The sequence below is a fragment of the Polaromonas sp. genome (assembly GCF_039930745.1).
In the GTDB taxonomy this organism is placed as follows: Bacteria; Pseudomonadota; Gammaproteobacteria; order Burkholderiales; family Burkholderiaceae_C; genus Polaromonas.
The window spans coordinates 56303-104445 of sequence record NZ_JBDTTH010000008.1; the positions used below are offsets into that span (position 1 = coordinate 56303).

Sequence of the window (48143 nt, forward strand, 5' to 3'; positions counted from 1 at the left end):
CAAGGCAAAAAAACGGGCCAACGGTGCCCAGGGACGCGGGATGGCAGGACGGGATAAAACAGCTTGCATCGGTGGTCTAGGGCAAACCCTGTGCCAACCTGGAAAAACTGTTTCAAATCAACGGCTTAAATCATTCCACCCGCTTTGTAGCTCGCGAGGAGTGCCAGAACAGCGGGTTTACCCCAGTTTTCTGTCGCCTGACAGCGACAGCTTGACCCTCCAGTGGGAAATTAGTGTTTGGAATCAGGGGCTTGACCGTGTCGCTCTGTGGCGACAGGCTCTGGCGGGAGCGTCGCATCGGCCTTGAAATGGCCGGGCGTGAGGCTGTGTTTTTGCATCAGGCGGTAAAACTCGGTGCGGTTGCGGTCAGCCAGCCGGGCAGCATCGGCGACGTTGCCATCAGTCAGTTTGAGCAGGCCGACCAGGTACTCGCGCTCGAAGCGCTGGCGCGCTTCCGCCAGTGTGAGCACCTGCACGCTAGGCGAGCGCAAGGCGCGCTGGATCAATGTCAGCGGGATCAGCGGTGTGCTTGCTAGGGCGCAGACCTGTTCGACCACGTTGTAGAGCTGGCGCACATTGCCCGGCCAGGCGGCGGTGCTCAGGGCCTTGAGCGCCTCCGGCGCAAAACCGCTCAGGCGCTTGCCGTATTTGTCCGCCAGCTTGACCAGGAAGTGGTTGGCCAGCAGTGCAATGTCTTCGCGCCTTTCGGACAGGGGCGGCAAGGTCAGCGTGACGACATTGAGCCGGTAGTACAGGTCGGTGCGGAATTGCCCCTCGGCCATGGCCGCATCCAGGTCGCGGTGCGTGGCCGACAGAATACGCACATTGACCGGAATGGACTGGCTGGAGCCCAGCGGCCGGACCGTCCGCTCCTGCAGCACGCGCAGCAGCTTGACCTGCAGGGCCAGCGGCATGTCACCAATTTCGTCAAGCAGCAAGGTGCCGCCCTCGGCGGCCTGGAACAGCCCCTTGTGGTTAGCCGAGGCGTCGGTGAATGCGCCTTTGACATGGCCGAAAAGTTCCGACTCGAGGAGGGCCTCAGGAATGGCGCCGCAGTTGACGGCGATGAAAGGATGCGCCGCGCGCGGGCTGGCCTGGTGGATGGCTTGGGCCAGCAGTTCCTTGCCGGTGCCGCTTTCACCGCGCAGCATCACGCTGGCGTCCGAGCGGGCCACCATGCGCGCCTCGGCCAGGGTTTCGGCCATGCGGCTGGAGCGGCTGATGAAGCCGCTTTGCCAGACCGGTGCCTGGCCCGCAGGGACCAATGACGCCGGTGCACTCAGGGCCAGTGCCTGCGCGATCTTGTCGAGCAGGCCTTTACCGTCAAATGGTTTGGTCAGGTAGGTGAATACACCGCGCTCGGTGGCTTCCACCGCGTCCGGAATCGTGCCATGGGCGGTCAGCAGGATGACCGGCAATGAGGGGTGCTGGCTGCGGATTTCGTCAAACAGCGCCAAGCCGTCCTTGCCGGGCAGGCGCACGTCGCTGAGCACCAGTTGCGGGCGCTCGATGTCGAGTTGCGTCAAGGCCGCCTCGGCCGAACTCACGGCGCTGACGCGATAGCCTGCGGCTGTCAGCCGCATGGTCAGCAGGCGCAGCATGTCGGCGTCGTCGTCGACAACAAGCAGGTGGGCGTCGGCTGTGCTCATGATCCGGGTGGCCGGGGGCGGCTTGCGGGGGACGTCGCAGGTGCAGCCGGCGGGCGGCTGTTCAGGCTGCGCTCGATCTCCTTGAGCGCGTCAAGTTTTTCCTGGGTTTGCTCAAGGCGGCGCTGCAGGCCCTGCAGCTGCTGGTTCTGTCGGTCGAGCAGGTCCTCGACACGCCGCTGTTCGGAAAGCCGGGTAGCCAAAAGGCGTGCGACGGCGTGCAGCGGCCGGGCTTCGGCGCTGGCGTTGGCCAGCACGCGTTGCAGCAGTTCCTGGGCGCGCACCAGGTCGTAGAGTTGCCGGGTCTGGCTGAGCGCAAGGGCCAGCCGCACTTGGTCGGCGGGCAGCGTGGGGTCGGCCAGGCGGATGATTTCCTGCGTCAGTTCAGCGCCCTGGAGGGTGCGTATACGGTCCGCGTGAGCCAGCAGGGACGTCAAGGCTTCGCTGTCTTTCTCCGCAGACGCCACCTGGGCTGGCGTTTCTGCCTGTGCCGGCCTTGCCGCTTTGTCCTGCATAGGGGAAGGCGGCGCGGGCGCGGCACAGCCCGCGTTCAGGCTGATGGCCAGGGTCCAGGCCGCGGCGTGAGGAAGGGAACAGCCGAAGGCCTTAAATCTTGAAAACATGGGGAAGTTCTATCCTGAAGTGTGCACCAGGTCCGTCCGGCAGCAATTGCACCCGGCCGCCATGTGCAGCAATGTACTCGTGGACGATGGACAGGCCGATGCCGCTGCCGCGTACTGCCTGCGGCGGTTGCCGCTCGCCCCGGTAAAAGGGTTCGAAAATCCGCGCCTGGTCGTCCAGCGCGATGCCTGGACCTTCGTCTTCCAGGTCGATGCGGACAACTTCGGCAAGCCGACTCAGCCGGATGCGTATCCTGCCTCCGGCAGGGGAAAACCGGATGGCGTTGGACAGCAGGTTGGCAATCACGGTGCCGAGTTTGTCGCGGTCCACCTCGGCCTGTACAGCTTTGCCCTCGATGCCGATCTGCAGGTCGCGGGCACGCCACTGCAACTGCTGGCTGTCGACCTGTGCCTCGATCAGTTGCAGCAGGTCCGTTTTTTCCCGATGCAACTGGCGGGCCTCGAATGCCGCGGTATTGAAGCGCAGCAGGTCCTCGATCTGGCCTTGCAGCAGGCTGGTGTTGTGGCGCAGGATTTTGGCGACTTCGCGCTGGTTCTCGCTGAGTTCACCAGCCACACCATCTTCGAGCAGCGAGACACCTTCGCGCAGCGAGGCCAGCGGCGTCTTGAGTTCGTGCGAAACATGGCGCAGAAAACGCGACTTGTCGGCGTCCAGTTCCACCAGCCTGAGGCGCAGCCAGTCCAGACGCTGTCCGACGAGCTGCAAGTCGGCCGGCCCGTCTATGCGGATAGCCTGGTCCAGGCGGTTTTCGCCCAGGCCGATGATGGCTTTTTCAAGGCGGTTCAGCGGCCGCGTGAGCCAGATGCCGAAGGCCAGGGCCATCAGGACGGCCAACCCGATGGCACCTATGACCTGCTGTGTCAATTGACGGCGGCGCGTTTCCAGCGTGTCGAGCAGGTCGCGGTTTTGCGTGGCAATGGTTTGCCGCACCTGCTGCGCAATGGCCGCATTGATGCGGTCCAGTTCCTGGAATTCGTCGGCCACTTGCCTGTCCCTGTCGAGTGCGGTGTCGGGCGAGCCGGACAGCAACCTGGTGACGGCCTCGAGATGATCCCTCCAGTCCTTGGCCAGGGCCTCGGGGACGTCCTGCGGCCCCAGCCGTCCCAGCACCTGGCGTGCTTCGCCGGCAGCTTCGTCGAAACGCTGCCGCAGCACGCGGTCGGCGAGCACCAGCGACTGGCGCGCGGTCCGCTCCATGGCCACACTGCGCTCGTTCAGGGTCTGGGCGGCTGCGCTGAGGTCCAGCGCGCGTGCGGCACCGTCGCGGCTTTGCATCGTCAGCTGTTCCAGTGTGAACAGCGCGCGAAGGGAGGCGGCGGCCAGCAGGGAAGCAATCAGCAAAAACGCGACCACCAGCAACTGACGGAAGGAGACGCGCTCAAGCATGGGTGATCCGTGCTGGCTGGGGAGAGACGCGCCTCAAACGGTCAGGGCCACTTCATCATGACGCAGCACCTCGCCGCGCAGGGAACGCTGCGAGGTCTGCGTGATGGTGACGTCAATCATCTGGCCGATCAGGCGCGGCGACCCCGTGAAGTTGACGACGCGGTTGCATTCGGTGCGGCCCATCAGCTCGGACGCGTCCTTGCGCGAGGCGCCTTCAACGAGGATGCGCTGCACCGTGCCCTGGCGGCTGGCGCTGATGGCGCGCACGCTGTCGTCGATGGCGGCCTGCAGGCGCTGCAGGCGGGCGAGCTTGACCTCGTGCGGCGTGTCGTCCGCCAGGTTGGCAGCCGGCGTGCCGGGGCGCGGGCTGAAGATGAAGGAAAACGAGGTGTCGTAGCCAACGTCGTTGATCAGCTTCATCATCTTGTTGAAGTCGTCATCGGTCTCGCCGGGGAAGCCGACGATGAAGTCGCTGCTCATGGCCAGTTCGGGGCGGATGGCGCGGAGCTTGCGGATGGTGCTTTTGTACTCCATCGCGGTGTAGCCGCGTTTCATGGCCATCAGGATGCGGTCTGAGCCGTGTTGCACCGGCAGGTGCAGGTGGTTCACCAGCTTGGGCAGCTTGCCGTAGGCGTCGATCAGGCGCTGCGTGAATTCGTTGGGATGGCTGGTGACGTAGCGGATGCGCTCTATGCCCGGGATGTCGGAGACGTACTCGAGCAGGGTGGCGAAGTCGGCTATTTCGGTGGTGCCGCCCATTGGTCCGCGGTAGGCGTTGACATTCTGGCCCAGCAGGGTCACTTCACGCACGCCCTGGTCGGCAAGGCCAGCGACCTCAACCAGCACGTCCTCGAACGGGCGCGAAACTTCTTCGCCGCGGGTGTAGGGCACGACGCAGTAGCTGCAGTATTTGGAGCAGCCCTCCATGATGCTGACAAACGCGCTGGCGCCCTCCACGCGGGCCGGCGGCAGGTGGTCGAATTTTTCGATCTCCGGAAAGCTGATGTCCACCTGCGATTTGCCCAGGTTCATGCGCCTGTTCAGCAGGTCGGGCAGGCGGTGCAGGGTCTGTGGGCCGAACACCACGTCCACATAAGGTGCGCGCTCGATGATGGCCGCGCCTTCCTGGCTGGCGACACAGCCGCCAACGCCGATCAGCACGCCTTTTTTCTTCAGGTGTTTGATGCGCCCGAGGTCGCTGAAGACCTTTTCCTGCGCCTTCTCGCGCACCGAACAGGTATTGAACAGGATCAGGTCGGCTTCATCGACATTCGTTGTGGGCTCGTAGCCCTCGGCGGCGTGCAGCACGTCGGACATCTTGTCCGAGTCATACTCGTTCATCTGACACCCGAAGGTTTTGATAAAGACTTTTTTGCTCATGGAATTGCTACCGAATTAGGAGCTGCTTGCGCCCGTGGAATAAGGGCTGGAGGCCGATTTGGCTTGCAGAAACAGCAGGTTTATTGCTTGTAGCTCGGCAACTGGTGGTAAGGCGTATTGCCGTCGTCCTGGCGCACGGTTTCGGTTTCCGAGCCGAAGATGAAGTTGCGCAAGGACAGGCCTGCGCGTTTTTCCTTGGCTTCCTCGTCAGTCAGCACCCAGACCTCATACACCAGCCCGGCGCTGTCCCGCGTGTAATTGACGAGGAGTTCCTGACCCAGCAAGGCGCCCGACAACACAAAGTGGTTGCTGCTGTTGCGGATGCGGGCACCAGGAGACAGGCGGTCGGGCTTGCCGTTCAGGCTAATCTCGGGCGGGGTCTGCACGACAAGCAGCCCACGCTGGGCGGCTTTGGGGAAGTTTCGGACGCCGGCAATCTCATCGGTCTGCGCCAGCGTCGGAGGGGCCAGCGCCATCAGGATGGCCAGTATGGTAGCCGGAAGGGTGAACAGGTGCAGGCAGCGTTTCATGGTGTATGTCCAGAGGCTGTGAAGTGACAAAGCCCCAGAGGATGACACCTCTGAGGCTCCGCGAAACTGTGGTGGTGATAGGTGGACTTGAACCACCGACATCAGCATTATGAATGCTGCGCTCTAACCAACTGAGCTATATCACCGCGCGACCGAGATTATAGCGGCTCTTCCATAAGTCTGATTGCCGGGCGCATGGCGGCACAAAGCGTGAGCGAACACAAGGCGTTCGGCGGTGCTCGGAATCCTCATGCACCGAAGTGCATTCCGGTGTCCTGCGCGACCCTCGCATGAGCTCGAAAGAGCGATGCGACACGCGCCTTGCCCTGCATCCCGGTTAGTCAGACTTCTGAAAGTGCCGGAAACCCCCGCTACGCTATCGATTGGTAAAGGTTGGCTTGCGCTTGTTCACAAACGCGTCCATGCCTTCCTTTTGATCGCTGGTGGCGAAGGCTGCATGGAACAGGCGCCGCTCGAACATGATGCCGTCGGCCAGGGTGCCCTCGTAGGCGCGGTTGACCGCCTCCTTCGCGGCCATCACGGCAATCTGTCCGTAGTCGCAAATCTGCAGCGCCGCGCCCAGCGCTTCATCCATCAGCTTGTCCAGTGGAACGACGCGGCTGGCCAGGCCGCTGCGTTCAGCCTCCACTGCGTCCATCATGCGGCCGGTCAGAACAAGGTCCATGGCCTTGGCTTTGCCGACCGCGCGCGGCAGGCGCTGTGTGCCCCCGGCACCGGGAATGACGCCGAGCTTGATTTCCGGCTGGCCGAACCTGGCGTTGTCCGCGGCAATGATGAAGTCGCACATCATCGCCAGCTCACAACCGCCGCCCAGCGCAAAGCCGCTGACCGCGGCGATCACCGGCTTGCGTATGCTTCGGATTTGTTCCCAGTTGCGCGTGATGTAGTCGCCCTTGTAGACATCGGCAAAGCTGTAAGTGGCCATGGCGCCGATATCGGCGCCGGCCGCAAAGGCTTTTTCGCTGCCGGTGAGGATCATGCAGCCGATGTGGTCGTCCGCGTCGAAAGCCTTTAGCGCGGCGCCCAGTTCGTCCATCAACTGGTCGTTCAGTGCATTGAGCTGCTTGGGGCGATTCAGCGTCACGATGCCGACGTGGCCCTCGGTTTTGGTCAGAATGAGTTCGTAAGTCATGGCAAGTCCTTGTGGCTGAATCATGCCATGCGTCCAAGGCCTGGCGGGCAAGGGAAAACATTAACCGACCGTCGAGTCGGTTAATGCTAAATTCAAGAACAGGAGACAGACATGAGCGATGCCCCTTCCGAACCGACGGTTCTTTTTTCCATACACGGCGCCGTGGTGCTGGTGACGCTGAACCGGCCGCAGGCACTGAACAGCTTCACGCGCCAGATGCACCAGCAGCTGTGGGACGCGCTGGACAGGATTGAGGCCGACCGCGCCCTGCGTGCCCTGGTCATCACCGGCGCTGGCCGGGGTTTTTGCGCCGGCGCCGATCTGGCCGAGTTTGATTTCGTGCCCGGGCCCAACCTGGTCCAGCGCGCCGATCCCGGCCCCATCATTGACCAGGCCTTTAACCCGACGGTGCGGCGGTTGCAGAAGTTGCGCGTTCCGACCATTGCCGCGGTCAATGGTGTGGCCGCCGGCGCGGGCGCCTCGCTGGCCATGACCTGCGACCTGGCGATTGCCGCGCCGGGCGCCAGTTTCATCCAGGCTTTCAGCAAGATCGGCCTGGTGCCCGATGCGGGCGGTTCCTGGTTCCTGGTCAAGCGGCTGGGCCTGGCGCGCGCGATGGGGCTGGCCATGCTGGGTGACAAGCTCAGCGCGAAGGATGCGAAAGAGTGGGGAATGATCTGGGACGTGACCGCCGAGGGCGAAGACTGCGTGGACAAAGCCATGCAACTGGCCACACGGCTGGCGCAGATGCCGACCCGCGCCCTGGTTGAAACGCGGCGCCTGCTCAGCGAAGGTGCGAGCCGCGACCTGGATGCCCAGTTGGACAAAGAACGCGACACGCAGTCAGCGCTCGGACGCACGCATGACTACATCGAAGGCGTGATGGCCTTTCTCGAGAAGCGCCCAGCGGCGTTCAGGGGCGATTAGCATGAGCCCCCACGTTCGTCATTGCATGTACTCACTGCCCCCCGAGGGGGCGTCATCCGCCTTGGGGCGGCCCGGCGGCGAATGATGGACGCCAAAACACTCGCACGCCAGGTCGGCGAAGCCATGTTTGCCGCCGACAGTGCCTCACGTGAATTCATGCAGATGGAGTTGTTGTCTTGCGAGCCCGGCCGCGCCGTGATGCGCATGGCCGTGCGCGAGGCCATGCTCAACGGGCACAAGATCTGCCACGGTGGGTTGATCTTCACGCTGGCAGACTCCACCTTTGCCTTTGCCTGCAACAGCCGCAACAAGGTCGCGGTGGCGGCGGGTTGCAGCATCGAGTTCCTCAAGCCAGGCCAGCTCGGCGATGTGCTGACCTGCGAGGGTATGGAGCAGGCGTTACAGGGTCGGCATGGTATTTACGACATGAAGGTTAGCAACCAGCGCGGCGAGGTGGTGGCCATGTTCCGCGGCAAGAGCGCGCAGATTGCAGGCAGCGTGATTCCCGGCCCTGCTGCGGAGGCGCCATGACAAGTTTCCCGCTCGAAGCCATAGAAAAGGCCGGTCTCGACGAACTGCGCGCCTTGCAGCTCAAGCGCATGCAGTCCACGCTGCAGCATGCTTATCTTCATTCGCCGGTGTACAAGGCCAAATTCGATGCGGCCGGTGTGCACCCCGGGGAATGCAGGACGCTGGCCGACCTGGCGAAGTTTCCCTTCACCACCAAGCAGGATTTACGCGACAGCTATCCCTTCGGCATGCTGGCGGTGCCGCGCGAGCAATGCATGCGTATTCATGCGTCCAGCGGCACCACCGGCAAGCCGACCGTGGTCGCCTACACGAAGAACGATGTGGATATGTGGTCGGGCTGCGTCGCGCGCAGCATACGCGCGGCAGGCGCGCGGCCTGGCGACCTGGTGCACATCAGTTATGGCTACGGCCTGTTCACCGGGGGACTCGGCGCGCATTATGGTGCCGAAAAACTCGGACTGACGGTGGTGCCCTTCGGCGGCGGGCAGACCGAGCGCCAGGTGCAGCTGATCACCGACTTCAGGCCCGACATCATCATGGTGACGCCCAGCTACATGCTGGCGATTGCCGACGAGTTCGAAAAGCAGGGCATGACGCCGGCCGACTCCAGCTTGCGCACAGGCATCTTCGGCGCCGAGCCGTGGACCAACGACATGCGCCATGCAATCGAAAAGCGCATGGGCATCGACGCGGTGGACATCTACGGGCTGAGTGAAGTCATCGGCCCGGGCGTGGCCAGCGAATGTGTGGAAACCAAGGATGGGCCAACCATTTGGGAAGATCACTTTTATCCGGAGATCATCGACCCCGTCAGCGGCGAGTTGCTGCCTGACGGCGAGATAGGTGAGCTGGTGTTCACCAGCCTGAGCAAGGAAGCCCTGCCCATCATCCGCTACCGCACGCGGGACCTGACACGCCTGCTGCCCGGCACGGCACGCAGCATGCGGCGCATGGAAAAAATCACCGGGCGCAGCGACGACATGATGATTGTTCGCGGCGTCAACGTGTTCCCCACGCAGATCGAGGAGCTGATTCTCAAACGTATCGAACTTGCGCCGCACTACCAGTGCATCCTAACCCGCGACGGTGCGATGGACAGCCTGTGCGTGGTGGTGGAAACCCGGCCCGGCCTGGCCTGGCGACCGACAGCGCGCCTGCGCAAGCCGCAGCACGTTTGCTGCAGCAAGAAATCAAAGCCTATGTCGGCACCAGCGCGGACATCGAGCTGCGTGCCGAGGGCGGGGTGGAACGCAGCCTGGGCAAGGCCAAGCGGGTACTGGACCACAGGCACTGAGCGGCGAGGCCCGGGGCTCCGGTTTGTTCCCGGGTAAGCACCCTCTCGACGGTGTGTCACTTTAGTTTTAGACTGACTCGACAACGAGTTGTAGGAGGTTGCCATGATTGACAAGCAAGCGATCTACCACAAGACGCCGAAAGGTGTGGAGGCGATTGCGAACAGGCAGTCGGGTCTGGCGCCCAAACTGCGATCCCTGTTGATCATGATTGATGGAAAACGCGGCTACACGGAGCTTGCCGCCATGTCCCTGGTGGTCGGCGACTGCGAACAGATGCTGCTGCAGCTGGCGCAAGACGGCTTTATCGAGCCGGTCGGTGGTGCAGTGCCGGCCAGTACCGCATCTGCGCATGCAGTCTCTTCGATGGCCAACACCGAGCCGGCGCCCCTGATGGTGGTTTCATTGCCGGAAGCCAAGCGTTTTACCGCGCGTCTTCTGACCGACTTGCTCGGCCCCAGCGCCGAGGTGTTGTGCATGAAAATCGAGACGGCCAAGAATCTCGCGGAGTTTGTCGCTGCGGTCAAGCGCGCCAGGGAAATCGTCCGCGATGTCAAGGGCAACTCAGGGGCAGAAAACTTTATTGCACAGGTCGAACTGCACACGCCGGGAAGCTGAGCCGCTGTCCCAGGGCGATCGGGTCATGCAACCGGAGAGAGCCACGGTGCCACCAATGCGGCGTCGCGCAGGACCAGGCGCCAGGTGCTCGCTGCCGGCGGCAGACTCAGCTCCAGCCGCAGCAGCCGCTTGTCACGCGCAACCAGGGCCAGCATCTTTTTCCGTGCCCCGGCGTAAAGCATCAGGTCATCGAGCCTGGCCAGGCGCCAGCCTTCGGCGGGCGGTTTTCTTTTTCCGGTGGCGACGGGTTCAACTCCCAGCCACTCATCACCGGCTGCAAACCCGGCACGTTCGGCTGCGCCGCCGCGCAACACGGTCTTGACCTGCACCCCGCTTGACTCCTGCACGCGCAGGCCCAGGGTCTGTGCTAACTGCGCGGGCTCATCGAGCACGGCAACGCCGTGGCGCTGCAACAGCTCGCGCAGCGGGAGCTCGCTTTTGCCGTGCACCCAGCTGGCGATTTCCGGCGCGTAGGAGCGGCCACCGACCTCTTGCAGTGCCGCCGCGAAGTCCGCTTCGGTCATCACTCCCCCACGGCAACGCAGCCACAGCTGGCGCATCACGTCGTCAAGAGTGACTAGGGTGGTGCCCTTGCTTTCTGCGCGCAATGTCAGGTCAAAACACAAGGCGATCAGCGCGCCCTTGGTGTAGTAGCTGACGGTGGCGTTCGGCGTGTTTTCGTCCTGGCGGTAGTACTTGACCCACGCGTCAAAGCTGGCCTGGGCAGCAGACTGCAACAGCCGTCCGGGTGTCTGCATGACCTGGTTGATGGTCTTGTTCAGGAGCTTGAGGTAGGCCGCGTCGTCAATCAGCCCGGCGCGGCGCAGGAGCAGGTCGTCGTAATAACTCGTGAAACCTTCAAAAAACCAGAGCAGCTGCGTGTAATTTTCGCGGCCATAGGCGTAGGTGCCGAACTCGGCGGGCCGCAGGCGCTTGACGTTCCAGGTGTGGAAGTATTCGTGGCTGATCAGCCCACGCAGCGTGGTGTAACCCTCGGGCAGCTTGCTGCTGCCCAGGCGCGGCAGGTCCTGGCGCTGGCAGATCAGCGCGGTGGAGTTGCGATGTTCCAGCCCGCCGTAACCGTCGTCCACGGCATTGAGCATGAACAGGTAGTTTTTGTGTGGCGGCTTCTTGCTGCCATGCCAGAAGCGGATTTGCGCTTCGCAGATCTTCCGGGTATCGGCCAGCAGCCGGGCACCGTCAAAACTGGCCGTGGCTCCGGCCACCACAAAGCGGTGTGGTACGCCGCAGGCGGAAAAAGAGCCGCTCCAGAAGGAACCCATTTCGACCGGGCAGTCAACCAGCTCGTCGTAGTTGGCGGCGAGGTAGGTCCCGAAGCCTTGTCTGTTGATTTTCAGCGGACTCAGCCCCGTGGCGACAGACCAGGCGCTGATGGCCGGTGCAGAGACCACTTCAAGTGCATGCGCTGCCCGGTGCTGGTCCTCGACCTGTAAACACAGTGAACTGCCATTGAAGAAACCGCGTCCGGCGTCCAGCGAGGCGGTGCGTACCGAGTTGTCATTGGCGTAAACCTCGTAAGCCAGCACCAGCGGCCGGTCGGGGCTGCAAAGGACCTGCCAGCTGCATTTGTCCAGTTGCTCGATTTGGCCGGCGGGTAGGGCGCGTGTGCCTTGGCGGGCCCGCAAGCCCTGCAGGTTTTTCGAGAACTCGCGCACCAGGTAGCTGCCGGGAATCCACACTGGCAGGACCAGTCGCTGTAGCGCCGCGGGACGGGCAATGGTCAGTGTGATGCGGAACAGATGGGCGTGGAGGTCGGCGACTTCGACGCGGTAGTGGACCGCCGCCAGCGAGGCTCCGGAAGGCTTGGCAGGATGTTTGGGCATATGCGCAAAGAATACTGCATCGGTGAAATGCAGGCCCTCAGCCGGCGGGTGCACAGAGGGTTGTTAATTTGCTATCGATTGGATAGCTGCTATCGCCCACCATCAAAGGGCTAGAGGCATATTTTGTTAAAAATTTGAAGCGGAAGGCCAGCCCGGAATCAGGGGACTTTAGCCTCGGCCAGGTGCTTTTCGACCTCCCGGGCGCTGATCGCACCGGGTACGCGCGATCCGTCGGCAAAAATCACGGTGGGTGTACCGGTGATACGGTATTTTTTCCCGAACTCGATGTTGCGCTCCATTGCGCTGACATCGCAGCTGGCGCTGGCCACCGGTTGGTCGCGCACCATCAGGTCTTGCCAGACTTTGGCTTTGTCTTTGGCGCACCAGATATTTTTCGATTTTTCGCCAGAGTCTGCGCTGAGGATAGGGTATAAAAACATGTAGACGGTGACGTCGCTGACCTTTTGCATGTCGCGTTCAAAACGTTTGCAATAACCGCAGTTCGGGTCTTCAAACACGGCCATTTTCCGCTTGCCGTTGCCGCGCACAATTGTGAATGCGTCCTTGAGCGGGAGCGCGTCAAAAGCCACGGCATTGAGTTTATCGACACGTTCTTCCGTCAGATTGCGCCTGGCCTTGGTGTCGATCAGGTGACCCTGGATCAGGTAGTTGCCTTCTGCATCCGTGTAGAAAATTTCGCTGCCGTTGACGCGCACCTCATACAGGCCGGCCATGGGTGCCTGTTTGATCTCGTCGATTTTGGGCAGGTTGGGCAGGCGTTCGGTGAGGGCCTTGCGAATGGCTGCTTCCTGCGCCGTGGCGCCCAGGCTGATGGCCAGCAACGCGCCAGCCAGAATTGATTTGAACAATGTCATCGTTTTCCAGTCAATTTAATCTATCGTCCCCTCAAGGGGCTATTCATCCAGAATCAACCCTGCGGCGAACCCATGGCCTGCCGCATGACCCACTCCTTAAGCGTCCCACTGCGCGCAAAACCCTTCATGCCCCAGTTGCGCACAGCCTGCCAGCGCGCATCGTCTTGTGCAAACAGGCTGTGCAGGCCATCGGTCACCGCGCCCATAGCCGCCACATCGGCCTTGCGCGAGCGTTCGTAGCGCCGCAGCAGCTTTTCGTCACCCAGGCCGCGCCAGTACTCGCGCCCGTGGATCACGGCCCCAAGCCCGGCTGCATCAGCCAGCCCCAGGTTCAGCCCTTGGCCGGCCAGCGGGTGCACCGCGTGTGCGGCGTCGCCTGCCAGCGCCCAGCCCGGACCCACCCAGCGCTCGGCCCGCGACAGCGCCAACGGCCAACTGGCCCGGCTGCTCGCCAGCTCCAGGCAACCCGCTTCGGCACCGCAGACGGTTTGCACAGCTGCTGAAAATTCTTCCGGGGTCAACTTTTCCAGCGCGGCGGCATGTTCCACAGAGACTGACCACACCAGCGCCACAGAGTTCCCTTCGGCGCCGCCTATCGGCAAAAGAGCCAGGATTTCGCCGTTGTGAAACCACTGGCGGGCCACGCCCCGGTGCGGCAGATCGCTTCGCAGGCGGGCAGCCATGGCTTTTTGCGGATAGGGCTTGACGACCCATTGCACGCCGAACTCATTACGGCTGGTACTTTTCTGGCCTTCGCAGATGACGGTCAGCGCGGCTTTGACCGGTGCTTCCAGGGTTTCTGCCTCCAGGGTTTCTATCTGCGGCTGGTAACGCACGGCTTCTGCCAGTTGCTGCTCCAGCGCCGGCACATCGACGATCCAGGCCAGGGCCGCTTCAGGGTCGGCCGGCGGCGCTGAAAAATCAAGCCGGCCGCCATCGTCACCCCAGACGCGCATTTCCAGCACCGGAGTGGCGGCGGGCGCATCTGGCCAGGCCCTGAGCGAGGCCAGCAACCGGCGTGATGCGCTGTTCAGGGCATAAGCCCGTACATCCTGCGAAGCGGGCTTGTCAGCCGGGCCGGCGGCCGGCGCGGGCCGGGCAACCAGGGCCACATGCAGGCGATCGCGCGCCAGCAACAGGGCCAGCGTGCGGCCGACCACACCGCCACCGCGGATACAGACATCAAAGGGCTTGGACATGGCTCATTTTAGAAGGCAGTGCAAAATCGTCCCCGGATTGCTGCAACTTGTACTATCTGACTTGAAGGACTTGCCACATGAGTGAACCATTGAGCGAAACACCAGGCGCCCGGACGGCCGACGTCAGGGCCGTGATTGCCGGGCTGTGGGTGTATCCCGTCAAGTCCTGTGCGGGTGTGCAGGTGCAAGAGGCGATATTGACTGAAACGGGGCTGGAGTTTGACCGGGCCTGGATGGTGGTTGATGAACAGGGTTCCTTCCTGACACAGCGCGAGCTGCCCCGCATGGCTTTGATCCAGCCGCAGCTCAAGTACCACGACATGGTGCTGCGCGCCCCGGGCATGCTGGCGCTGCATATCGCGCTAGACCAGGTGCAGAAGCCGGTGCGCGTCAACATCTGGGACGACGAGGTCAAGGCCTACGACATGGGGCCCATTGCAGCCCAGTGGTTCAGCGATTTCCTCGGCGTGAAAGCGCGGCTGGTGCGTTTTGACCCCGAGGAAAAACGTGCATCCAGTCCGCAATGGACCGGGGACGTGGAGGCCCTCAACCAGTTCAGTGACGGCTATCCGTTGCTGGTACTCAGCGAAGCTTCGCTGGCAGGATTGAATGAAAAATTGCAGACGCGAGGCGCTGTGGCTGTCGGCATGGTGCGTTTCCGGCCCAACATAGTGCTGGGCGATGTGTCCGGCGGCAACGGGCTCGCGCCGCATGATGAAGACCGGCTTGACCTGCTGGAGATTGCCACGGACCAGGGGGTGGTGCGGCTCAAGCCCGTCAAGCCTTGCCCACGCTGCCCGATTCCCAACATTGATCCGGCCACGGCACTGAGCAGCCCAGACGTAGGCGACATGCTGCAGACTTACCGGCAGGAGCCACGCCTCAAGGGCGCGGTGAGCTTCGGCATGAATGCCATTGTCCTGCAGGGCAACGACCACCTGCTCAAGGTGGGGCAGGGCGTCACGGCCAACTACAACTTCGGGTAATTCCGGATCGGATCGCTGTCGCGGTTGCTCTCGTCCGTGGAGTCCTCTTCCAACGGCATGGGCCGGGTGAGTTCGGGCTCCAGGAAACGGATGGGCCGGCGTGTGCGCGCCGCCATGCCGTCGAGCAGATGGGCCAGGGCCTGCGAGAGTTCCGGCCCGTTCGCCAGCTTCTCGGTGAGCAGCACACCGGCGACGTGAAACTGCAGAATAACTTCGGGCTTGAGTCCTTTAAGCGGCATCAGTCCCGAGGCGATCAGTCGCGCGGCCATGTCGGTCACCGGCTCGCGGGTGGAGGCGCCTTCCATGATCAGGCCAAAACGGGCTTCATCCACCCTGCCCACGGTGTCGACATCCCGCAGGATGCGGCGCAGCTTGATCACGCTGCGCAACAGGCTTTGTTCGGCCACCGCGGTGCCGTGGGTGCGCTTGACGTAATCGTAATTGGCCAGCTCCACATAAACCACGGCAGCCGGTTCTCCGTGGCGCGTGGCGCGTGAGACCACCCGGTGAAGCCGGTCGTTGAACAAATGAGGGGTCAGCAGGCCGGTCAGCGCATCCTGGCTCGCCATGGCCTGCTCTCTGGCTTCCATGCTGTGGCGCTCGCGTGAGCGCAGGTTCAACGCGACCAGCAGCAAAGGCACCTGGAGGGTCAGGCCGGCCAGGAGCCCGTATTGCGATAGCGCTGACACTGGAAGCAGGCCCGAGGTGCCGGCCAGCGTCAGCAGGGCAGCCAGCGCCAATGGCATGAAGGCGGCAAGCACCCAGAACCCCACCATGTCCTTGCCCTTCCAGACGATGATGGCCCTGCGCATGCCCAGCACCAATACCACCATCACATAGGCGCCCGCAATGATGACGCCGGTGCCGCGCTCCACCATGGCATAGGTGATTGCCAGTGGCAGGCTGGCCGCGCCAAGCCAGTACGCGACCGGGGCAAGCCATTTCTGGCCTGTGCCTGTGCCGCACAGGTGATGCACGACCATGGGTGCCGCGCCCGCCGCCAGAAGGCTCAGGCAGCCCGGTGCCAGGTCGGCCCAGCCACCGGAACCGCTCCACAGCAACTGGCTGGCCACACCCGTCCATGCGGCGGCCACCAGCGTCATGACCGCCACATACAGGGCATACCAGCCGTAGGCCGGGTCGCGGTAGACCAGGCTCTGGGCAGCCCCGGCAACAATCAGCAAAAGCAGGGCGCCCAGCATCATGCCTGAGGCCATGGCCTCGACCTGCTGGCCATGGCTGCGAGCTTTGCCTGAGATGGCCCTGACCGGAATGTTGACACGTGTCGCGTGCTGGACGCGAACATACACGTCGCGGACGCCATCGCTTGTCAGTGCCAGATGGAATTGCGGGTAACGGCCAGACTCCGGCCAGGTGGAAACGGCGACGGTGTCACCAGCCGTCTCGCCGATCCAGCCGCCTGTGGGGGTCTGCTGGAAGACGGTGACCTGGTCCAGCAGGGGCAGGGGAAACTGCAGCACCCAGTCTTGCTGTGAATGGGCTGATTTCTTGAAGCGATAGTGTTGCCACAGCGCGGACTGCGGACCGAGCGCATAAACAGCATGGGCTTGCGCGGGACTCATGGGGGGGCGGGTGTTGCTGGCCGCCAGCTGCGTGATAGTGGCCTGGGCATCGCTGTCCATCCAGGTCAGGGCACTGGCTTGCAGATCTGTGACGGGATGCTGGTCGTCCAGAATGACAATGGGCTGGGCAAAACTGGCTGCGCCCAGCAAACCCGACAGAACCGCCAGCAGCAGCGCCGCCAGGAGGCCGGTCGCGTATCGCATACACTTCACAGCCTGTTTTTGAAGGTTTGTCATGAGTCTGAAGTGCGGTATTGTAGGCTTGCCCAACGTGGGGAAATCCACCCTTTTTAACGCTTTGACCAAGGCGGGCATTGCAGCGGAGAACTACCCGTTTTGCACCATCGAGCCCAATGTCGGCATCGTCGAGCTGCCCGATGCGAGGCTGGCCCAGCTCGCAGAAATCATCCATCCCGAGCGCATCGTGCCCGCAATCGTCGAGTTTGTCGATATCGCCGGCCTGGTGGCGGGTGCCAGCACCGGCGAGGGGCTGGGCAACAAATTTCTGGCACATATTCGCGAAACGGATGCCATTGTCAATGTGGTGCGCTGCTTCGAAGACGACAACGTGATCCACGTGGCCGGCAAGGTGGACCCGATTTCCGACATCGAAGTGATCCAGACCGAACTTTGCCTGGCCGATCTGACCGCGGTGGAAAAAGCCCTGCATCGCGTGACCAAGACGGCGCGTTCAGGCGACAAGGAATCCATCAAGCTGGTGGCCATTCTTGAGAAATGCCAGGCAGCGCTCAATCAGGCCAAGCCCGTGCGAACGCTGGAGTTCAGCAAGGAAGAGTTGCCCTTGCTGCAGCAGTTCTTTCTGATCACGGCCAAGCCCGCCATGTTTGTTGGCAATGTGGCCGAAGACGGTCTTGAAAACAATCCCTTCCTCGACAAGCTGCGTGCCTACGCGGCCAGCCAGAACGCGCCTGTGGTGGCCATCTGCGCCAAGATGGAAGCCGAGATGGCGGACATGAGCGACGAGGACAAAACCATGTTCCTGGCAGAGATCGGCCAGGAAGAGCCGGGTCTGAATCGCCTCATTCGCGCCGCCTTCAAGCTGTTGGGGCTGCAGACTTACTTCACCGCTGGTGTGAAAGAAGTGCGCGCCTGGACCATTCATGTGGGTGACACCGGCCCCCAGGCCGCAGGTGTGATCCATACCGATTTCGAGAAGGGCTACATCCGCGCACAGACCATTGCCTTTGACGACTTCATCACCTACAGGGGTGAGCAGGGTGCCAAGGACGCCGGCAAGATGCGCAGCGAAGGCAAGGAATATGTCGTCAAAGATGGCGACGTGATGAATTTCCTGTTTAGCAGCTAGATGAGTACACCCCTGCCTGGGCTCACTGCGTGTAGCCCATCCTCCCCTTGCAGGGGACGCCTCCTGTCGACCGGCGGAGCCGGTTCGACGGTGGCACTTGAAAGGAGTGCGCAAATCGCATGACCGAACCCGTCCGCCTCGCTAAACGTCTGGCCCAGATGCTCAACTGCTCGCGCCGCGAGGCCGAGCAGTACATCGAGGGTGGCTGGGTGCGGGTCGACGGTGTGGTGGTTGAAGAACCCCAGCACCGCGTGCTGGATCAGAAGATCGAACTCGACCCCGACGCCAGTCTGCTGGAACTGGCACCCGTCACGCTGCTGTTGAACAAGCCCGCAGGCTTCGAGGCTGGCCTGGACTCAGGTGCCGGCCGTCCAGCAAGCCCGGCGCCGCAACTGCTGGTGGCGGCCAACCAGGCAAAAGATGACCGCTCGGGTATCCGGCCCCTGAAAAAGCACTTTACGGCGTTGACGCTGGCGACCCCACTTGCCACGCCGGCAAGCGGTCTGGTGGTGTTCACGCAGGACTGGCGCGTGGCGCGCAAGCTCAACGAGGATGCCTCGGTGATGGAGCATGAGGTCATCGTGGACGTAACCGGCACCATCTCACCGGGTGGCCTGCAACGTCTTAACCGCCTCGACCACGGCTTTACTTTTAACGGGGTGTTGTTGCCACCGGCCAAGGTCAGTTGGCAGAACGAAACCCGTCTGCGTTTTGCGCTCAAGGGCGAACGCCCGGGCCAGATCGCCTTCATGTGCGAAAGCGTGGGGCTCAGCGTGTCCGCCATGAAGCGCATCCGTGTGGGGCGCGTACCCATGAGCAGCCTGCCGGTCGGCCAGTGGCGCTATCTGCAGCCTCACGAACGGTTTTAAAAGCGCAACGAGCACTCCCTTCAACCAGCCGGGGCCGCGGATCTGGCTCTGCCAGTCCGCAGGCGCAGCGGCCCCCTCGGGGGGCAGGGAGCTACACGCAGTGAGCGACCGTGAGGGCTCATCAACTACCAAGGAATTTGAAGCCTCCCGGAAAGGCCCAGACCAGTGCGCCCGTCATCAGGAAGTAGCGCGCAAACTTGCCGATGGCCATGTAAGCCACACAGGGCCAGAACGGAAATTTGAGCCAGCCAGCCACAGCGCACAACGGGTCGCCCACCGCAGGCAACCAAGCCAGCAGGCAGGCTTTAGGGCCGAGTTTTTCCAGCCAGCGTATGGCGCGCCCGTGGTGGGACGAATGCGAGTATTTGTCCACCACCTTGTGGGCGCCATAACCCAGCCACCAGTCCAGCATGCCGCCCAGCGTGTTGCCTGCAGTAGCCACCAGGACTGCAGGCCAGAACATGTGGGGGCTGAGTTTGACAAGGCCGAACACGACCGGCTCGGAACCTAGGGGCAACAGGGTGGCGGAAACAAAGGAGACGACGAACACCGTGCTCAGGCCATATTCCGGCAAAGCCAGTGCTTCAATCAGGTGTCGTAGCCAAGCTTCCATTGAAGTCGAGTATAGGGATGGCTCATTTGTGGGTGTGTAGGGCAAGCGCTTACAACTGGGGGTCTAAATTTCAATTGCTGAAATTTTGGGCAGTTACAATCGTGCCTCCTTTTTGCGCACCCACCACCTGCCTGCACCTTCCATGAATATCGGCCCCTACGTTTTGGCAAACAATTTGTTTGCCGCGCCGATGGCCGGGGTTACCGACCGGCCATTTCGGCGCCTGTGCAAGGCCGGTGGTGCAGGCTACGCGGTCAGCGAAATGGTGACCTCGCGGCGTGACCTGTGGGACACGCTGAAAACTTCGCGCCGCGCCAACCACGATGGCGAAGTGGCGCCGGTTGCGGTGCAGATTGCCGGCACCGACGCGCAGATGATGGCCGAGGCTGCTGCCTACAACATCGACCGCGGCGCGCAGATCATCGACATCAACATGGGTTGCCCGGCCAAGAAAGTCTGCAACAAATGGGCTGGCTCGGCCCTGATGCAGGATGAGCCGCTGGCGCTCGCGATTGCCGAGGCCGTGGTTGCCGCCTGCGCACCGCGCAATGTTCCTGTGACCCTGAAAATGCGCACCGGCTGGGCTGACACGCATAAAAATGCCGTCGTGCTGGCGCGCGCCTTCGAGTCCGCCGGCGTGCAGATGCTCACCGTGCATGGCCGCACGCGCGAGCAGGGCTACAAGGGGCAGGCCGAGTACGACACGATTGCTGCGGTCAAGGCCGCGGTGTCTGTGCCGGTGGTGGCCAACGGCGACATCAACACGCCGGAAAAAGCCCGCGATGTGCTGGCTTACACCCGGGCCGATGCGGTCATGGTGGGCAGAGCCGCCCAGGGCCGGCCCTGGATCTTTCGCGAAATGGCGCATTTCCTGGCGACCGGCACGCATCTTGCGCCACCGCTGGTGGCCGAGGTCAAGCGCCTGCTGCTCGATCACCTGCTGGACCACTATGAGCTGTATGGCGCCTTCAGCGGTGTGCGTACTGCACGCAAGCACATCGGCTGGTACGTCAAGCCCTTGCCGGGCGGGGAAACCTTTCGCGCACGCATGAACCTCCTGGAAGACAGCGAAGCGCAATGGCAGGCAGTGGCAGATTTTTTTGATGAACTTGGCGGCCGCATGGACCGCATGCCCGCAGCGGCTTCAGGCATGGTACAAGCCGCGGCCGGCGACAATGACAGACAGAACAAGAAGGAGGGAGAGCTCGCATGAGCAAGAAACACATAGAAGAGTGCGTACGCACCAGCCTGGAGGGTTATTTCAAGGACCTGCGCGGCACCGAGCCCGACGGCATGTACGACATGATGGTCCGCGTGGTCGAAAAACCGCTGCTGGAAGTCGTGATGCAACATGCCGACCAGAACCAGTCCCGCGCTGCCGAATGGCTGGGCCTGAACCGCAACACCCTGCGCAAAAAACTCGTCGAACACAAACTGATCAAGTGACCCGGCAGTCGCATTCCATCCCCCGAGAAACAAAGACAAGCATGAACGCCCTGATTTCCGTCTCCGACAAAACCGGCATTGTTGACTTTGCGCGTGCGCTGCATGCGTTGGGCATCAAACTGATTTCCACCGGCGGCACTGCCAAGCTGCTGGCCGATGAAAAGCTGCCGGTGACCGAAGTCGCCGAGCTGACGGGCTTTCCCGAAATGCTCGATGGCCGCGTCAAGACCCTGCACCCGATGGTGCATGGCGGTCTGCTGGCACGGCGCGATGTGCCCGAACACATGGCGGCGCTCAAGACCCACGGCATTGACACCATCGACTTGCTGGTTGTCAATCTCTACCCGTTTGAAGCCACGGTCGCCAAGCCCGGCTGCACGCTGGAAGACGCGATTGAAAACATCGACATCGGCGGCCCGGCCATGGTGCGATCGGCCGCCAAGAACTGGAAGGATGTCGGGGTGCTGACGGATGCTTCGCAGTACGCTGGTGTGCTGGAAGAACTCAAGGCCTCGGGCAAGCTGGCTGATGCCACCAAATTTGCTTTGTCGGTGGCTGCCTTCAACCGCATCAGCCAGTACGACGGCGCGATCAGCGATTACCTCTCGGGCATCCAGTCCGATGGCGCACATAGCCTGTTTTCCGGGCAGTCCAATGGGCGCTTTGTCAAAGTACAGGACCTGCGCTACGGTGAAAACTCGCACCAGCAAGCCGCGCTGTACAGCGACCTGTACCCGGCGCCGGGTTCGCTCGTGACGGCCAAACAGCTGCAGGGCAAGGAGCTGTCGTACAACAACATCGCCGATGCCGATGCCGCCTGGGAATGCGTCAAGGGCTTTACCGAGTCCGCCTGTGTGATCGTCAAACACGCCAACCCCTGCGGTGTGGCCGTGGGCAAGGATGCGCTCGAAGCCTACAGCAAGGCTTTCAAGACCGACCCCACCTCGGCCTTTGGCGGCATCATTGCGCTGAACTGCACCCTTGACGAAGCGGCTGCGCAGCAAATCTCCAAACAGTTTGTCGAGGTGTTGATGGCGCCGGCCTTTACGCCCGCGGCGCTGGAAGTGTTCAAGACCAAGGTCAATGTCCGCATCCTGCAGATCGACTTGCCGCCGGGTGGCGACACCGCGTGGAAGCAGGGGCGCAACCTGATGGACGTCAAACGTGTCGGTTCCGGCCTGCTGATGCAGACCGCCGACAACCATGAACTGGCACTGGCTGACCTGAAGGTGGTCAGCAAGCTGCAGCCGACGCCTGCGCAGCTGCAGGACCTGCTGTTCGCCTGGAAGGTCGCCAAGTACGTCAAGTCCAACGCCATCGTGTTCTGCGGCGGCGGCATGACGCTGGGTGTAGGCGCGGGCCAGATGAGCCGCATCGATTCGGCCCGCATCGCCGCGATCAAGGCGGCCAACGCCAGTCTCGATCTGGCCGGTTCCGCTGTCGCAAGCGACGCCTTTTTCCCCTTCCGCGACGGCCTGGATGTGGTGGTGGACGTGGGCGCCACCTGCGTGATCCAGCCGGGCGGCAGCATGCGCGATGAGGAAGTCATTGCCGCGGCAGACGAGCGGGGCGTGGTGATGGTGCTCAGCGGTGTCCGGCACTTCCGGCACTGAAGCCACTTTTTGAAAGCAAAAAGTGGCTTTAGCCCCCGTCCAGCGGGCTTAATTAGCTACTGAATTAGTAGCAAATTTGTAGCGCAGCCTTTCATCCAGGACATGATCCGGGATTGATGGGGGGCTGAGAGCGAAGCGGGAAATGCCTGCTTAGCCACCGGCAAAAAACCGGGCAGCCGCCTGCACCGTTTCTTCGATGTCGGCCGCCGTGTGCGCCGAGCTGACAAAGCCGGCTTCGTACAAGGCCGGCGCGTAGTAGACACCCTGATCGAGCATCGCGTGGAAGAAACGGTTGAAGGTCGGGCCATCGGTGGTCATCACGGTGGCGTAGTTCTGCGGCAGTGGGTCCAGAAGAAAAAAGCCGAACATGCCGCCTTCGCTGTCGGCGCTGAAGGTGACACCTGCCTGGTGGGCCGCCTGCGTCAGGCCACGGGTCAGGCTGCGCGTGCGCTCGGACAGCGCTTCGTAAAACCCGGGTTTTTGCAACTCGCGCAAGGTTGCCAAGCCGCAGGCGGTAGCCACGGGGTTGCCCGACAGCGTGCCGGCCTGGTACACGGGGCCCAGCGGAGCCAGCTGCTCCATCACTGCGCGAGAGCCGCCAAAGGCGGCCAGTGGCATGCCGCCGCCTATGACTTTGCCCATGACCGTCATGTCGGGCTTGAAACCCGGGATGCTTTTTGCATAGACGCTTTGCGCGCCGCCCAACGCCACGCGAAAGCCCGTCATGACTTCGTCGAAGACCAGCAACACGCCGTACTGGGTGCACAACTCCCGGCAGCGCTTCATGAAAGGGACGCTGGCCCGCACAAAATTCATGTTGCCGGCAATCGGCTCGATGATCAGGCAGGCGGTGCTGCTGCCATGGAGGGCAAAGGCTTCTTCGAGCTGGGCGATGTGGTTGTACTCGAGCACCTGCGTGTGCTGCACGACCTCGGGCGGCACGCCGGCGCTGGTCGGGTTGCCAAAAGTCGCCAGGCCTGAACCAGCTTTGACCAGCAAAGCGTCGGCATGGCCGTGGTAACAGCCTTCGAATTTGATGATCTTGCTGCGTCCGGTGGCGCCCCGCGCAAGGCGGATCGCGCTCATGCCCGCTTCGGTACCCGAACTGACCAGGCGCAGCATGTCGATGGAGGGCACCAGCTTGACGATTTCTTCGGCCAACTCCACCTCGCGTTCAGTCGGTGCGCCGTAAGAGAAGCCTTCGAGCACAGCCTTTTGCACGGCTTCGACCACCGCAGGGTGGCCATGGCCCAGAATCATCGGACCCCATGAGCCGATGTAGTCGATGTAACGCTGGCCGTCGGCGTCCCAGAAGTAGGCGCCCTGCGCGCGCTGCACAAAACGCGGGGTGCCGCCGACGGCCTTGAAGGCGCGCACCGGCGAGTTGACACCGCCAGGAATCAGTTTTCGGGCACGCTCGAACAGCGCTGCGTTGCGGGACTTGTCGGGACTAGTGTTTGGTGCCATTGGTGGGTAGGTCAAAGGGAGGCAAGGGGAGCAGGGATTCATCCGGATCACTGCCTTCGTCGTCGCCGGCGTCTATTGCGTCATCTTCTGCCTGTGCCCAGAACAGCCGGTCGGGCACGATGTTGCCCATGCCAGGACGAAAACCGGCGTCCAGGCTGTGATCGAGGTAGGTGAGGGCTTCAGCAGTTGCGGCCTGCAGGTTGTGGCCGTTGGCCAGCAGAGCTGACAGTGCGGCGGTCAGCGTGTCGCCGGCACCAGCAAACACCGCTTCAAAACGTTCGAATTTTTCGCTGTAAAGAATGGCTTGCGGCGTGGCCAGTACATTGTCAATGAACTGGTCGGGCAGGGGCACGCCCGTGACCAGCGTGTAGGGCACGCCGAATTCCGAAGCTGCCTTGGCAATATCGCGGGCCGTGGGGCTTTTGTCGCCAGTCCAGTCCGGCAGCAGCCAGCGCCACAGGCTGCTGTGGTTGCCCACCAGCACGGTGGTCTGCGGCAGCATCAGTTCACGAAAGGCGTCCAGGTAGCTGTCAATGGCTTCTTCTTCCCACCATGACAGGTTGGGCATGTAGGCGATTAGCGGGACGTCGGCATAGTCCGATGCAATTTCCGCGATGGCGCTGATGGTTTCCGGGCTGCCGACAAAACCGACCTTGATGGCAGCAACCGGCATGTCCTCGAGTGCCGTGCGGGCCTGCTCGGTGACCGCATCTTCGTCAAAGGAAGTATGGTCGAAAATCTCGGCGGTATCGCGTACATAGGCGCCGGTGACGACGGCCAGCGCGTGTGCGCCGGCTGATGCGATGGCGCTGATGTCCGCCGTCAGACCGCCTGCGCCACTTGGGTCGTTGGCATTGAAGGTCATCACGCAGGCGGGTGAGGTTTCGCTGTCCTCTGTTTCCATTTGCCGGATGTCCAGAGGAGGGGGGGTGGGGTTTGCCATAGGGCTGGAATTTTGCCTCGTAAGCGAATAAGCAACGCCGCCTCGATACAATTGTTGCATTCTATTCGAAGGCAACTTAAGCTGTGACTCAAACAATGACCTGGATGTGTTTAATTTGTGGGTGGATTTATGACGAAGCGACTGGCGCGCCAGAACACGGAATTGCGGCGGGAACGCCCTGGGCTCAGGTACCGATGAACTGGACCTGTCCCGAGTGTGGCGCGCGCAAGGAAGACTTTGAAATGGTCCAGATCTGAACGGCCGGGCCGGATGTCTAAACAAAAGCGCGCATCGGGCGTTGCAGTGCCGGTGGCGCGTTACAAGGAGCACAGTCAGTGAGTATTACCAGTTCGGGCCTTAAAGTTTTGGTCATCGACGACAGCAACACCATCCGGCGTAGCGCTGAGATATTCCTGAAGCAGGGCGGGCATGAGGTTTTGCTTGCCGAAGACGGTTTTGACGCGCTTTCCAAGGTCAACGACTACCTGCCCGACCTGATCTTCTGCGACATCCTGATGCCTCGTCTGGACGGTTACCAGACCTGCGCAATCATCAAGCGCAACCCTAAATTTTCAACTGTACCCATTGTGATGCTGTCTTCCAAAGACGGCGTTTTCGACAAGGCGAGGGGCAGGATGGTCGGTTCGCAAGACTACCTGACCAAGCCGTTTACCAAAGACCAGTTGCTGCATACCGTGCAGGAACTTGGCAGCGCAAAACAAGGAGTAGCGTGATGGCGATTAAAAAAGTTCTGATTGTGGATGACTCTAAAACGGAGTTGATGTTCATGACCGACCTGTTGGTCAAAAACGGTTTCTCCGTCAAAACCGCTGAGAACGCGGAAGATGCCTTTCGTCGGCTTGCTGAGGAAAAACCTGACCTGATCCTGATGGACGTGGTGATGCCCGGGCAAAATGGCTTCCAGCTCACGCGCGCCATCACCCGCGATCCCTTGTATGCTGACGTGCCCATCATCATGTGCACCAGCAAAAACCAGGAAACAGACCGTGTTTGGGGAATGCGTCAGGGCGCCAAAGACTACATCACCAAGCCGGTGGATGCCGACGACCTGATGGCCAAAATCAAGGCGCTGGGCTGATCCCGCACCGATCCCGATAAAGCATGGCCAACCGACAAGCACTGAGAGAACTGCAAAGCCGCCTGGCCGACAGGCTGAAAGCCGCCAAAACCCAGGGCGTTTCGGCATCCTGGCTTGCCGTGGAAGCCGGCGGCGACAAATACCTGTTCCCCCTGAACCAGTCCGGAGAAATTTTCCCGTGGGTCAATGCGCAAAATGTGCCTTATACGCAGGCTTGGTTTGCCGGCGTGGCCAATTTGCGGGGTGGCTTGTATGGCGTTGTTGACCTGGCCAGTTTTGTGACCGGCAAAATGCCGCCCCCGCGCACCGAACTGGCGCGCACCGAGTCCCGGCTGGTGGCCCTGAACAGCGCTCTGGAGATCAACTGCGCGTTGCAGATCGACAAGCTGGCCGGGTTGCGTAATCCGGAGGCGTTCACCGATTTTGCTGAAAAGGCTGCTGACTCGCCGGAGTTTTTTGGCCACAGTTATGTCGATTCGAACGGTGCCCGTTGGCAGGAAATCAACCTGCAACTGCTCGCCCAGCAGGCCCATTTTTTGACCATCAGCGCCTAGCGCTATTACGTTTTTTCCCAGGAAGGCCTCACCATGTCTGTCATTCAGAAGCTGTTCAAAACAAAGCCTGCGCCCCCCGAGGACAGCATGGATGGTGTCTCTCTGGACATGTCGGTCGATCCCTTGGCGACGGGGGCTATGGACGCTTCGGGTGGTTCCACGGGCCGCCTGGGCGACAGTGCGGGCCTTGAAAGCCAGTCCGAGGAGGGGGCTGTCGAGAGCGTCGAACGTCTGTCCCTGCCTGTTCTGGGGCGCCGGCCCATGGGTGAGCATCAGCGGATTCTGGTAATTTTGCTGGCTTTTGCAGTTGTGGTGCTCGGTTCGGTAACCTTTATTGCGCTGAATCAGGCTGACAGGGTGGCCCAGCAGGTGGCAGCTACCGGACAGTCGCTGATGCAGTCGCAGCGGCTGGCGAAATCGGTGTCTCAGGCCCTGGTGGGAAGTGCCCAGGCTTTCCCCGACGTGCGCGAAAGTTCGGACGTGCTGGCCAAAACCGTTCGAGGCCTCAAGGCAGGTGATGAGTCGCTGCGTCTGGAACCGGTTGTTACCGAGTTGCAGCCGGATGTTGACACTGTCACGCCGCTGATGGTGCGTGCTGAGAAAAATGCCTCTACCGTGATGGGCCAGCAGGCGATTCTGACGCAGGTGGGTAACGCGCTGCGCACCATTAACCGGCAGTCGTCGGACCTGCTTGAGATCGCCGAGACAGTCTCTTCGCTCAAGCTCCAGCAGAACGCGGCACCGGCAGAGATCTCAGCCGCCGGCCAGCTGGTGATGTTGACGCAGCGTATTGGTAAATCAGCCAACGAGTTCCTGACGATGGAAGGTGTGAGCCCGGAAGCCGTGTTCTTGCTGGGCAAGGACTTGAACTCGTTCAAGGAAATTGCGCAGGGCCTGCAGGAGGGCAGCCCCGAGCTGCGCCTGGCCGGCTCCAAGGACCCACAGACACGGGAGCGGCTCGAAGCGCTGCTGGCGCTCTATGAGCAGACCCGGGTCCAGGCCGGTGCGATTTTGGGCAACTTGCAGGGCCTGGTGTCGGCACGTGAGGCGCAGGCATCGATCATTTCTGACAGCGAAGCCTTGCGCCGTGGCCTGGAAGACATCCAGAGCAAACTGTCCACGCAGACGGGTCTGAGCGCTGGTTCGTTGACAACGCTGGCGATTGCCGCCGCCTTTGCCCTGCTGTGTGCGGCCGGCCTGGCCCGTTTGCAGGTGTTGGACAGCCGGCAACGCCAGGGTATTGCTGAAAGCCAGCGGCTCGAAGCCAAAGGACAGGAGCAGGATGCCAAGCGCGTCAATGACGCCAACCAGGCCGCCATTTTGCGCTTGATGAATGAGTTGCAGACAGTGGCTGAGGGTGACTTGACCCAGGAAGCGACGGTGACCGAGGACATCACTGGCGCTATCGCCGACTCGGTGAACTACACGGTGGAAGAGTTGCGCCAGTTGGTGGGTAACGTACAGAACACGGTGACCCGGGTGGCGCAGACGACCGCCCAGGTGGAAAGCACATCGACGGAACTGCTGGCGGCCTCCACCGAGCAGCTGCGCGAGATTCGCGAAACCGGTCAATCGGTGCTCGACATGGCCACCCGAATCAACCAGGTGTCCAGCCAGGCGCAGGAATCTTCCCAGGTGGCGCGTCAATCGCTGACAGCTGCCGAGTCTGGCTTGCAAGCTGTGCAGAACGCCATCGGCGGTATGAATTCGATCCGCGACCAGATCCAGGAAACTTCCAAGCGGATCAAACGGCTTGGTGAATCTTCCCAGGAGATTGGTGAAATCACCGAACTGATTTCAGACATTACCGAGCAGACCAACGTGCTGGCGCTGAATGCCGCCATCCAGGCGGCGTCGGCCGGTGAAGCCGGACGAGGTTTCTCCGTTGTGGCCGAGGAGGTGCAGCGACTGGCTGAACGTTCCGCAGATGCGACGCGTCAGATTTCCGCGCTGGTGAAAGCGATTCAAACCGATACGCAGGATGCCGTGGCCGCCATGGAGCGCTCCACGCAGGGTGTGGTCGAAGGGGCCAAGCTGTCGGACAGCGCAGGTACCGCATTGTCCGAGATTGACTTGGTGTCACGCCGACTCGCTGACCTGATTGAACAGATTTCAGCTTCAGCCTCCCGCGAAGCTGAATCAGCCAACGTTGTGGCCGGCAACATCCAGCATATTTTCGCGGTGACGGAGCAAACCGGAGAAGGTACGCGGTCCACGGCCCAGCAGGTGCGTGACCTGTCCCGCATGGCCGAGGAGCTCAGGCAGTCGGTCTCGCGATTCAAGATCGCCTGACGCATACATGATCTGTCTTTGTCCGTGACCTCCGATTTATGAACCGGCCTGCCATCTATGCAATCGAACGCTTCGAATTCATCCTCTGCTGAGCTCGACCTGGTGGTCAATGACCTGGGTCCGCTAGCCTGGGTACTGGATGAACTTCGGAAATCCCTGGATGGTTCCGCCAAGGCCCTGAAACGTTTTGTGCGCGACGCCGAGCTTGCACGCGGCTCTGATCTTGCTGCCCTTGACGCCAGCCAGCTCCGGATCGCACGCCAGCAATTGCATCAGGCTGTGGGAGCGCTGGAGATGGTGGGGCTGGGTGCACCAGCGCTGGTACTGCGTTCGATGGAAGCTGCTGTGCAGCGGTTTGTCCAGCGGCCTGAGCAATGCAGCCAGGAAGCGGCAGCCAAGGTCGAGCAGGCCAGTTTCGCGCTGACTGAATATCTTGAAGGTGTGTTGGCCGACAAACCGGTATCTGCTGTCTCGCTGTTTCCTCAGTACCGCGATGTCCAAGGGCTGGTCGGTGCGGATCGCATCCATCCGGCGGACCTCTGGATGTATGAGTGGCGCTGGATGGATCCCGAGTTGCCTGTCACGGTGGAGGCGGTCGCCTACGATGACGCGGCCAGGCAACTGCTTGATCCACTGGCGCTGAAAATCATGCGTACCGGTGACAGGCAGGCCGCGCAGAGCTTCAGGGACATGTGCCTGGGGTTTGCGCAGGCCGAACCGGCTGGCGAACCGAGGGCGTTCTGGAAAATTGCGGCCGGCTATTTTGAAGCTCTGGCCCAGGGTTTGCTCAAGGTCGATCTCTATGTGAAACGCGGCGCGTCGCGCGTTCTTCTGCAGTATGCGTCGTTCGCGAAGGGCGGCACCAACGCGTCGGACCGGCTGGCTCAAGACCTCCTTTTTTACTGTTCCCAGGCAGTAGCTGCGCGCGCCAGCGATGCACCTGTCCTGTCCGCCATCCGCGCAAGCTACGGTCTGGCCCGCTTCAAACCGGTGGATTATGAAGCGGTCCAGTTCGGCCGATTCGACCCCGCGCTGCTCGCCCAAGCGCGCAAGCGGATCGTCTCTGCCAAGGAAACATGGTCTTCGCTGACCGCGGGGGATGTCGGCAAGTTCAAGACTGTGGCCGACCAATTCAGCCTGGTGACAGACTCGCTGGTCAAGCTGCATCCACCGAGCGAGCCGCTGGCCATGGCGTTGTCGCAGGTCATCGAGGCAACGGTTCGCTCCGGCCAGGCGCCTCCCATCGAGTTGGCGCTTGAGGTGGCTACGGCCGTGCTTTACCTCGAGGCTGCTTTTGATGACCTCGACCCCAGCGATCCGCAACTGGCTTCTCGCACTGCGCGTCTGGCGCAACGGCTCGACAGTGCCCGCAGTGGCGGCGCAGCCCAGCCACTTGAGCCTTGGATGGAAGAGCTGTACCGGCGTGTCAGCGACAAGCAGACCATGGGCAGCGTTGTGGGCGAGCTGCGCATTTCCCTGAGTGAGCTGGAAAAATCGCTGGACGTGTTTTTCCGCAATCCGCAGGAAAAAACGGCCCTTGCCGCAGTGCCCGGCCAGTTATCGCAGATGCGCGGTGTACTGTCCGTTTTGGGTCTGGACCAGGCCTCCCAGGCGGTCTTGCGCATGCGCGAGAGCGTTGAGCAAATGCTTGTGACCGAAGTTGACGAGCAACTGGCGCGTTCTGCCGGGACATTCGAGCAGTTGGGCAACAACCTCGGCGCCCTGAGCTTCCTGATCGATATGCTTAACTACCAGCCGACGCTGGCGAAGAAACTTTTTGTATACGACGACATTAAAGGGGAGCTAAAACCCCTGATGGGACGCATTCACACGGCGCAGGATGCCGCTGCGACGGTGACGGTCAACAATGAACTGTCCCAAGAGGTGCTTTCAGTTGTTCAGGATGCTCAGGCAGGCGACACCGCCGAGAACCTCAGTGTCAAACTGGACGTTCTGGCGACCCATGCAGCCTTGGCAGATCAGCCTGCTCTGGCTCAGACCGCCCGTGACGCTGCGTTGGCTGTGTCCAGCCAGAGCCCCCAGTCGAATGCCGACACCTTGACCGATCTGGCGGCAGCGGCCGCGCCAGTAAGTGTGCCTGAAGCGGTGCCTACGGGCGCGACTGCAGCTTCGGACGACTTTGAAGAAGACGATTTGCGCGATATCTTTCTGGAGGAAGCGCGTGAGGTGGCGGGCAACGCCCAGGCGGCGCTTGCTGCGCTGGCCCTTGAGCCCGGGGATATCGGAGAACTCACGATACTGCGACGGGCTTTCCACACACTCAAGGGCAGCTCCCGCATGGTTGGGCTCAATGAATTTGGTGAAGCCGCATGGTCTATGGAGCAAATGCTCAATGGCTGGCTGGCCGAGCAAAAGCCTTCGAATGATGAGTTTCGGACATTGTGTGTCCAGGCGATGGATGGCTTTGCCGCCTGGATCGAGGACATCGCCGCCAACCGTGAGACGTCCTGGACTTCGTCGGCATTTCGTGCCAGCGCGGATGCGATGCGGACGGAAGGGCGTTTCAGTCCGATCCAGCGCCCGGCTGCGCCGGTTGCCATGGCACAGGAAGCTGCACCCCAGGCACCGGAACAGGATCTGGACTTTGTGCTCGAGCCTCCTGCGTCTGTTGTCGAAGTGCCTCCAGCCCCCCAGGAGCAGCCTGTTGGCGAAATACAAGGCATAGACTTCGAGAGCCTGGCGGCCTTGTCGCAGCCGGGTGCCGATACGCATGCGGCAGGGAAAGCTCCTCCCGTGGCCATGTTTGAGTTGGATCTTCCCGATGTGGCACCCGCCACGGAAGCAGATCCGGTGGAGTTGTCCGCCATCGACTTTGATGCACATTTTCTGAACCAGTCTGCCAGCGCAGACACCGCTACTCCAGCGCCATTGACAGCTGTCGCATCGCTGCCGGATGTGGAGATTTTTGATTTTTCTACGCCCGAATCCGACCCGGCGCGTGCTACGGCCCCCGTCGTGGAGGAGATGGCTTTTGAAGATTCAGCATCGGGAGAAGCTGCCGGGGACGAGCAGGTCAAGGTGATTGGCTCTTTACGGATTGGCATTCCCCTCTACAACGTCTACCTGAACGAAGCTGACGAATGGTCTAGACGGCTGGTCACAGAGGTGACGGAGTGGACGATGGAGACGGACCACCCCATTGGGGACTCCACTCTGGCTCTGACCCATTCCCTGGCCGGTAGCTCGGCGACAGTCGGCTTTAAAGCGCTGTCTGAAGTGGCCCGTGCGCTTGAAAACGCTCTGCAGCAAACGCGAGTCCAGCATGGACGGGGCGGCGGCAGGTACAGCCAGCTCTTTATCAACGCAGCCGAAGACATCCGCCGCCTGTTGCATCAGTTTGCAGCCGGTTTTCTCAAACAACCCGACGCGGCTATCCTGCAGACACTGCGCGAAATCGATTTTTCCGACGAAGGCAACGAGATGGCCTTGGAAATCGATGGCCAGGATGACGCGCCAGACCGCAGTACATTGCTGGAATCGGTTTCCAGTGCAGCGACTGTTGAAGTAGCGATGCCTTCCGCCGTCCCGCTCGCGCCTGCGGCCACCTCTTCTCCTGCACAGGGGCGTCCCCTGTCGGTGACAGCCAAGATCACGGTGAACCCGCTTGCCGTTCCAGCCGTGCCGGTGGCGGTTCCTGTTGTGCCAGTGCCCTTCATGGCGCAACATCCGATCGCACCTGCGGCGCTGACGGCACCCGCCCCTTCAGTATTCAATGAAGACGTGGATGACGAGATCGATGCGGTTGACATGATCGATCCGGACCTGTTTCCGATTTTTGAGGAAGAGGGCGCTGAGTTGATGCCGCAATTGGGCGGCGCCCTGCGGCAGTGGTCGGCGCGTCCCGACAACCATGGCGCACGCAATGAAGTGTTGCGGGCCCTGCACACCCTCAAGGGCAGTGCCCGTCTGGCGGGCGCCATGCGGCTTGGGGAAATGGCCCACAGGATTGAGTCCGATATCGAACATATGGGCTCCGATGCTGCCGGTTCACAGGACTTTGACTCGCTACTGACTACTTTTGACGCGATGCAGGCCAATTTTGAGGCCCTGCGCCATCCGGGCGAGACGGCCCAGGCGCTGGAGCCATTGGTGCCCCTCTCTTCGTCTGTAGTTGCTGAGGAGGCAGGAGTCCCGGCACAGGATTCCCTGGAGGCGGCAGCAACGTCGCCTGCCGTTCCGGCCGAGCCCGGTTCGCGCAAAGTCATGATGTCGGTGGCCCAGGCCACGGCCCTGCAGCCTTTGCGTCCCGCAGCGTCAGGCTCGATACGTGTGCGCTCACAACTGCTGGACCGCATGGTCAACCAGGCCGGCGAGGTCATGATCACGCGTTCGCGGCTGGAAGCCGAGCTGAACCAACTGCGCGGTTCGCTGAATGATCTGAGCGGCAACCTTAACCGCCTGCGCGCCCAGCTGCGTGACGTGGAACTGCATTCCGAAACCCAGATGCAGTCGCGCCTGCAGCAGGCCAAAGAGGCGCAGCTGGGTTTTGATCCGCTGGAGTTTGACCGTTTCACGCGGGTCCAGGAATTGACCCGCATGATGGCCGAGTCGGTCAATGACGTCGCGACGGTGCAGCGCACCTTGCAGCGAACGGTGGAAGCCACCGAGGATGACCTGATTGCCCAGGCGCGCCAGACCCGGGAATTGCAGCGCGATCTGCTGCGTACCCGCATGGTGGAGTTTGAAGGCATTTCAGAACGCCTTTATCGCGTGGTGCGCCAGGCATCCAAGGAAACCGGCAAGCAGGTCCGGCTGGACCTGCAGGGCGGCACCATCGAAATGGACCGCGGCATGCTGGACCGCATGACACCGGCATTCGAGCACCTGCTGCGCAATTGCGTGGCGCACGGCATCGAAGACATGCAGACCCGCACCGATGCAGGCAAAGACGCCAGCGGCCTGATCACCGTGAGCGTGCAGCAGTCGGGTAATGACGTGTCTGTGGAGTTCCGGGATGACGGCGCCGGTCTCAACCTCCCGCGTATCCGCGAAAAAGCGCTGGCCTCGGGCATGCTCGCTGCGGGTCAGCAGATCGACGACGATGAGGCGGCCAATCTGATTTTCATGCCTGGCTTTTCCACAGCCTCCCAGGTCACTGAATTGTCCGGCCGCGGTATTGGCATGGACGTCGTTCGCTCGGAAATCAACGCACTGGGTGGGCGTATTGAAACCAGTACCGTCGCCGGCAAAGGCACCAATTTCAAGCTGGTCCTGCCGCTGACCACAGCGGTGACGCAGGTGGTCATGTTGCGAGCCGGCGGATCTTCCGTGGGTGTACCGGCCAACGTGGTTGAAACCGTGCGCCGGATCTCGGCGAAGGATTTGCAGCAGGCCTACAACAGCGGCGTGCTGGATGTCGCGGGTGAAGCCGTTCCGTTCTTCTGGGCCGGCGCCTTGTTGCAGGTGTCCCGCCTGAGCAGCGAGCCGCAGGGCAAAACCGCGCCGGTGGTTATTTTCCGCAGTGCCGCCCAGCGGCTGGCGCTGCATGTGGATGAAGTTCTGGGCAACCAGGAGGTGGTGGTTAAAAACCTCGGGCCGCAGCTGTCGCGCTTGCCGGGTCTGGCGGGTATGTCCGTGCTGGCTTCCGGTGCGGTGGTTCTCATCTACAACCCGGTTGCACTGGCTTTCGTTTATGGCCAGCAGGCCCGCGCCTGGAGTTCCGACAGTGCCGAACCGCACATGCTGGAGCAGTCTGGGGCAGGCGCCGCAGATGGCCGCGGCTTGGCGGTTTCCTCGCCGGTGCCGGCCGCGCCACAGATCCCATTGATTCTGGTGGTTGACGACTCCATCACCGTGCGCCGCGTGACGCAGCGCCTGTTGCAGCGCGAAGGTTATCGCGTGTCCATGGCGGCCGATGGGTTGCAGGCGCTTGAGCGCCTCCAGGAGGAGCGTCCCACAGTGGTTCTGTCCGATATCGAAATGCCGCGCATGGACGGCTTTGACCTGGCGCGCAACATCCGTGGTGATGTCCGTTTGAGTGATCTGCCCATCATCATGATCACGTCACGAATTGCCGAGAAGCACCGCGAACACGCCAAGGAATTGGGCGTTGACCATTACCTGGGCAAGCCTTATGCCGAAGACGAGTTGCTCAGCCTGATTCGCCACTACTGCAGCACAGAAGCCGCCGTGTCCTAGGCGCGAAGGGCTGAATTTTATGCAAAATAAGGCTCCAGCCTTTACTGCATAAGCGAAAGCAGCTATTAAAAGAAGAGCAAGCTACCCTGCAAATGATTTCTTGACGGGTGCATAACGCTACAGGGTCCGCACTCGCGCCTCGTCATGCCGCACGATGGGGAGAGGGTCGTTTTCACCCAAGCGAACACCGGCGCCAGCCAGCTCCAGGGGTGTGGCCAGCCAGGGGCTGTGCAGGCTGGCCCATACAGGGCGGCCAGCTGCGGCAGGTATCTGTGGATGAACTTTCCCGCGGCATCGAACTTCTCGCTCTGGCTGACCGGCTTGAAGATGCAGAAATAAGATTGGCATCGCAGCCGCTGCTGGACGCCCATTGCCAACCGCCGTTGCTGTTGGCGGACAGGTCAAAATCGTTGAGCTGTCAGCGAAATATCTTTCACCCCGGCGCCAGTGCCATGGTTTCCTCGCGCTCAAAAACGACATGGTCCTTGAGTTCATGCGTCGGAATGCATCAGAGAGCCGGGAGCGCTGCGGCCACTCGGCTTGGTGCTGACGGCCGGTGGTTTTTCTCCCGGCATGCCGGCAACGCGTAAAATTCCCTCATGGCCATGGATTCTGCATCGATCAATCTTACCCATCACTTCCTGATTGCCATGCCCGGGCTGGATGATGAGGCCTTTGCAAAAAGTGTGGTCTACATGTGCGAACACAGTGACCGCGGGGCGCTGGGGCTGGTGATCAACAAGCCCAGCGACATCAATCTTCAGGGCTTGTTCGACAAGGTGGAACTGCCTTTGCGGCGCGACGATCTGACCGACTCTCCGGTATTTCAGGGCGGGCCGGTGCAGACGGAGCGCGGCTTTGTGCTCCACGAATGCATGCTGGAGGGCAGTGAATCCGCATACGCCTCGACCATGACGATTCCGGGCGGGCTGGAGATGACCACTTCCAAGGATGTGCTGGAAGCCCTCTCGACCGGCGCCGGACCGCGCAAGGTGTTTGTCTCCCTCGGTTACTCGGCCTGGGGTCAGGGGCAGCTGGAGTCCGAGATTTCAGACAACAGCTGGCTGACCGTGGAAGCGGACCTGTCGCTGATTTTCGACACCCCGGTTGAGCAGCGTTATGACAAGGCGCTCCTGCTGCTCGGCCTGCAGAGCTGGATGTTGTCGCCCGATGCAGGGCACGCGTGATGGACGTGGCCCGGCCCGCCGTGACCGCTGAGCTGCAAACATTTCTCGCTTTCGATTTTGGTCTCAAACGCACCGGTGTCGCCACCGGAAACCGGCTCACGCGCACCGCGACGCCGCAGGGAAGCATTGCCGCAGAAGGCGATGCCCGGTTCCCGGCCATCGCGCTGAAAATCAGGGAATGGCAACCTGATGCGCTGGTGGTCGGCATTCCCTTCCATCCGGATGGCGCCAGTCATGACAACACCGCGCGGGCACGCAAGTTCGCCCGCCAGCTGCGCGGCCGTTTCGGCCTGCAGGTGTTCGAGGTCGATGAGCGCTACAGCACCACGGAAGCCCTGTCTCAGGGCGCCCCGGATGCGGATGCGGCGTCTGCCTGCATAATCCTCGAGCAGTTTTTAAGGAGTCTTTCATGACCAGCCTGACCCTGGATGCCGAAGCGCTCTACCGGGAGGTCTTGCGCAGCATGCGCCAGCTTTTGACAAGCTACGATCACCCGCCCCGGCTGGTGGGGGTGGCTTCCGGCGGGGTCTGGCTGACCGAACGCCTTTGCGCCGACCTGGGCTTGGCCGATACACCCGGCACGCTGTCTTCGGCCATGCATCGCGACGATTTTTCCCAGCGCGGCCTGTCAGCGAGCGGCCAGACTGTGCTGCCTTTCGATGTCAACGGTGCCGACCTGATCGTGATTGACGATGTGCTTTATACCGGGCGCACCATTCGGGCCGTGCTCAACGAGCTGTTTGATTACGGCCGGCCGGCCAGCGTCAAGCTGGTGGTGCTGGTGGACCGCGGCGGTCGAGAGTTGCCGATACAGGCTGACTTTGCAGCCGCCCGGGTGGCACTCCCGGCGTCGCAATCACTGGCGCTGGCGCGCGGTGATGATGGCAGGTTCAGTTTTCAGGTGCAGGGGGTGACCCCATGATCCCTTGTGTTGACGGCCCGGAGGCCTACTTTTTTGTCGTTTCGCGAAAGGCCTGACAGTGTTGTACCGACGAAACCCGCAGCTCAATAAAAACGGTGAACTGATTCACCTGTTGTCCATTGAGGGCCTGCCCCAAGCCACCCTCACGCACATCCTCGACACCGCAGCCAGTTTTGTCAGCGTCAGCGACCGCGAGGTGAAAAAAGTGCCCCTGCTGCGCGGCAAGAGTGTGTTCAATCTCTTCTTCGAAAACTCCACCCGCACCCGTACCACCTTCGAGATCGCGGCCACCCGGCTGTCGGCCGATGTGATCAACCTCGACATTGCGCGTTCGTCGGCCTCCAAGGGCGAATCCCTGCTCGACACCATTTCCAACCTGAGTGCGATGGCGGCCGACCTGTTTGTGGTGCGCCACAGCGAATCGGGCGCGCCCTACCTGATTGCCCAGCACGTGGCGCCGCATGTCCACGTGATCAATGCCGGAGATGGCCGCCACGCCCACCCCACCCAGGGCCTGCTGGACATGTACACCATCCGCCACTACAAAAAGGACTTCAGCAAGCTGACGGTGGCGATTGTCGGCGACGTGCTGCACTCGCGTGTTGCCCGCTCCGATATCCACGCACTGACCACGCTGGGCTGCCCCGAGGTGCGTGTCGTCGGTCCCAAAACCCTGGTGCCTGCCGACATCGCGCAAATGGGGGTGCGCGTGTGTCACACGCTCGAGGAGGGTATCAAAGGCGCCGACGTGGTGATCATGCTCAGGCTGCAGAACGAACGCATGTCCGGTGCCCTGCTGCCCAGCAGCCATGAGTTTTTCAAGAGTTTTGGTTTGACCAACGAAAAACTGCAACTGGCCAAACCCGATGCCATCGTCATGCACCCCGGCCCCATCAACCGCGGTGTTGAAATCGATTCGGCGGTCGTCGATGGCGCACAAAGCGTGATCCTGCCGCAGGTGACTTTTGGCATCGCCGTACGCATGGCGGTCATGAGCATAGTTGCCGGGAACGAAGCATGAATATGAGCCCCCACGCTTGTCGCTTCGCGTACTGCGCTGCCCCCCGGGGGGGCGCTGCGCCTGCGGCCCGGCTAAGCCGGTTCCGCGGCCCCGGCTGGTTTCGAGGATGCCCCCACGCTTGTCAGCTTATGCGCGTTGGAGACGCAACATGAAGATACTTATTAAAAACGGCCGCGTCATTGATCCGGCCTCCGGCCTTGACGAAATAGGGGACGTGGCTATCGCCGCGGGCCGCATTCTGTCGCTGAAAAACACGGTCACGGACTTTGCACCCAACCGAACCATCGACGCAACAGGCTGCATTGTTGCGCCCGGTCTGATCGACCTGTCAGCCCGGCTGCGCGAGCCCGGCTACGAACATGAGGGCATGCTCGAGAGTGAACTCGCGGCGGCCGTCGCCGGCGGCGTCACCAGCCTGGTGTGCCCGCCCGACACCGACCCGGTGCTCGACGAACCCGGACTCGTCGAGATGCTCAAGTTCCGCGCCGAAAAGCTGCACCAGTCGCGGGTGTTTCCACTGGGCGCGCTGACGCGTGCCTTGCAGGGAGAAGCGCTGACGGAGATGGTCGAGCTGACGGAGGCCGGCTGTGTCGGTTTCAGCCAGGCTGAAGTGCCGCTGGCCAACACCCAGGTGCTGTTGCGTGCGCTGCAATATGCTGCCAGCTTCGGTTACACCGTCTGGCTGCGTCCGCAAGACAGCTGGCTGGGTGGCGGTGTGGCAGCCAGCGGCGCGCTGGCGACCCGATTGGGCCTGAGCGGTGTACCCGTCGCGGCTGAAACCATTGCACTGCACACCCTGTTCGAGCTGGTGCGGGTGACCGGTGCGCGTGTGCACGTCTGCCGCATCAGCAGCGCGGCGGGCGTGGCTCTGCTCGCCAAAGCCAAGGCAGACGGCCTGGGCGTCACCGCTGATGTCAGCATCAACAGCCTGCACCTGACGGATACCGACATTGGCTACTTTGACAGCCGCATGCGCCTGAATCCTCCCTTGCGCCAGCAGCGTGACCGCGATGCGCTGCGCCAGGCCTTGCTCGACGGCACCATCGACGCGCTGGTGTCCGACCACACGCCGGTCGAAGCTGATGCGAAGACACTTCCTTTCGCCGAGGCCGAGCCGGGCGCTACCGGGCTGGAGCTGTTGCTGGGGCTGGCTTGCAAATGGGGGGAGGACAGCGGTGTAGGCGTGTCGCGCGCGCTGGCTGTGTTGACCAGCGAACCGGCCCGTATCCTGGGCGGAGCCCTGGATAGCTTTCAAGCCAGCGCCGGGCAACTGGTCAAGGGCGGTGTGGCCGACGTCTGTGTGTTTGACCCGCAGTCAGCATGGACAGTCCAGCCCGATACCTTGCGCAGCCAGGGCAAACACACGCCGTTTTCCGGCTACCAGCTGCCTGCCCGCGTGCGCTGGACCCTGGTGGGCGGGCAAGTGGCGTTCGAGGCCTGAACGGAATGCGGCAGGCGAGGGCGGTCGGGCGCCTGTTGCGTGCCCTGGCGCATATTGCAGGCGGCATGTGGACCATCCTGACGCTGTTTCCCCGGCTCGGACAGCCTGCGAGAGAAGCGCGGGTTCAGGTCTGGGCGATGACGATGCTGAAGCTGGTGGGCATCGAACTGGCTGTCAGGGGGACACCCGTGGCCGATGGCCCTGTACTGCTGGTGGCAAACCATTTGTCCTGGCTGGATATTGTGGTGTTGCATGCTTCGCGTTATTGCCGCTTTATCTCCAAGTCGGACATCAAACGCTGGCCACTGGTCGGTACGCTCGCCGGCGGCGCGGGAACCCTGTATATCGAGCGCGAATCCCGGCGCGATGCACATCGCGTCGTTCATCACATGGCCGAACGGCTGAAGCTTGGCGATGTGCTCGCTGTTTTTCCGGAAGGAACGACTGGCGACGGCATGAAGCTCAAACCCTTCCATGCCAATTTGCTGCAGGCAGCCATCGTGACGAATACGCCGGTGCAGGCGGTGGCCTTGCGTTTCGTTGACGCCGGGACGGGGCAGACCAGTTTCGCACCGCGTTATATCGATGATGATTCGATTTTCGTGTCCATCTGGGAAACACTGAATGTCCGTCACCTGCGGGCGGAAGTCATTTTTGGTGAACCGCAGCTTTGCCATGGACGGGACAGGCGCACCTGGGCGGCCGATCTGCAAAAGGAAGTGGAGCGTTTGCTGCGCGAGGGGCGCTGAGACTTCCGGCAGCGTGTCTACTCGCGCTGGAAAGTGACGACGTGGTCGACTTCGGCGCGAATCCCTATCCATTCGCCAAGCGCATGATCGTGGTGAGACGGAACGTGTGCCATCAGGGTTTCGCCGCTTTTGAGCTGGAGCGTGTATAAAAATTCCGAGCCGCGAAAGGCCTTGCGCACAATCTGCGCTTTCACTGGGGCTGCATCGTCGTGCACGATGTCATCGGCGCGTAGCAGCACATCGCACAAACCACCGGGATAGGCGCTGGGCAGCGGGCACTCCAGCACATCGCTCAGGTCGCCCAGTGCCGTTTGCACCAACACGTCGTCACCCCGCTGGGTGATCTGGGCATGTGTGAACACGCCATGCCCGATGAAGTCGGCCACAAAACGGGTTGCCGGCCGGTGGTACAGCGCATAAGCGTCATCCCACTGATGCAGCTGGCCTTCATGCATGACGCCGATCCGGTCGCCGATGGCAAAGGCTTCAAGCTGGTCATGTGTCACGAACAGCGCCGTGGCACCGGCCAGCTTCAGAATACCGCGCACCTCATGCGCCAGGCGTTCGCGCAAATCCACGTCCAGGTTGGAAAAAGGCTCGTCAAGCAGCAGCAGGCGCGGCTTCGGGGCCAGGGCGCGCGCCAGGGCCACGCGCTGTTGCTGCCCGCCTGACAGCTCATGCGGGAAACGTTTCTGTGCATTGCCCAGGCCGACCATGTCCAGCACCTCGCCGACGCGTTCCTGGCGCTGTGCAGGCCTCAGGTGTGCCAGACCAAACGCCACGTTGTGGCCCACATCGAGGTGCGGGAACAGGGCGTAGTCCTGAAACACCATGCCGATGCGGCGCTGTTCCGCGGGTACATGCTGCTTGCCGCTGCTGACGATGTCCTGTGCCAGCGAAATGGTGCCGCCCTGGGCTCGCTCCAGGCCGGCCACAGCCCGCAGCAGGGTGGTTTTCCCGCAACCGGAAGGGCCGATCAACACGCCGATCTCCCCTGCGCGCAGCCCCAGTGATACATCGTTGACGGCCGGGCTGGAGCGGCCCGCGTAATGCACCACCAAGTGGGAAAGTTCCAGGAACATGGCTGCAATTGTAGATGCTTACAATTCTCATTTGCACTCGCCCGGTCGCCCTGGCGTGTGAACGGTGATGGATACCCGGCCGATCGGCGAAAAGCCACCCTTCTTTTTGGACTTCATGCTTCGTCGTTTCATTCCGCCGGTCCTGCTGTTTCTCTTGATGGCTGTGCTCACGCTGCCGGTGCTGGCGGTGATGCTGTCCTGGCTGAAACTGGACAGCCAGTCGCTGCCCATCCTGCGGGAGATGCTGCAAACGGTTTTGCCCGAATACGCTTTTACTTCGGTGCTGCTGTGCCTGGCGGTGGGACTGGGCGTCGCGTTGGTTGGGATGGGGACGGCCTGCGCGGTCACGCTGTTTGAGTTTCCGGGCCGGCGGTTCTTTGCCTGGGCACTGCTTCTTCCGCTGGCCATGCCGGCCTATGTGGTGGCTTATGCCTACACCGACTTCCTGCAGTACGCCGGTCCTTTGCAGGGCTGGCTGCGTGCGGGCTTCGGGCTGGAAGGCCGGGTACTGCCTGAAATTCGCAGCCTGGGCGGCGCTATGCTGGTCTTCACGGTCACGCTTTATCCTTATGTTTACCTGCTGGCGCGGACCGCACTTTCCGAGCGGGCGGTGCATTTGATGGAAGCCGCCCGGCTGCTCGGTGCGCCCTTGCGTCGGCGCATTCGCGAAGTGGCCCTGCCGCTGGCCCGGCCGGCCGTGGCGGCCGGCGTTGCACTAGCGCTGATGGAGACGCTGGCCGACTTTGGTGTCTCCAGCTACTTCGGCATTCAGACCTTCACCGCCGGCATCTACAAGGCCTGGCTGGCCATGGACAACCGCCTCGCGGCGGCTCAGCTGGCCACGGTGCTGCTGCTGACCGTGGCCGTTTTGCTGAAGATCGAACACCATGCGCAAAAGCGCATGCGGTTCGCCGGTAGCCGCGGCGGCCGCGCCGGTGCCGCGGATGCCGCGCCCATCCCTTTGCGCGGCATGCGTGCCGGTCTGGTCTGGACCTTGTGTGCGCTGCCAATTGCTCTGGGATTTTTTCTGCCAGTGCTGTTCATGCTGCGTCCGCTCATGGCTGGTTGGGGCCAGCTGCCGTGGACGCAGTTTGCACGCTGGTCGCTGAACAGTGTGAGCCTGGCCGGCCTGAGTGCCGTGCTGGCGACCGGCGTGGCGCTGGGCCTGAGCTTCGCCCTGCGCCGCCAGCCCCGCTTGCTGACACGTGCTGCCGCGCAGCTGGCGAGCCTGGGCTACGCGGTGCCTGGTGCGGTCATTGTGGTCGGCCTGCTGCTGCCTGTGGGTTGGCTGCAGGCAGCGGCGCCCCAAACGTCTGTCGGCTACTGGATCACCGGAACAGCGCTGGGCATCGTCTGGGCCTATCTGGTACGTTTCACTGCCGTGGCACTGCAGTCCGTGCAAAGCGGTTACTCGCGCATTCCAGGCAGTTTTGACGACAGCGCGCATATGCTGGGCGTCACCGGCACCGGCCTGTTGGCCAGAGTGCATTGGCCGCTTCTCAAGCGCTCCGTGGGTGCCGCTGCCTTGCTGGTGTTTGTCGATGTGATGAAGGAGCTGCCTGCCACCCTGGTGCTGCGTCCTTTTAACAGCGACACGCTGGCGGTGGTCACTTACCAGCTCGCCCGCGACGAACGGCTTGGCGAGGCAGCCCTGCCCGCGCTGGCCCTGGTGCTTGTGGGTTTGCTGCCGGTGCTGCTGCTCGGACGCTCATTGCGAACGCGTTAGCAGGGGCGTAAGTCCACTGTATCTCCCAAGGCGCTCAGGCCTTCCGAGGATGTAGGCAGTCACCTACGCCTGTCAACCCTGCGTGCCTACCCGATTGAAAAGCAGGTGCTTTTAGATTGGAATTTCCTCGCCGCAGGGCTCTGGGCCGCGCGGCATACACCCATATCAAGGAGTCACCATGAACCAGGATCGTATTGAAGGCAACTGGACGCAGTTCAAGGGCAAAGTCAAGGAGCAGTGGGGCAAGCTCACCGATGATGACTTGGACATCATCGCCGGCAAGCGCGACCAATTGCTCGGCCGCATCCAGGAACGTCACGGCATTGCCCGGGACGAGGCCGAGAGACAGGTCAACGCTTTCCAGGAACGCAACCCCACCGATTTTTTTGAACGCTACTGAGTGCGCCCGGGCTCGGTTTAGGCCGGCATCAGTTTAAAAACATCAACTTCACCAAAGAGGAAACCATCATGAAATCGAAACTCATCATGTTGACGCTGGCAGCAAGCTGCGTTTTCGCCGGAAACGCGATGGCGCTGACCAAGGAAGAGTACAAAGCGCAGAAAGAACGTGTGGAAGCCGACTACAAGGCCAGCCGCGAAAAATGCGCCACTCTGTCTGCCAATGCCAAGGACATCTGCCAGGCTGAAGCCAAGGGCGCTGAAAAAGTGGCCAAAGCCGAGCTCGAGGCCCAATACAAACCCAGCCCGCGCCATGACCAGAAAGTGCTTGATGCCAAGGCCGATGCTGCGTACGACCTCGCCAAGGAAAAATGCGACGACATGGCCGGCAATGCCAAGGATGTATGCGTGAAAGACGCCAAGGCTGCCCGCACTTCGGCCAAGGCGGACGCCAAGGTCAGCAAGACCAGTGCTGACGCCAACAAGGACAGGGCCGGCGCCATGGCAGATGCCAAAAAAGACGCAGCGAGTGACAAAAATGACGCGAAATACAAGGCAGCGAAGGAACGTTGCGATGCGATGTCCGGTAATGCCAAGGACGCCTGTCAGAACGACGCCAAGGCAAAATTCGGCATGAAGTAAGAAGTAGGAAGTAAGAAAAGTAAGACAGCCCCGGGCTTGGCAAGTTTGCCCTCGGGTACCGAATTCCCGCCCCTGCCGTGCAGGGTCGGGAATTTTTTTGGTGAAATTGGCCTCTGGCCCTTATCCCTTGGGGGCAAGCAGCTACCATTTTTATAGTGTCCGGCATGCTGGGCCGGCTGCCGGCGGAGTGGAGGGTGGGCCGGTCAGCCGCATGCGCCGGAACTGCTTAAAATCGCAGCATCCAAGGACATACGCATGCACATCGATAAAGAGCTAGATACCCGTGGGCTGAATTGCCCCCTGCCCATCCTGAAGGCTAAAAAAGCCTTGGCCGAGATGAGCAGCGGTCAGTTGCTCCGGGTGGTTTCGACTGACGCGGGCTCCACCCGCGACTTCATGGCCTTTGCCAAGCAGACCGGCAACGAGCTGGTCGAGCAGCAGACGGAAGGCGGCGACTTCATTCACGTGCTCAAGCGCCGCTAAGGCAGCGCTTGGTACAGTCTTAGTCGCTCAGGGCGACGAGATTCTGCTTTCTGCGTTCCCGGCCTGACCAGCCGATTTGCAGGTTTTCGAGGTAGTTCCTGAAATAGGCGCCCACTTCGGAATGCTGCAGGGCCAATTCGACCGTGGCTTCCAGGAAGCCTTCCTTGCTGCCGCAGTCATACCGCTTACCGGTGTATTGATAGGCGTAAACACCTTCCTCGGCCATCAGCCCCGCAATGCCGTCGGTGAGCTGGATTTCCCCCCCTACGCCGGTAGGCTGGTTGCGGATGTGCCTGAAAACAGCGGGCGTCAGGATATAGCGGCCAGCCACACCCATGCGCGAGGGCGCCACCTCAGGGGCCGGTTTTTCCACCATTTTTTTGATCTTCATCAGGCCGTCAACAGCCGCTTCGGTGGCAACGATGCCGTAGCGGCGAGTCTGCTCGATGGGCACTTCCTGCACCGCCAGAATGGAATGCTGGATCTGTTCAAATTTGGCGGCCATTTGCGCCAGGACCGGCGGCTTGCCCACCATCAGGTCGTCAGCCAGCAGGACTGCAAAGGGTTCGTCGCCGACCAGATGCTCGGCGCACAGCACCGCATGGCCCAAACCCAGTGAACGTGGCTGGCGCACATAGGAAAAATCCATGTCGCCAGGGTTCATGGAGCGGACGAGTTCCAGCAGGTGGTGCTTCTTGGCGGCCTCTAGTTCGGTTTCCAGCTCATAGGCGGTGTCGAAGTGATCTTCGATGGCCCGCTTATTGCGTCCAGTGACGAAAATCATGTGGCGTATGCCCGCCGCGTAGGCTTCCTCTACCGCGTACTGGATCAGCGGTTTGTCCACGACGGGCAGCATTTCCTTGGGCTGGGCTTTGGTGGCAGGCAAAAACCGGGTTCCGAGACCAGCAACCGGGAAGACCGCCTTCTTTAAAGTTGTGACTTTTTTCATTTGCGGGAATTGGGAATGGGGCTAGAGTGTTGCGTTGCTGACACATTGTCAGTAGCAGGATAGAAAAGAATAACAGTAAACGAGGGCGCTGCGTGGACATCTTACTTCTTGATGCATTGGTTCCAGAAGCCATGGCCTGGCTTGAAACCCGGCACACGGTGGAATACCGTCCCGAACTGGCGGACGACCTGGTAGTGCTGCGCAAGGCGGCATACAAGAGCCGCGGCATCGTGTTTCCGCGGCAAACTGTGGTTACCCGCGAGTTCCTCGATTTCATGCCCAAGCTCAAGGCGGTGGGGCGCTTGCACGTGGGTACGGACAACACCGACCTGGAGGCCTGCAAGGAGCGCGGCATCAAAGTCATCCATGCCAGCAGCGCCAATGTGCGCTCGAACGCCGAGTACCTGCTGAGCAGCCTGCTGCTGCTTTACCGCCGCGGCGTCGTGTCGGCGCTGATGGGCAAGCGCCATCCGTCCACCCAGATGGGCCGCGAGCTGCATGGCAGCACGGTGGGCATTCTGGGGCTCGCCCCGACCGCGCACACGCTGGCAGGCATGCTCACGGGCTTAGGCGTGCGCTTGATCGGTTATGACCCGGCGGTTCACCACACCGCACCCATCTGGGAGCGTTTGCGCATTCAGCCCGTGACCCTGACCGAGCTGGTCAGCCAGTCCGATGCGGTATCAGTGCAGATGCTGTATGCCGCGCGTTTTCGCAGTTTTGTCAACGACAAGCTCCTGGCGGCCTGCAAACACGGGCAACTGTGGGTAGGTATCAGTCGCAGCGCGCTGTTTGACGAAACCGCGCTGGCGGCGGCCTTGTGTGATGGCCGCATTGAGGCCTGCATCCTGGATGGCGCCGAGGATAATTTCACGCGCGACGGTTCACCCGTTCGGGGGCTGAAAAACCTGTTCATCACACCCCGCCTGGGTTCGCACACCCGCGAAGCGCGCCTGCGTTCGAGCTGGTATGTGGCGCATCGCATGCATGAAGCCATCATGGCCGGGCGGCCGCGCAATATTGATTCCGTGCCCAGCGCGCCGATGGACCTGGAACTGCCCGGCGCCGTGTCGCCTTCCCAGTGGTCTGAACCGGAGTTCGTGGCCCGGTAGGGTATGGCCCCCACGGTTGCTCACTTCGTGTAGCGCCCTGCTCCCGAGGGGGCCGCTGCGCCTGCGGCCGGCTAAGCCGGTCCCGCGGGCCTTGCTTGAATTGATCCCCCGCGCTCGGCAGGGTGTTAGTTGAGCCGCGCTAGCTGGACGCGGATTTTCTCCAGGGTCGCGGTGTAGTCAATCAGGCGCTTGCGCTCCTGCTCCAGCACCGCTGGAGGTACCTTGGCCACAAAAGCCTCGTTGGCCAGCTTGGCCTGAACCTTGACGAGTTCGCCTTCGAGCCGCATGACTTCCTTGCCCAGGCGGGCTTTTTCAGCAGCGACGTCCACTTCCATGTGCAGGCAGATTTTGGCGTCGCCAATGACGGCGACCGGGGCGGCCTCGGCCGCTAGCGCCCAGTCGGCCTCACTGTCAAACACCTTGACCTCGCTGAGCTTGGCCAGCGCCTTGATGACTGGCGCGGACTGACTCATGAAAGCGTTGTCGCCGACCACGAAGAGCGGCAGCCTCGCGGCAGGCGACACCTTCATTTCGCCACGCAGGTTGCGGCAGGCATCCACCAGTGTTTTGAGCTTGGCCACATGGGCTTCGGCCTGCGCATCGATTTTGGCGGCCTGGCTTTGCGGGTAAGCGGCCTGGCCGATGTATTTACCTTTTTTCAGCCCGGCTACCGGGGCGACCTTTTGCCACAACTCTTCGGTGATGAAGGGAAGCACCGGATGCGCCAGGCGCAGGATGGCCTCAAGGGTGCGGATCAGGGTGCGGCGTGTGGCGCGCTGCTCGGCCGGTGTGCCGTTCTGGATCTGCACCTTGGCAATTTCGAGGTACCAGTCGCAGAACTCGTCCCAGACAAACTGGTAGATGCTGCCGGCCACGTTGTCCAGGCGGTAGTCGGCAAAGCCCTTGGCCACGTCGGCTTCCACGCGCTGCAGGGTCGATGAGATCCAGCGATCAGCCTGCGAGAAGGTCAGGTAGTTGTGAAACTCGCCACCGGGGGCGCACTGCTCCTTGGTGTGGTCGGCCAGGCCGCAGTCCTGACCTTCGCAGTTCATCAGTGTGAAGCGGGTAGCGTTCCAGAGCTTGTTGCAGAAGTTGCGGTAGCCCTCGCAGCGTTTGCTGTCAAAGTTGATGCTGCGGCCCAGACTGGCCAGCGATGCGAAAGTAAAGCGCAGCGCGTCGGCGCCATACGCCGGAATGCCCGCTGGAAATTCTTTCTCGGTATTCTCGCGCACTTGCGGCGCTGTCTCCGGCTTGCGCAGGCCCTGCGAACGCTTGTCCAGCAGCGGCGCCAGTTCAATACCGTCGATCAGGTCCACCGGGTCCAGCACATTGCCCTCGGACTTGCTCATTTTTTTGCCTTGCGCGTCTTTCACCAGGCCATGGATGTACACATGGTGGAAAGGCACCTGGCCGGTGAAATGCGTGGTCATCATGATCATCCGGGCGACCCAGAAGA

The 48143-nt window shown here is 61.9% G+C and carries 43 protein-coding genes, 1 tRNA gene and 2 pseudogenes (1 of these 46 cut by a window edge); 27 read left to right on the forward strand and 19 right to left on the reverse strand.

The window, feature by feature from the left end; translation table 11 throughout:
- The 8 genes from ABI660_RS04920 to ABI660_RS04955 form a co-directional block, all read right to left on the reverse strand.
- Nucleotides 1–69 carry the 5' portion of a glucan biosynthesis protein G gene (locus tag ABI660_RS04920; RefSeq protein ID WP_348065540.1) on the reverse strand. The gene continues 1509 nt to the left of window position 1, outside the view, so 69 of the gene's 1578 nt are visible here — the first part of the coding sequence; it begins with the start codon at nt 67–69; its stop codon lies off the left edge, out of view.
- A 161-nt stretch (nt 70–230) separates the two neighbouring features.
- Nucleotides 231–1649 carry a sigma 54-interacting transcriptional regulator gene (locus ABI660_RS04925; RefSeq protein ID WP_348065542.1) on the reverse strand — a complete coding sequence of 473 codons (1419 nt, stop codon included), beginning with the start codon at nt 1647–1649 and terminating at the stop codon, nt 231–233.
- Nucleotides 1646–2269: a hypothetical protein gene (locus tag ABI660_RS04930; RefSeq protein ID WP_348065544.1), complete on the reverse strand. Its 624-nt coding sequence runs from the start codon at nt 2267–2269 to the stop codon at nt 1646–1648. The genes ABI660_RS04925 and ABI660_RS04930 overlap by 4 nt, the downstream gene beginning before the upstream one ends.
- The gene (locus ABI660_RS04935; protein ID WP_348065546.1) at nt 2253–3674 is read right to left on the reverse strand and encodes an ATP-binding protein; all 1422 of its coding nucleotides are present in this window, start codon (nt 3672–3674) and stop codon (nt 2253–2255) included. Before ABI660_RS04935 ends, ABI660_RS04930 begins: the two co-directional genes overlap by 17 nt.
- A 33-nt stretch (nt 3675–3707) precedes the next feature.
- Complete coding sequence (gene miaB, locus ABI660_RS04940) at nt 3708–5054, reverse strand: tRNA (N6-isopentenyl adenosine(37)-C2)-methylthiotransferase MiaB (protein ID WP_348065548.1); 1347 nt, start codon at nt 5052–5054, stop codon at nt 3708–3710.
- 80 nt (nt 5055–5134) lie between these two features.
- On the reverse strand, nt 5135–5584 hold the full coding sequence (locus ABI660_RS04945; protein ID WP_348065550.1) for a hypothetical protein: 450 nt from the start codon (nt 5582–5584) through the stop codon (nt 5135–5137).
- A 69-nt stretch (nt 5585–5653) separates the two neighbouring features.
- Nucleotides 5654–5730: transfer RNA gene (locus ABI660_RS04950), tRNA-Met, on the reverse strand.
- 230 nt (nt 5731–5960) lie between these two features.
- On the reverse strand, nt 5961–6737 hold the full coding sequence (locus ABI660_RS04955; RefSeq protein WP_348065552.1) for an enoyl-CoA hydratase: 777 nt from the start codon (nt 6735–6737) through the stop codon (nt 5961–5963).
- 111 nt (nt 6738–6848) lie between these two features.
- On the opposite strand from ABI660_RS04955, the gene ABI660_RS04960 reads away from it, so the two are divergent.
- From ABI660_RS04960 to ABI660_RS04975, 4 genes and pseudogenes are all read left to right on the forward strand, one after another.
- Nucleotides 6849–7664, forward strand: coding sequence for an enoyl-CoA hydratase-related protein (locus tag ABI660_RS04960; protein WP_348065554.1), 816 nt, complete (start codon nt 6849–6851; stop codon nt 7662–7664).
- 81 nt (nt 7665–7745) lie between these two features.
- Nucleotides 7746–8195, forward strand: a complete 450-nt coding sequence (gene paaI, locus ABI660_RS04965; protein ID WP_348065556.1) for a hydroxyphenylacetyl-CoA thioesterase PaaI — start codon at nt 7746–7748, stop codon at nt 8193–8195.
- Nucleotides 8192–9489: pseudogene (paaK, locus tag ABI660_RS04970) on the forward strand (phenylacetate--CoA ligase PaaK). Before paaI ends, paaK begins: the two are co-directional and overlap by 4 nt.
- A gap of 103 nt (nt 9490–9592) precedes the next feature.
- Nucleotides 9593–10105 (forward strand): hypothetical protein, encoded by a 513-nt coding sequence (locus tag ABI660_RS04975; RefSeq protein ID WP_348065558.1) that lies wholly within the window; start codon nt 9593–9595, stop codon nt 10103–10105.
- A 23-nt stretch (nt 10106–10128) separates the two neighbouring features.
- On the opposite strand, the gene ABI660_RS04980 is transcribed toward ABI660_RS04975, so the two are convergent.
- The 3 genes from ABI660_RS04980 to ABI660_RS04990 all read right to left on the reverse strand — a co-directional run bounded on the left by ABI660_RS04980 (nt 10129) and on the right by ABI660_RS04990 (nt 14023).
- Nucleotides 10129–11949, reverse strand: coding sequence for a peptidase M61 (locus tag ABI660_RS04980; RefSeq protein ID WP_348065560.1), 1821 nt, complete (start codon nt 11947–11949; stop codon nt 10129–10131).
- A 158-nt stretch (nt 11950–12107) separates the two neighbouring features.
- On the reverse strand, nt 12108–12824 hold the full coding sequence (locus ABI660_RS04985) for a DsbC family protein (protein ID WP_348065562.1): 717 nt from the start codon (nt 12822–12824) through the stop codon (nt 12108–12110).
- A 53-nt stretch (nt 12825–12877) separates the two neighbouring features.
- Nucleotides 12878–14023, reverse strand: coding sequence for an FAD-dependent monooxygenase (locus ABI660_RS04990; RefSeq protein WP_348065564.1), 1146 nt, complete (start codon nt 14021–14023; stop codon nt 12878–12880).
- A gap of 77 nt (nt 14024–14100) precedes the next feature.
- Between ABI660_RS04990 and ABI660_RS04995 the strand changes: the two genes are divergently transcribed.
- Entirely contained in the window at nt 14101–15009 is a 909-nt protein-coding gene (locus ABI660_RS04995; protein ID WP_348065566.1) for an MOSC N-terminal beta barrel domain-containing protein, read from the forward strand.
- On the opposite strand, the gene ABI660_RS05000 is transcribed toward ABI660_RS04995, so the two are convergent.
- Nucleotides 14994–16796, reverse strand: a complete 1803-nt coding sequence (locus tag ABI660_RS05000) for a 7TM diverse intracellular signaling domain-containing protein (protein ID WP_348065568.1) — start codon at nt 16794–16796, stop codon at nt 14994–14996. The genes ABI660_RS04995 and ABI660_RS05000 overlap by 16 nt on opposite strands.
- A gap of 31 nt (nt 16797–16827) precedes the next feature.
- Here ABI660_RS05000 and ychF point away from each other — a divergent pair, with 31 nt between their 5' ends.
- Nucleotides 16828–17919 carry a redox-regulated ATPase YchF gene (gene ychF / locus ABI660_RS05005; protein WP_348065570.1) on the forward strand — a complete coding sequence of 364 codons (1092 nt, stop codon included), beginning with the start codon at nt 16828–16830 and terminating at the stop codon, nt 17917–17919.
- Nucleotides 17920–18038: 119 nt separating this feature from the next.
- Nucleotides 18039–18788 (forward strand): rRNA pseudouridine synthase, encoded by a 750-nt coding sequence (locus ABI660_RS05010; RefSeq protein ID WP_348065572.1) that lies wholly within the window; start codon nt 18039–18041, stop codon nt 18786–18788.
- Nucleotides 18789–18909: 121 nt separating this feature from the next.
- Here the strand turns inward: ABI660_RS05010 and ABI660_RS05015 are convergent, their stop codons facing one another.
- Nucleotides 18910–19401: a YqaA family protein gene (locus ABI660_RS05015; RefSeq protein WP_348065574.1), complete on the reverse strand. Its 492-nt coding sequence runs from the start codon at nt 19399–19401 to the stop codon at nt 18910–18912.
- Nucleotides 19402–19543: 142 nt separating this feature from the next.
- Here ABI660_RS05015 and dusB point away from each other — a divergent pair, with 142 nt between their 5' ends.
- Genes dusB through purH form a run of 3 tightly spaced genes read left to right on the forward strand, consistent with a single transcriptional unit; the run spans nt 19544 to nt 22460 of the window.
- A complete protein-coding gene (dusB, locus tag ABI660_RS05020; protein ID WP_348065576.1) occupies nt 19544–20614 on the forward strand; it encodes a tRNA dihydrouridine synthase DusB in 1071 nt (356 codons plus the stop codon).
- Nucleotides 20611–20847, forward strand: a complete 237-nt coding sequence (locus ABI660_RS05025) for a Fis family transcriptional regulator (protein ID WP_348065578.1) — start codon at nt 20611–20613, stop codon at nt 20845–20847. Before dusB ends, ABI660_RS05025 begins: the two co-directional genes overlap by 4 nt.
- Nucleotides 20848–20888: 41 nt before the next feature.
- Nucleotides 20889–22460 (forward strand): bifunctional phosphoribosylaminoimidazolecarboxamide formyltransferase/IMP cyclohydrolase, encoded by a 1572-nt coding sequence (gene purH / locus ABI660_RS05030; RefSeq protein ID WP_348065580.1) that lies wholly within the window; start codon nt 20889–20891, stop codon nt 22458–22460.
- A 150-nt stretch (nt 22461–22610) separates the two neighbouring features.
- On the opposite strand, the gene hemL is transcribed toward purH, so the two are convergent.
- On the reverse strand, nt 22611–23927 hold the full coding sequence (gene hemL, locus ABI660_RS05035; RefSeq protein ID WP_348065582.1) for a glutamate-1-semialdehyde 2,1-aminomutase: 1317 nt from the start codon (nt 23925–23927) through the stop codon (nt 22611–22613).
- Nucleotides 23911–24831: a bifunctional hydroxymethylpyrimidine kinase/phosphomethylpyrimidine kinase gene (locus ABI660_RS05040; protein ID WP_348065626.1), complete on the reverse strand. Its 921-nt coding sequence runs from the start codon at nt 24829–24831 to the stop codon at nt 23911–23913. The genes hemL and ABI660_RS05040 overlap by 17 nt, the downstream gene beginning before the upstream one ends.
- A 122-nt stretch (nt 24832–24953) precedes the next feature.
- Here ABI660_RS05040 and ABI660_RS05045 point away from each other — a divergent pair, with 122 nt between their 5' ends.
- The 6 genes from ABI660_RS05045 (at nt 24954) to ABI660_RS05070 (ending at nt 34974) form a co-directional block, all read left to right on the forward strand.
- Nucleotides 24954–25127 carry a rubredoxin gene (locus ABI660_RS05045; RefSeq protein WP_348065584.1) on the forward strand — a complete coding sequence of 58 codons (174 nt, stop codon included), beginning with the start codon at nt 24954–24956 and terminating at the stop codon, nt 25125–25127.
- A gap of 78 nt (nt 25128–25205) precedes the next feature.
- Nucleotides 25206–25604, forward strand: a complete 399-nt coding sequence (locus ABI660_RS05050; protein ID WP_348065586.1) for a response regulator — start codon at nt 25206–25208, stop codon at nt 25602–25604.
- On the forward strand, nt 25604–25969 hold the full coding sequence (locus tag ABI660_RS05055; RefSeq protein ID WP_348065588.1) for a response regulator: 366 nt from the start codon (nt 25604–25606) through the stop codon (nt 25967–25969). The genes ABI660_RS05050 and ABI660_RS05055 overlap by 1 nt, the downstream gene beginning before the upstream one ends.
- A 23-nt stretch (nt 25970–25992) precedes the next feature.
- The gene (locus tag ABI660_RS05060) at nt 25993–26523 is read left to right on the forward strand and encodes a chemotaxis protein CheW (protein ID WP_348065590.1); all 531 of its coding nucleotides are present in this window, start codon (nt 25993–25995) and stop codon (nt 26521–26523) included.
- 33 nt (nt 26524–26556) lie between these two features.
- Entirely contained in the window at nt 26557–28815 is a 2259-nt protein-coding gene (locus ABI660_RS05065; RefSeq protein ID WP_348065592.1) for a methyl-accepting chemotaxis protein, read from the forward strand.
- 57 nt (nt 28816–28872) lie between these two features.
- Nucleotides 28873–34974 carry an Hpt domain-containing protein gene (locus ABI660_RS05070; protein WP_348065594.1) on the forward strand — a complete coding sequence of 2034 codons (6102 nt, stop codon included), beginning with the start codon at nt 28873–28875 and terminating at the stop codon, nt 34972–34974.
- A 117-nt stretch (nt 34975–35091) separates the two neighbouring features.
- On the opposite strand, the pseudogene ABI660_RS05075 reads toward ABI660_RS05070, so the two are convergent.
- Nucleotides 35092–35421, reverse strand: a pseudogene (locus tag ABI660_RS05075) (FAD-binding domain-containing protein); the annotation flags it as partial.
- A gap of 152 nt (nt 35422–35573) precedes the next feature.
- Here ABI660_RS05075 and ABI660_RS05080 point away from each other — a divergent pair.
- The 6 genes from ABI660_RS05080 to ABI660_RS05105 all read left to right on the forward strand — a co-directional run bounded on the left by ABI660_RS05080 (nt 35574) and on the right by ABI660_RS05105 (nt 40294).
- A complete protein-coding gene (locus ABI660_RS05080) occupies nt 35574–36161 on the forward strand; it encodes a YqgE/AlgH family protein (protein WP_348065596.1) in 588 nt (195 codons plus the stop codon).
- Complete coding sequence (ruvX, locus tag ABI660_RS05085; protein WP_348065598.1) at nt 36161–36574, forward strand: Holliday junction resolvase RuvX; 414 nt, start codon at nt 36161–36163, stop codon at nt 36572–36574. Before ABI660_RS05080 ends, ruvX begins: the two co-directional genes overlap by 1 nt.
- Entirely contained in the window at nt 36571–37083 is a 513-nt protein-coding gene (gene pyrR, locus ABI660_RS05090; RefSeq protein ID WP_348065600.1) for a bifunctional pyr operon transcriptional regulator/uracil phosphoribosyltransferase PyrR, read from the forward strand. Before ruvX ends, pyrR begins: the two co-directional genes overlap by 4 nt.
- Nucleotides 37084–37141: 58 nt before the next feature.
- Nucleotides 37142–38104 (forward strand): aspartate carbamoyltransferase catalytic subunit, encoded by a 963-nt coding sequence (locus ABI660_RS05095; RefSeq protein ID WP_348065602.1) that lies wholly within the window; start codon nt 37142–37144, stop codon nt 38102–38104.
- Between the two features lie 148 nt (nt 38105–38252).
- Nucleotides 38253–39545 carry a dihydroorotase gene (locus tag ABI660_RS05100; RefSeq protein ID WP_348065604.1) on the forward strand — a complete coding sequence of 431 codons (1293 nt, stop codon included), beginning with the start codon at nt 38253–38255 and terminating at the stop codon, nt 39543–39545.
- 5 nt (nt 39546–39550) lie between these two features.
- Nucleotides 39551–40294 carry a lysophospholipid acyltransferase family protein gene (locus ABI660_RS05105; protein WP_348065606.1) on the forward strand — a complete coding sequence of 248 codons (744 nt, stop codon included), beginning with the start codon at nt 39551–39553 and terminating at the stop codon, nt 40292–40294.
- A gap of 17 nt (nt 40295–40311) precedes the next feature.
- On the opposite strand, the gene ABI660_RS05110 is transcribed toward ABI660_RS05105, so the two are convergent.
- Nucleotides 40312–41376 (reverse strand): ABC transporter ATP-binding protein, encoded by a 1065-nt coding sequence (locus ABI660_RS05110; protein ID WP_348065608.1) that lies wholly within the window; start codon nt 41374–41376, stop codon nt 40312–40314.
- A 115-nt stretch (nt 41377–41491) separates the two neighbouring features.
- Here ABI660_RS05110 and ABI660_RS05115 point away from each other — a divergent pair, with 115 nt between their 5' ends.
- From ABI660_RS05115 to ABI660_RS05130, 4 genes are all read left to right on the forward strand, one after another.
- The gene (locus ABI660_RS05115) at nt 41492–43102 is read left to right on the forward strand and encodes an iron ABC transporter permease (RefSeq protein WP_348065610.1); all 1611 of its coding nucleotides are present in this window, start codon (nt 41492–41494) and stop codon (nt 43100–43102) included.
- Between the two features lie 178 nt (nt 43103–43280).
- Nucleotides 43281–43502 (forward strand): CsbD family protein, encoded by a 222-nt coding sequence (locus ABI660_RS05120; protein ID WP_348065612.1) that lies wholly within the window; start codon nt 43281–43283, stop codon nt 43500–43502.
- A gap of 68 nt (nt 43503–43570) precedes the next feature.
- The gene (locus ABI660_RS05125) at nt 43571–44143 is read left to right on the forward strand and encodes a hypothetical protein (protein WP_348065614.1); all 573 of its coding nucleotides are present in this window, start codon (nt 43571–43573) and stop codon (nt 44141–44143) included.
- A gap of 255 nt (nt 44144–44398) precedes the next feature.
- Nucleotides 44399–44626, forward strand: coding sequence for a sulfurtransferase TusA family protein (locus tag ABI660_RS05130; RefSeq protein WP_348065616.1), 228 nt, complete (start codon nt 44399–44401; stop codon nt 44624–44626).
- 19 nt (nt 44627–44645) lie between these two features.
- On the opposite strand, the gene galU is transcribed toward ABI660_RS05130, so the two are convergent.
- Nucleotides 44646–45575 carry a UTP--glucose-1-phosphate uridylyltransferase GalU gene (gene galU, locus ABI660_RS05135; RefSeq protein ID WP_348065618.1) on the reverse strand — a complete coding sequence of 310 codons (930 nt, stop codon included), beginning with the start codon at nt 45573–45575 and terminating at the stop codon, nt 44646–44648.
- A 92-nt stretch (nt 45576–45667) separates the two neighbouring features.
- Between galU and ABI660_RS05140 the strand changes: the two genes are divergently transcribed.
- Nucleotides 45668–46687: an NAD(P)-dependent oxidoreductase gene (locus ABI660_RS05140; protein WP_348065620.1), complete on the forward strand. Its 1020-nt coding sequence runs from the start codon at nt 45668–45670 to the stop codon at nt 46685–46687.
- 125 nt (nt 46688–46812) lie between these two features.
- Here the strand turns inward: ABI660_RS05140 and ABI660_RS05145 are convergent.
- On the reverse strand, nt 46813–48143 hold a 1331-nt coding region (locus ABI660_RS05145; protein ID WP_348065622.1), incomplete at its 5' end, for a class I tRNA ligase family protein.

Coding starts and splice junctions, on each gene's coding strand:
- ABI660_RS04925 (WP_348065542.1), bottom strand. CDS start 1,649: ATGAGCACAGCCGACGCCCACCTGCTTGTTGTCGACGACGACGCCGAC.
- ABI660_RS04930 (WP_348065544.1), bottom strand. CDS start 2,269: ATGTTTTCAAGATTTAAGGCCTTCGGCTGTTCCCTTCCTCACGCCGCG.
- ABI660_RS04935 (WP_348065546.1), bottom strand. CDS start 3,674: ATGCTTGAGCGCGTCTCCTTCCGTCAGTTGCTGGTGGTCGCGTTTTTG.
- miaB (WP_348065548.1), bottom strand. CDS start 5,054: ATGAGCAAAAAAGTCTTTATCAAAACCTTCGGGTGTCAGATGAACGAG.
- ABI660_RS04945 (WP_348065550.1), bottom strand. CDS start 5,584: ATGAAACGCTGCCTGCACCTGTTCACCCTTCCGGCTACCATACTGGCC.
- ABI660_RS04955 (WP_348065552.1), bottom strand. CDS start 6,737: ATGACTTACGAACTCATTCTGACCAAAACCGAGGGCCACGTCGGCATC.
- ABI660_RS04960 (WP_348065554.1), top strand. CDS start 6,849: ATGAGCGATGCCCCTTCCGAACCGACGGTTCTTTTTTCCATACACGGC.
- paaI (WP_348065556.1), top strand. CDS start 7,746: ATGATGGACGCCAAAACACTCGCACGCCAGGTCGGCGAAGCCATGTTT.
- ABI660_RS04975 (WP_348065558.1), top strand. CDS start 9,593: ATGATTGACAAGCAAGCGATCTACCACAAGACGCCGAAAGGTGTGGAG.
- ABI660_RS04980 (WP_348065560.1), bottom strand. CDS start 11,949: ATGCCCAAACATCCTGCCAAGCCTTCCGGAGCCTCGCTGGCGGCGGTC.
- ABI660_RS04985 (WP_348065562.1), bottom strand. CDS start 12,824: ATGACATTGTTCAAATCAATTCTGGCTGGCGCGTTGCTGGCCATCAGC.
- ABI660_RS04990 (WP_348065564.1), bottom strand. CDS start 14,023: ATGTCCAAGCCCTTTGATGTCTGTATCCGCGGTGGCGGTGTGGTCGGC.
- ABI660_RS04995 (WP_348065566.1), top strand. CDS start 14,101: ATGAGTGAACCATTGAGCGAAACACCAGGCGCCCGGACGGCCGACGTC.
- ABI660_RS05000 (WP_348065568.1), bottom strand. CDS start 16,796: ATGCGATACGCGACCGGCCTCCTGGCGGCGCTGCTGCTGGCGGTTCTG.
- ychF (WP_348065570.1), top strand. CDS start 16,828: ATGAGTCTGAAGTGCGGTATTGTAGGCTTGCCCAACGTGGGGAAATCC.
- ABI660_RS05010 (WP_348065572.1), top strand. CDS start 18,039: ATGACCGAACCCGTCCGCCTCGCTAAACGTCTGGCCCAGATGCTCAAC.
- ABI660_RS05015 (WP_348065574.1), bottom strand. CDS start 19,401: ATGGAAGCTTGGCTACGACACCTGATTGAAGCACTGGCTTTGCCGGAA.
- dusB (WP_348065576.1), top strand. CDS start 19,544: ATGAATATCGGCCCCTACGTTTTGGCAAACAATTTGTTTGCCGCGCCG.
- ABI660_RS05025 (WP_348065578.1), top strand. CDS start 20,611: ATGAGCAAGAAACACATAGAAGAGTGCGTACGCACCAGCCTGGAGGGT.
- purH (WP_348065580.1), top strand. CDS start 20,889: ATGAACGCCCTGATTTCCGTCTCCGACAAAACCGGCATTGTTGACTTT.
- hemL (WP_348065582.1), bottom strand. CDS start 23,927: ATGGCACCAAACACTAGTCCCGACAAGTCCCGCAACGCAGCGCTGTTC.
- ABI660_RS05040 (WP_348065626.1), bottom strand. CDS start 24,831: ATGGAAACAGAGGACAGCGAAACCTCACCCGCCTGCGTGATGACCTTC.
- ABI660_RS05055 (WP_348065588.1), top strand. CDS start 25,604: ATGGCGATTAAAAAAGTTCTGATTGTGGATGACTCTAAAACGGAGTTG.
- ABI660_RS05060 (WP_348065590.1), top strand. CDS start 25,993: ATGGCCAACCGACAAGCACTGAGAGAACTGCAAAGCCGCCTGGCCGAC.
- ABI660_RS05065 (WP_348065592.1), top strand. CDS start 26,557: ATGTCTGTCATTCAGAAGCTGTTCAAAACAAAGCCTGCGCCCCCCGAG.
- ABI660_RS05070 (WP_348065594.1), top strand. CDS start 28,873: ATGCAATCGAACGCTTCGAATTCATCCTCTGCTGAGCTCGACCTGGTG.
- ABI660_RS05080 (WP_348065596.1), top strand. CDS start 35,574: ATGGCCATGGATTCTGCATCGATCAATCTTACCCATCACTTCCTGATT.
- ruvX (WP_348065598.1), top strand. CDS start 36,161: ATGGACGTGGCCCGGCCCGCCGTGACCGCTGAGCTGCAAACATTTCTC.
- pyrR (WP_348065600.1), top strand. CDS start 36,571: ATGACCAGCCTGACCCTGGATGCCGAAGCGCTCTACCGGGAGGTCTTG.
- ABI660_RS05100 (WP_348065604.1), top strand. CDS start 38,253: ATGAAGATACTTATTAAAAACGGCCGCGTCATTGATCCGGCCTCCGGC.
- ABI660_RS05105 (WP_348065606.1), top strand. CDS start 39,551: ATGCGGCAGGCGAGGGCGGTCGGGCGCCTGTTGCGTGCCCTGGCGCAT.
- ABI660_RS05110 (WP_348065608.1), bottom strand. CDS start 41,376: ATGTTCCTGGAACTTTCCCACTTGGTGGTGCATTACGCGGGCCGCTCC.
- ABI660_RS05115 (WP_348065610.1), top strand. CDS start 41,492: ATGCTTCGTCGTTTCATTCCGCCGGTCCTGCTGTTTCTCTTGATGGCT.
- ABI660_RS05120 (WP_348065612.1), top strand. CDS start 43,281: ATGAACCAGGATCGTATTGAAGGCAACTGGACGCAGTTCAAGGGCAAA.
- ABI660_RS05125 (WP_348065614.1), top strand. CDS start 43,571: ATGAAATCGAAACTCATCATGTTGACGCTGGCAGCAAGCTGCGTTTTC.
- ABI660_RS05130 (WP_348065616.1), top strand. CDS start 44,399: ATGCACATCGATAAAGAGCTAGATACCCGTGGGCTGAATTGCCCCCTG.
- galU (WP_348065618.1), bottom strand. CDS start 45,575: ATGAAAAAAGTCACAACTTTAAAGAAGGCGGTCTTCCCGGTTGCTGGT.